This is a genomic window from Leclercia sp. M-A074-M (genome assembly GCF_965195605.1).
Taxonomy (GTDB): domain Bacteria; phylum Pseudomonadota; class Gammaproteobacteria; order Enterobacterales; family Enterobacteriaceae; genus Enterobacter.
Genome location: NZ_CBDAHM010000004.1, coordinates 342,273 through 397,761 on the forward strand (window position 1 = coordinate 342,273; position 55,489 = coordinate 397,761).

At 57.3% G+C, this 55,489-nt stretch carries 59 protein-coding genes and 2 tRNA genes (2 of these 61 only partly in view); 33 read left to right on the forward strand and 28 right to left on the reverse strand.

Translation table 11 applies throughout. From position 1 onward, the window contains the following. From nth to gstA, 3 genes are all read left to right on the forward strand, one after another. Positions 1-410 carry the 3' portion of an endonuclease III gene (gene nth, locus ACOKCT_RS11270; protein ID WP_103179382.1) on the forward strand. The gene continues 226 nt to the left of window position 1, outside the view, so the window shows 410 of its 636 coding nt (coding positions 227-636); its start codon lies off the left edge, out of view; it ends in the stop codon at positions 408-410. A 615-nt stretch (positions 411-1,025) separates the two neighbouring features. Further along, positions 1,026-2,534, forward strand: a complete 1,509-nt coding sequence (gene dtpA, locus ACOKCT_RS11275) for a dipeptide/tripeptide permease DtpA (protein WP_103179381.1) — start codon at positions 1,026-1,028, stop codon at positions 2,532-2,534. 108 nt (positions 2,535-2,642) lie between these two features. Further along, the gene (gene gstA, locus ACOKCT_RS11280) at positions 2,643-3,248 is read left to right on the forward strand and encodes a glutathione transferase GstA (RefSeq protein WP_420193492.1); all 606 of its coding nucleotides are present in this window, start codon (positions 2,643-2,645) and stop codon (positions 3,246-3,248) included. An 88-nt stretch (positions 3,249-3,336) separates the two neighbouring features. On the opposite strand, the gene pdxY is transcribed toward gstA, so the two are convergent. The 5 genes from pdxY to anmK all read right to left on the reverse strand — a co-directional run bounded on the left by pdxY (position 3,337) and on the right by anmK (position 7,920). Then, complete coding sequence (gene pdxY, locus ACOKCT_RS11285) at positions 3,337-4,197, reverse strand: pyridoxal kinase PdxY (protein WP_420193493.1); 861 nt, start codon at positions 4,195-4,197, stop codon at positions 3,337-3,339. A 63-nt stretch (positions 4,198-4,260) separates the two neighbouring features. Further along, entirely contained in the window at positions 4,261-5,535 is a 1,275-nt protein-coding gene (tyrS, locus tag ACOKCT_RS11290; RefSeq protein WP_103179378.1) for a tyrosine--tRNA ligase, read from the reverse strand. A 126-nt stretch (positions 5,536-5,661) separates the two neighbouring features. Continuing rightward, positions 5,662-6,318, reverse strand: coding sequence for a pyridoxamine 5'-phosphate oxidase (gene pdxH / locus ACOKCT_RS11295; protein ID WP_159339033.1), 657 nt, complete (start codon positions 6,316-6,318; stop codon positions 5,662-5,664). Positions 6,319-6,375: 57 nt separating this feature from the next. Further along, complete coding sequence (mliC, locus tag ACOKCT_RS11300) at positions 6,376-6,699, reverse strand: C-type lysozyme inhibitor (RefSeq protein ID WP_103179376.1); 324 nt, start codon at positions 6,697-6,699, stop codon at positions 6,376-6,378. Positions 6,700-6,795: 96 nt separating this feature from the next. Continuing rightward, entirely contained in the window at positions 6,796-7,920 is a 1,125-nt protein-coding gene (gene anmK, locus ACOKCT_RS11305; protein ID WP_103179375.1) for an anhydro-N-acetylmuramic acid kinase, read from the reverse strand. 285 nt (positions 7,921-8,205) lie between these two features. Between anmK and slyB the strand changes: the two genes are divergently transcribed. Further along, positions 8,206-8,673 carry an outer membrane lipoprotein SlyB gene (slyB, locus tag ACOKCT_RS11310; RefSeq protein WP_103179374.1) on the forward strand — a complete coding sequence of 156 codons (468 nt, stop codon included), beginning with the start codon at positions 8,206-8,208 and terminating at the stop codon, positions 8,671-8,673. Between the two features lie 184 nt (positions 8,674-8,857). After that, positions 8,858-10,216 (forward strand): MASE4 domain-containing protein, encoded by a 1,359-nt coding sequence (locus ACOKCT_RS11315; protein ID WP_420193494.1) that lies wholly within the window; start codon positions 8,858-8,860, stop codon positions 10,214-10,216. Between the two features lie 36 nt (positions 10,217-10,252). Here the strand turns inward: ACOKCT_RS11315 and slyA are convergent, their stop codons facing one another. Then, positions 10,253-10,693 carry a transcriptional regulator SlyA gene (gene slyA, locus ACOKCT_RS11320; protein ID WP_103179372.1) on the reverse strand — a complete coding sequence of 147 codons (441 nt, stop codon included), beginning with the start codon at positions 10,691-10,693 and terminating at the stop codon, positions 10,253-10,255. A gap of 187 nt (positions 10,694-10,880) precedes the next feature. On the opposite strand from slyA, the gene ACOKCT_RS11325 reads away from it, so the two are divergent. The 3 genes from ACOKCT_RS11325 to ACOKCT_RS11335 are packed head-to-tail and all read left to right on the forward strand — an operon-like array spanning position 10,881 to position 14,013. Continuing rightward, a complete protein-coding gene (locus tag ACOKCT_RS11325) occupies positions 10,881-11,117 on the forward strand; it encodes a DUF1656 domain-containing protein (protein ID WP_103823914.1) in 237 nt (78 codons plus the stop codon). Positions 11,118-11,119: 2 nt separating this feature from the next. After that, positions 11,120-11,983, forward strand: coding sequence for an HlyD family secretion protein (locus ACOKCT_RS11330; RefSeq protein ID WP_263950901.1), 864 nt, complete (start codon positions 11,120-11,122; stop codon positions 11,981-11,983). After that, positions 11,980-14,013 (forward strand): FUSC family protein, encoded by a 2,034-nt coding sequence (locus tag ACOKCT_RS11335; RefSeq protein WP_214421904.1) that lies wholly within the window; start codon positions 11,980-11,982, stop codon positions 14,011-14,013. The genes ACOKCT_RS11330 and ACOKCT_RS11335 overlap by 4 nt, the downstream gene beginning before the upstream one ends. On the opposite strand, the gene sodC is transcribed toward ACOKCT_RS11335, so the two are convergent. The 3 genes from sodC to ACOKCT_RS11350 form a co-directional block, all read right to left on the reverse strand. Next, on the reverse strand, positions 13,992-14,510 hold the full coding sequence (gene sodC / locus ACOKCT_RS11340; RefSeq protein ID WP_103179368.1) for a superoxide dismutase [Cu-Zn] SodC: 519 nt from the start codon (positions 14,508-14,510) through the stop codon (positions 13,992-13,994). The genes ACOKCT_RS11335 and sodC overlap by 22 nt on opposite strands. A gap of 80 nt (positions 14,511-14,590) precedes the next feature. After that, positions 14,591-15,487, reverse strand: a complete 897-nt coding sequence (locus ACOKCT_RS11345; protein ID WP_420193495.1) for an aldo/keto reductase — start codon at positions 15,485-15,487, stop codon at positions 14,591-14,593. Positions 15,488-15,536: 49 nt separating this feature from the next. Continuing rightward, a complete protein-coding gene (locus ACOKCT_RS11350; RefSeq protein ID WP_103179366.1) occupies positions 15,537-15,776 on the reverse strand; it encodes a DUF1289 domain-containing protein in 240 nt (79 codons plus the stop codon). A 147-nt stretch (positions 15,777-15,923) separates the two neighbouring features. Between ACOKCT_RS11350 and eptA the strand changes: the two genes are divergently transcribed. The 5 genes from eptA (at position 15,924) to rnt (ending at position 20,578) form a co-directional block, all read left to right on the forward strand. Next, complete coding sequence (eptA, locus tag ACOKCT_RS11355) at positions 15,924-17,552, forward strand: phosphoethanolamine transferase EptA (protein ID WP_325940600.1); 1,629 nt, start codon at positions 15,924-15,926, stop codon at positions 17,550-17,552. 38 nt (positions 17,553-17,590) lie between these two features. Next, positions 17,591-18,190, forward strand: a complete 600-nt coding sequence (locus tag ACOKCT_RS11360) for a TetR/AcrR family transcriptional regulator (RefSeq protein ID WP_103179364.1) — start codon at positions 17,591-17,593, stop codon at positions 18,188-18,190. 53 nt (positions 18,191-18,243) lie between these two features. Then, positions 18,244-19,341, forward strand: coding sequence for an alkene reductase (locus tag ACOKCT_RS11365; RefSeq protein WP_114315181.1), 1,098 nt, complete (start codon positions 18,244-18,246; stop codon positions 19,339-19,341). Between the two features lie 83 nt (positions 19,342-19,424). After that, positions 19,425-19,832 (forward strand): lactoylglutathione lyase, encoded by a 408-nt coding sequence (gene gloA / locus ACOKCT_RS11370; protein WP_103179362.1) that lies wholly within the window; start codon positions 19,425-19,427, stop codon positions 19,830-19,832. Between the two features lie 95 nt (positions 19,833-19,927). Beyond that, positions 19,928-20,578: a ribonuclease T gene (rnt, locus tag ACOKCT_RS11375; protein ID WP_103179361.1), complete on the forward strand. Its 651-nt coding sequence runs from the start codon at positions 19,928-19,930 to the stop codon at positions 20,576-20,578. Between the two features lie 44 nt (positions 20,579-20,622). On the opposite strand, the gene grxD is transcribed toward rnt, so the two are convergent. Beyond that, positions 20,623-20,970 carry a monothiol glutaredoxin 4 gene (gene grxD / locus ACOKCT_RS11380; protein ID WP_032617810.1) on the reverse strand — a complete coding sequence of 116 codons (348 nt, stop codon included), beginning with the start codon at positions 20,968-20,970 and terminating at the stop codon, positions 20,623-20,625. A 336-nt stretch (positions 20,971-21,306) separates the two neighbouring features. Here grxD and ACOKCT_RS11385 point away from each other — a divergent pair, with 336 nt between their 5' ends. Beyond that, complete coding sequence (locus ACOKCT_RS11385; RefSeq protein WP_156654384.1) at positions 21,307-22,131, forward strand: C40 family peptidase; 825 nt, start codon at positions 21,307-21,309, stop codon at positions 22,129-22,131. 122 nt (positions 22,132-22,253) lie between these two features. After that, positions 22,254-22,835, forward strand: a complete 582-nt coding sequence (gene sodB, locus ACOKCT_RS11390) for a superoxide dismutase [Fe] (protein ID WP_159339043.1) — start codon at positions 22,254-22,256, stop codon at positions 22,833-22,835. Positions 22,836-22,873: 38 nt separating this feature from the next. On the opposite strand, the gene ACOKCT_RS11395 is transcribed toward sodB, so the two are convergent. Together ACOKCT_RS11395 and ACOKCT_RS11400 are read right to left on the reverse strand one after the other, a co-directional pair. Continuing rightward, complete coding sequence (locus tag ACOKCT_RS11395; protein WP_103179358.1) at positions 22,874-24,040, reverse strand: MFS transporter; 1,167 nt, start codon at positions 24,038-24,040, stop codon at positions 22,874-22,876. Between the two features lie 164 nt (positions 24,041-24,204). Next, positions 24,205-24,294 carry a YnhF family membrane protein gene (locus ACOKCT_RS11400; RefSeq protein WP_103179357.1) on the reverse strand — a complete coding sequence of 30 codons (90 nt, stop codon included), beginning with the start codon at positions 24,292-24,294 and terminating at the stop codon, positions 24,205-24,207. Positions 24,295-24,590: 296 nt separating this feature from the next. On the opposite strand from ACOKCT_RS11400, the gene purR reads away from it, so the two are divergent. Then, positions 24,591-25,616, forward strand: a complete 1,026-nt coding sequence (gene purR / locus ACOKCT_RS11405; RefSeq protein WP_103179356.1) for an HTH-type transcriptional repressor PurR — start codon at positions 24,591-24,593, stop codon at positions 25,614-25,616. A gap of 5 nt (positions 25,617-25,621) precedes the next feature. Here the strand turns inward: purR and punR are convergent, their stop codons facing one another. Beyond that, on the reverse strand, positions 25,622-26,545 hold the full coding sequence (gene punR, locus ACOKCT_RS11410) for a DNA-binding transcriptional activator PunR (protein ID WP_103179355.1): 924 nt from the start codon (positions 26,543-26,545) through the stop codon (positions 25,622-25,624). 115 nt (positions 26,546-26,660) lie between these two features. On the opposite strand from punR, the gene punC reads away from it, so the two are divergent. Both punC and cfa read left to right on the forward strand, forming a co-directional pair. After that, the gene (punC, locus tag ACOKCT_RS11415) at positions 26,661-27,857 is read left to right on the forward strand and encodes a purine nucleoside transporter PunC (RefSeq protein WP_156654383.1); all 1,197 of its coding nucleotides are present in this window, start codon (positions 26,661-26,663) and stop codon (positions 27,855-27,857) included. A gap of 280 nt (positions 27,858-28,137) precedes the next feature. Further along, positions 28,138-29,286 (forward strand): cyclopropane fatty acyl phospholipid synthase, encoded by a 1,149-nt coding sequence (gene cfa / locus ACOKCT_RS11420; protein WP_420193496.1) that lies wholly within the window; start codon positions 28,138-28,140, stop codon positions 29,284-29,286. A gap of 31 nt (positions 29,287-29,317) precedes the next feature. Here the strand turns inward: cfa and ACOKCT_RS11425 are convergent, their stop codons facing one another. Next, complete coding sequence (locus ACOKCT_RS11425; protein ID WP_103179352.1) at positions 29,318-29,962, reverse strand: riboflavin synthase subunit alpha; 645 nt, start codon at positions 29,960-29,962, stop codon at positions 29,318-29,320. 222 nt (positions 29,963-30,184) lie between these two features. Between ACOKCT_RS11425 and mdtK the strand changes: the two genes are divergently transcribed. From mdtK to ACOKCT_RS11445, 4 genes are all read left to right on the forward strand, one after another. Next, entirely contained in the window at positions 30,185-31,558 is a 1,374-nt protein-coding gene (gene mdtK / locus ACOKCT_RS11430) for an MdtK family multidrug efflux MATE transporter (protein WP_103830391.1), read from the forward strand. Between the two features lie 151 nt (positions 31,559-31,709). Further along, positions 31,710-31,786: transfer RNA gene (locus ACOKCT_RS11435), tRNA-Val, on the forward strand. Between the two features lie 4 nt (positions 31,787-31,790). Continuing rightward, a tRNA-Val gene (locus ACOKCT_RS11440) sits at positions 31,791-31,867 on the forward strand. 148 nt (positions 31,868-32,015) lie between these two features. Then, positions 32,016-33,626: an FAD-NAD(P)-binding protein gene (locus ACOKCT_RS11445; protein ID WP_420193497.1), complete on the forward strand. Its 1,611-nt coding sequence runs from the start codon at positions 32,016-32,018 to the stop codon at positions 33,624-33,626. On the opposite strand, the gene ACOKCT_RS11450 is transcribed toward ACOKCT_RS11445, so the two are convergent. The 5 genes from ACOKCT_RS11450 to ACOKCT_RS11470 all read right to left on the reverse strand — a co-directional run bounded on the left by ACOKCT_RS11450 (position 33,613) and on the right by ACOKCT_RS11470 (position 39,603). Next, complete coding sequence (locus ACOKCT_RS11450; RefSeq protein WP_420193498.1) at positions 33,613-34,926, reverse strand: amidase family protein; 1,314 nt, start codon at positions 34,924-34,926, stop codon at positions 33,613-33,615. The two genes, ACOKCT_RS11445 and ACOKCT_RS11450, sit on opposite strands and share 14 nt — an antisense overlap. A 58-nt stretch (positions 34,927-34,984) precedes the next feature. Next, positions 34,985-36,295, reverse strand: coding sequence for a histidinol dehydrogenase (hisD, locus tag ACOKCT_RS11455; protein WP_336998330.1), 1,311 nt, complete (start codon positions 36,293-36,295; stop codon positions 34,985-34,987). Continuing rightward, positions 36,295-37,434, reverse strand: coding sequence for an ester cyclase (locus ACOKCT_RS11460; protein WP_103823897.1), 1,140 nt, complete (start codon positions 37,432-37,434; stop codon positions 36,295-36,297). Before ACOKCT_RS11460 ends, hisD (ACOKCT_RS11455) begins: the two co-directional genes overlap by 1 nt. A 130-nt stretch (positions 37,435-37,564) precedes the next feature. Beyond that, on the reverse strand, positions 37,565-38,536 hold the full coding sequence (locus tag ACOKCT_RS11465; protein ID WP_159339051.1) for a nuclear transport factor 2 family protein: 972 nt from the start codon (positions 38,534-38,536) through the stop codon (positions 37,565-37,567). Beyond that, positions 38,533-39,603 (reverse strand): LacI family DNA-binding transcriptional regulator, encoded by a 1,071-nt coding sequence (locus ACOKCT_RS11470; RefSeq protein ID WP_103823895.1) that lies wholly within the window; start codon positions 39,601-39,603, stop codon positions 38,533-38,535. Before ACOKCT_RS11470 ends, ACOKCT_RS11465 begins: the two co-directional genes overlap by 4 nt. Before the next feature lie 330 nt (positions 39,604-39,933). Between ACOKCT_RS11470 and ACOKCT_RS11475 the strand changes: the two genes are divergently transcribed. The 6 genes from ACOKCT_RS11475 to ACOKCT_RS11500 all read left to right on the forward strand — a co-directional run bounded on the left by ACOKCT_RS11475 (position 39,934) and on the right by ACOKCT_RS11500 (position 46,023). Beyond that, positions 39,934-41,172, forward strand: a complete 1,239-nt coding sequence (locus ACOKCT_RS11475) for an MFS transporter (protein ID WP_420193499.1) — start codon at positions 39,934-39,936, stop codon at positions 41,170-41,172. Between the two features lie 73 nt (positions 41,173-41,245). After that, complete coding sequence (gene hisD, locus ACOKCT_RS11480) at positions 41,246-42,568, forward strand: histidinol dehydrogenase (RefSeq protein WP_214421893.1); 1,323 nt, start codon at positions 41,246-41,248, stop codon at positions 42,566-42,568. A 3-nt stretch (positions 42,569-42,571) separates the two neighbouring features. Further along, positions 42,572-43,336 (forward strand): SDR family NAD(P)-dependent oxidoreductase, encoded by a 765-nt coding sequence (locus ACOKCT_RS11485; RefSeq protein ID WP_420193500.1) that lies wholly within the window; start codon positions 42,572-42,574, stop codon positions 43,334-43,336. An 11-nt stretch (positions 43,337-43,347) separates the two neighbouring features. Further along, positions 43,348-44,064 carry an alpha/beta fold hydrolase gene (locus tag ACOKCT_RS11490; RefSeq protein WP_420193501.1) on the forward strand — a complete coding sequence of 239 codons (717 nt, stop codon included), beginning with the start codon at positions 43,348-43,350 and terminating at the stop codon, positions 44,062-44,064. Next, positions 44,057-44,845: an HpcH/HpaI aldolase family protein gene (locus tag ACOKCT_RS11495; protein ID WP_420193502.1), complete on the forward strand. Its 789-nt coding sequence runs from the start codon at positions 44,057-44,059 to the stop codon at positions 44,843-44,845. The genes ACOKCT_RS11490 and ACOKCT_RS11495 overlap by 8 nt, the downstream gene beginning before the upstream one ends. Before the next feature lie 11 nt (positions 44,846-44,856). Continuing rightward, on the forward strand, positions 44,857-46,023 hold the full coding sequence (locus ACOKCT_RS11500; RefSeq protein ID WP_420193503.1) for a cupin: 1,167 nt from the start codon (positions 44,857-44,859) through the stop codon (positions 46,021-46,023). 40 nt (positions 46,024-46,063) lie between these two features. Here ACOKCT_RS11500 and ACOKCT_RS11505 read toward each other — a convergent pair whose 3' ends face one another. Together ACOKCT_RS11505 and ACOKCT_RS11510 are read right to left on the reverse strand one after the other, a co-directional pair. Continuing rightward, positions 46,064-46,699 carry a carbonic anhydrase gene (locus ACOKCT_RS11505; RefSeq protein ID WP_103179339.1) on the reverse strand — a complete coding sequence of 212 codons (636 nt, stop codon included), beginning with the start codon at positions 46,697-46,699 and terminating at the stop codon, positions 46,064-46,066. Between the two features lie 71 nt (positions 46,700-46,770). After that, entirely contained in the window at positions 46,771-47,562 is a 792-nt protein-coding gene (locus tag ACOKCT_RS11510) for an MBL fold metallo-hydrolase (protein ID WP_420193504.1), read from the reverse strand. 128 nt (positions 47,563-47,690) lie between these two features. On the opposite strand from ACOKCT_RS11510, the gene ACOKCT_RS11515 reads away from it, so the two are divergent. Further along, entirely contained in the window at positions 47,691-47,831 is a 141-nt protein-coding gene (locus ACOKCT_RS11515; RefSeq protein ID WP_032617828.1) for a hypothetical protein, read from the forward strand. A 118-nt stretch (positions 47,832-47,949) separates the two neighbouring features. Here ACOKCT_RS11515 and ACOKCT_RS11520 read toward each other — a convergent pair whose 3' ends face one another. From ACOKCT_RS11520 to ACOKCT_RS11535, 4 genes are all read right to left on the reverse strand, one after another. After that, positions 47,950-48,432 carry a GlcG/HbpS family heme-binding protein gene (locus ACOKCT_RS11520; protein WP_103179337.1) on the reverse strand — a complete coding sequence of 161 codons (483 nt, stop codon included), beginning with the start codon at positions 48,430-48,432 and terminating at the stop codon, positions 47,950-47,952. A gap of 89 nt (positions 48,433-48,521) precedes the next feature. Further along, entirely contained in the window at positions 48,522-49,133 is a 612-nt protein-coding gene (locus ACOKCT_RS11525; protein WP_420193505.1) for a response regulator transcription factor, read from the reverse strand. Continuing rightward, positions 49,126-50,454 carry a sensor histidine kinase gene (locus tag ACOKCT_RS11530; RefSeq protein ID WP_420193506.1) on the reverse strand — a complete coding sequence of 443 codons (1,329 nt, stop codon included), beginning with the start codon at positions 50,452-50,454 and terminating at the stop codon, positions 49,126-49,128. The genes ACOKCT_RS11525 and ACOKCT_RS11530 overlap by 8 nt, the downstream gene beginning before the upstream one ends. Before the next feature lie 160 nt (positions 50,455-50,614). Next, positions 50,615-50,776: a hypothetical protein gene (locus ACOKCT_RS11535; protein WP_168192014.1), complete on the reverse strand. Its 162-nt coding sequence runs from the start codon at positions 50,774-50,776 to the stop codon at positions 50,615-50,617. Between the two features lie 239 nt (positions 50,777-51,015). On the opposite strand from ACOKCT_RS11535, the gene ACOKCT_RS11540 reads away from it, so the two are divergent. The 4 genes from ACOKCT_RS11540 to ACOKCT_RS11555 are packed head-to-tail and all read left to right on the forward strand — an operon-like array spanning position 51,016 to position 54,098. Next, on the forward strand, positions 51,016-51,834 hold the full coding sequence (locus ACOKCT_RS11540; RefSeq protein WP_103179334.1) for an ABC transporter substrate-binding protein: 819 nt from the start codon (positions 51,016-51,018) through the stop codon (positions 51,832-51,834). A gap of 1 nt (position 51,835) precedes the next feature. Further along, positions 51,836-52,651, forward strand: coding sequence for an amino acid ABC transporter ATP-binding protein (locus ACOKCT_RS11545; protein WP_156654369.1), 816 nt, complete (start codon positions 51,836-51,838; stop codon positions 52,649-52,651). Then, on the forward strand, positions 52,648-53,418 hold the full coding sequence (locus ACOKCT_RS11550) for an amino acid ABC transporter permease (RefSeq protein ID WP_420193507.1): 771 nt from the start codon (positions 52,648-52,650) through the stop codon (positions 53,416-53,418). Before ACOKCT_RS11545 ends, ACOKCT_RS11550 begins: the two co-directional genes overlap by 4 nt. After that, entirely contained in the window at positions 53,412-54,098 is a 687-nt protein-coding gene (locus ACOKCT_RS11555; protein ID WP_103179331.1) for an ABC transporter permease subunit, read from the forward strand. The genes ACOKCT_RS11550 and ACOKCT_RS11555 overlap by 7 nt, the downstream gene beginning before the upstream one ends. On the opposite strand, the gene fumD is transcribed toward ACOKCT_RS11555, so the two are convergent. The 3 genes from fumD to ACOKCT_RS11570 all read right to left on the reverse strand — a co-directional run. Beyond that, complete coding sequence (fumD, locus tag ACOKCT_RS11560) at positions 54,079-54,288, reverse strand: fumarate hydratase FumD (RefSeq protein ID WP_420193508.1); 210 nt, start codon at positions 54,286-54,288, stop codon at positions 54,079-54,081. The genes ACOKCT_RS11555 and fumD overlap by 20 nt on opposite strands. A 104-nt stretch (positions 54,289-54,392) precedes the next feature. Beyond that, positions 54,393-55,205: a MetQ/NlpA family ABC transporter substrate-binding protein gene (locus ACOKCT_RS11565; protein WP_039029111.1), complete on the reverse strand. Its 813-nt coding sequence runs from the start codon at positions 55,203-55,205 to the stop codon at positions 54,393-54,395. A 27-nt stretch (positions 55,206-55,232) separates the two neighbouring features. Further along, on the reverse strand, positions 55,233-55,489 hold the final stretch of the coding sequence (locus ACOKCT_RS11570) for a methionine ABC transporter permease (protein WP_103179330.1). It continues 412 nt past the right edge of the window; only the last 257 of its 669 coding nucleotides appear in the window; its start codon lies off the right edge, out of view — the gene reads right to left on this strand; it ends in the stop codon at positions 55,233-55,235.

A 55,489-nucleotide genomic window follows, 5' to 3' on the forward strand; every position in this document is an offset into this window, starting at 1 on the left:
TCAAAACCATCGGCCTGTTTAACAGCAAAGCCGAGAATGTGATCAAGACCTGCCGGATGCTGATAGAGCTGCACGGCGGTGAGGTACCGGAAGATCGCGCGGCGCTGGAAGCACTGCCTGGCGTGGGCCGTAAAACCGCCAACGTGGTGCTGAATACCGCCTTCGGCTGGCCGACCATTGCCGTGGATACCCATATCTTCCGTGTCTGCAACCGAACGAACTTCGCTCCGGGCAAAAACGTGGAGCAGGTCGAAGATAAGCTGCTGAAAGTGGTTCCTGCGGAGTTCAAGGTCGACTGCCATCACTGGTTGATCCTCCACGGACGCTATACCTGCATTGCGCGTAAACCGCGCTGTGGCTCCTGTATTATTGAAGATCTCTGTGAATTTAAAGAGAAAACCGACCACTGAAACCGTCATTCGACGGTTTTTTTATCACCTGAAAACCTTATATTAAGCACGAGTATCTTTCAGGCTCGCCTTTTGCAGTTTTTCTGTCTGAGCAAAAGTTTACGGTTCGCGCATTGTGTGGCTATATAACAATCAAACAGGTTAATTGTTTTTTCGTCAGCAAAATTTTCTATATAAATGTGATGGCGATCACTCTGTTCACACGCTGTTAATTTTATGTGTCAAAATGGCTACTAAAGCCCTACAGCATCGAGAAATACCCCCTTCTCAACCGTAGATATGTCCGGTTATTTTTCAGAACATAGGCCATATCACTGCCCAACACCTTTTACAGCAGAACATATCGCCATACGGCGATTTTCTCCCCTACTGAATAGTGAAAAAAACCAGTTTCACCGAAACGGTAAAATTTAACGCTAAATAACATTTAGGTTTCTGGCGCATTATAGGGCTTGAGTTAAATGTAACAGACTATTACAAACGTCTTGCCAGACGGGTCAGGATAGTGAACATTACCCGCCGTTTCCCCTCCCACTATAACTATAAAGCGGATGGACTACGGTCATCACGCTATGAACACCCCCGTTAATATGGGATGTAAAAAAAGAGGTATATGTGTCTACTGCAAACAATAAACCAGCTGAAGAGAGCGTAAGTCTTAACGCTTTCAAACAACCTAAATCGTTCTATCTCATATTCTCTATTGAGCTGTGGGAGCGTTTTGGTTACTACGGTCTGCAAGGGATCATGGCGGTTTACCTGGTGAAACAACTGGGTATGTCCGAAGCCGATTCCATCACCCTGTTCTCTTCTTTCAGTGCTCTGGTCTACGGTCTGGTCGCAATTGGTGGCTGGCTGGGCGATAAAGTACTGGGAACCAAACGTGTCATCCTGCTGGGCGCCATCGTTCTGGCGATCGGTTATGGTCTGGTAGCCTGGTCCGGTCACGATGCCGGCGTGGTTTACCTGGGTATGGCGACCATCGCGGTGGGTAACGGCCTGTTCAAGGCGAACCCGTCTGCCCTGCTTTCTACCTGTTATAAGAAAGATGACCCGCGTCTGGACGGTGCATTCACCATGTACTACATGTCCATCAACATTGGCTCCTTCTTCTCCATGCTGGCAACCCCGTGGCTGGCAGCAAAATTCGGCTGGAGCGTGGCGTTTGCCCTGAGCTTCGTCGGTATGCTGATCACCGTGGTGAACTTCCTGTTCTGCCGCAGCTGGGTGAAAGAGTACGGTTCAAAACCTGACTTTGCGCCGGTACAGATGGGTAAATTGCTGGCGACGCTGGTTGGTGTTGTCGTGCTGGTTGCTATCGCCACCTGGCTGCTGCACAACCAGGGTATTGCCCGTGCGGTGCTGGGCGTGGTTGCGCTGGGTATCATCTGCATCTTTGCAAAAGAAGCCTTCTCCATGCAGGGCGCGGCGCGTCGTAAGATGATTGTTGCCTTTATCCTGATGGTTGAAGCGATTGTCTTCTTCGTGCTGTACAGCCAGATGCCAACGTCTCTGAACTTCTTCGCGATCCGTAACGTTGAGCACTCTATCCTGGGTATCGCGTTCGAGCCTGAGCAGTTCCAGGCCCTGAACCCGTTCTGGATCATGGTAGGTAGCCCGATCCTGGCTGCCATCTACAACAAGATGGGCGACCGCCTGCCAATGCCGCACAAGTTCGCGGTGGGCATGGTGCTCTGCTCGGGTGCCTTCCTGGTACTGCCGCTGGGCGCGGAATTCGCCAGCGACGCGGGTATCGTCTCCGTGAACTGGCTGATCCTGAGCTACGCCCTGCAGTCTATCGGTGAGCTGATGATCTCCGGTCTGGGCCTGGCGATGGTTGCACAGCTGGTTCCACAGCGTCTGATGGGCTTCATCATGGGTAGCTGGTTCCTGACCACTGCCGGTGCTGCCATCATCGCCGGTAAGATCGCCAACCTGATGGCTGTGCCTTCTGATGTGACCGACCCGCTGCAGTCGCTGCATGTCTATGGTGACGTGTTCCTGCAGATTGGTATCGCCACTGCGGTTATCGCTGTGCTGATGATGCTGACTGCACCAAAACTGAACCGCATGACTCAGGACGACGACAATACCGCTAAAGCGAGCAACACCGCCGCCGTGTAATGTCATCGGGAAACGACTGACTACAAGCCGCTAACTGTGCGTTAGCGGCTTTTTTTTTATTATGGGGCGCACTAACATAGGGTAAACCTACGTAAACAGGAGTGACCGATGAAACTGTTCTATAAACCAGGCGCCTGCTCTCTTGCCTCCCATATTACGCTGCGCGAGAGCGGTAAAGACTTCACCCTCAACGGTGTTGATCTGATGCAAAAGCGTCTGGAAAACGGCGATGATTTTTTCGCGGTGAATCCTAAAGGCCAGGTTCCGGCCCTGCTGCTGGAAGATGGCACCCTGCTCACCGAGGGTGTTGCCATTATGCAGTACCTCGCGGACAGCGTCGCGGATCGCCAGCTACTGGCGCCAGCCGGCACTATCGCCCGCTATAAAACCATTGAATGGATGAACTACATCGCCACCGAACTGCATAAAGGTTTTACCCCGCTGTTCCGCCCGGACACCCCGGAAGAGTACAAGCCGATCGTTCGCGCCCTGCTGGAGAAGAAACTGCAGTATGTGAACGCGTCGCTGAAAGAGGATCAGTGGATCTGCGGGCAGCGCTTTACCATTGCCGATGCGTATCTGTTTACCGTCCTGCGCTGGGCGCGGGCCGTGAAGCTGAACATGGAAGGGTTAAGCCACATTGACGCCTATATGTCGCGTATGGCGGAACGTCCTGCCGTGGCGGCAGCACTGGAAGCGGAAGGGTTAAAGTAAGAGAGCGGTTTATTGCCGGGTGGCGCTAGCGCTTACCCGGCCTACGAGCTCTGTAGGCCCGGCAAGCGCAGCATCACACGGCAAAAGTTTACAGCTGGGTCGCGCTAAAGAGGTGCTCCGGCTTCGCAATCCGGTCCTGGGCGGCCACCACCTGCAACTCATACTCCTGCATGTTCTTCGTGGCGATCATGATTTCATACACCGCCGCAGTAACATGCTCAAGCGCATCACGCACCGTTGCCCCCTGCAGCAGTTTCACCAGCAGCAGACCGCTGGTCACATCGCCCACGCCCACCGGCTGACGGCTGCCAAAATCCACCAGCGGACGGCTGATGTGCCAGGCTTCATCTTTGGTCACCAGCAGCATCTCAAAGCGATCCGGGCTGATTCCGGCGCGGGCCAGATGTTTCACCAGCACGATTTCCGGCCCCATCGCAATCAGTTCACGGGACGCCGCAACGGCCTCCTCCACGCTGTTCACCGGATGTTCACAGAGGATCTCCAGTTCAATGAGGTTTGGGGCGATGATGTCGCTGGCCGGAAGAGCGTGACGCACGTGAAACTCCGCCACGCCTGGCGCCACGATACAGCCTTTTTCCGGATGGCCCATCACCGGATCGCAGAAATATTTCGCCGCCGGGTTCGCCGCCTTCACCTGGCGAACAATACCGAGAATATGCTCGCCCTGCTCGGCTGATCCAAGATAACCGCTCAGCACGGCATCGCAGGTTTTGAGTTTGTCGATATCAGCGATGCCCTGAACAATCTCTGTGAGATGAGCGGGCGGCATCACGCAACCGGTCCATTTGCCGTATTGCGTATGGTTGGAAAACTGAACGGTATTTAACGGCCAGACATTGGCCCCGAGACGGCGCATCGGAAATTCTGCGGCGCTGTTGCCAGCATGCCCAAAAACGACGTGGGACTGGATGGCGAGGATATTCTTCATTTTCTTACCACAACCCTGAAAAAATAAAGGGGCGTGGTTTCCCACGCCCCTGTGCTTTTATGATTATTTCCAGCAAACCAGACAGTAATTCTTTTTACCGCGACGCAGCAAGGTATAACGACCAAACAGGCGATCGCTGTCAGCGAAGACGTACTCCGCGTCAGACTGTTTTTCACCGTTAATGGTGATGGCGTTAGAGGCGATGGTTTTACGCGCCTGGCCACGGGACGGCTGAAGCTCAGAGTCGACCAGGGCCTGCATCAGATCGGCGCCTTTTTCCATCTCCACCATTGGCACGCCATCCTGCGCCAGCTGTTCGAAGTCTGCTTCGCTCAGATCGCTCAGGGTGCCGTTAAACAGGCTGGCGGTAATGCGCTTGGCCGCCGCTAAGCCCTCTTCGCCGTGAACCAGCTTAGTGACCTCATCGGCCAGCACGTACTGGGCGCGTGGCGCTTTACCGCTGTTTTTGTCTTCTTCTTCAAGAGCATTGATCTCTTCAATGTCCATAAAGGTGAAGAACTTCAGGAAGCGATAAACGTCAGCATCTGCGGTGTTGATCCAGAACTGGTAGAACTTGTACGGGCTGGTTTTCTTCGGATCGAGCCATACCGCGCCGCCTTCAGTTTTACCGAACTTGGTGCCGTCCGCTTTGGTGATCAGCGGAACGGTCAGACCGAAGACCTGATTCTGGTGCAGACGACGGGTCAGATCGATACCGGAGGTGATGTTACCCCACTGATCGGAGCCGCCAATCTGCAGCGCAACGCCGTGCAGCTTGTTCAGACAGGCAAAGTCATACCCCTGCAGCAGGTTGTAGGAGAACTCGGTAAAGGAGATGCCCTGATCGTCACGGTTCAGACGCTGCTTCACCGCTTCTTTGTTGATCATCTGGTTAACGGAGAAGTGTTTACCGATATCCCGCAGGAAGGTCAGCACGTTCATGCTGCCAAACCAGTCGTAGTTGTTCGCAGCGATCGCGGAGTTTTCACCACAGTCAAAGTCGAGGAATGGCGCGACCTGTTTGCGGATTTTCGCCACCCACTCCTCTACGGTATCCGCCGTATTCAGTTTACGCTCAGCGGCTTTGAAGCTTGGGTCACCAATCAGACCCGTTGCGCCACCGACCAGAGCCACAGGCTTATGGCCAGCCAGCTGGAAGCGTTTCAGGCATAACAAAGGAACCAGATGCCCCAAATGCAAGCTGTCAGCGGTAGGATCGAAGCCGCAATAGAGCGCGATCGGGCCTTGCGCCAGTCGCTCTGCTAACGCTTCCTCATCCGTCACCTGGGCTACCAGCCCCCGCTCTTGCAATTGTTTAATCAAGTTACTGCTTGCCATCAAATTCTCCATGTATAAAACGACTGCACCTTTGCCGGTACACGACTTTTCGCCAGACGCGAAAGGTACATAGAATAAAGCGCTGACCAACGTAGCGCCAGCGCTTAAGAGAACAAATTTCGGGGATTAGGGTGCCAGCCGATCGATTTTCCACGCGCCGTTATCGCGCTGATAGATAAACCTGTCGTGAAGGCGATGTTCACCGCCCTGCCAGAATTCCATCTGCTGAACGGAGACGCGGAAGCCGCCCCAGAAACTCGGCAGCGGCACTTCGCCCTGCTGGAATTTCTGTTTCAGCTCAAGGAATTTGCTCTCCAGCACGCCGCGGGCAGAGATACGGCTCGACTGTTTAGAGACCCAGGCACCAATCTGACTGTCCCGCGGACGGCTGTGGAAATACTTCACCACTTCAATGGTTGAGAGACGTTCAACGGAGCCGGTGACCATCACCTGGCGCTCCAGCATATGCCACGGGAAGAGCAAACTGATACGCGGGTTGTTTTCCAGATGCTGCGCCTTACGGCTGCCAAGGTTGGTGTAGAACACCAGTCCTTTGTCATCGTAATGTTTGAGCAGCACGATGCGCTGCCAGGGTTGGCCATTTTCATCGACGGTGGCAACCACCATCGCGGTGGGATCGGCAAGTTGTGCTTCACAGGCCTGTTTTAGCCAGTGCTCAAACAGCACCAGCGGCTCGGCGGGGAGATCCTGGCGACGCAGGCCGCCTTTGGTGTATTCGCGCCGCAGGTGCGCAATTTTCTGCAATTCGTCGTTATCTGACATGGCGTTAACTGACGTTGACAATGGGTGACGCTATTGTGCGCCGCCCCCTGCAAAATCTCAACGCTTCGGATTTTCGATCTGACAATTGTTCAGCACAATGCGATCGCGCTTGTAGACCGTTGCACTGTCGCCTTTCGACCAGAAGACATACACCCCGTCGCTGTATCGGGTCCCGGAAGCGGAGATCCCCTGTTTCAGCGTCAGCAGCTTATTGTCGTACACGAAACTGACTTCCTGACGGGGATTATTGAGCTTAACGGTAAGGGGCTTTTCGTCGCACTGATAGGCCAGCGTGTCGGTTTGCATGCGCTCGACGAACTGGTTGTAAACGCTACAGCTCGCCAGCAGAAAGGGAGTAAAAGCAAGAAGCAGTTTTTTCATGGGTAAATTCCGAAGACTTTCCTGGTCCCGGAGGGCGCGTAGGCCCTCCCGTTTTTTCGGCTATTCTTACCCACAGCAGGCTTAAGTGAAATTCGGTTAACTCTGATTTTGCCGCGGATTCGCTGGAAAAACAGCACCTAACACGCTCGCTTCACGGGCTCCGGTTACCGAGGGTAAGTTCCCCGGCAGACCAGCCACCGTGCGCCACGCCAGCCAGGCAAAGGCCAGCGCCTCCATGTCATCGCCGCTGATCCCTGCCTTGTCGGTGGTGGTTACCTCCGTGCCCGGCAGCAGACCGGCGAGACGGGTCATCACCAGTGGGTTACGGCTGCCACCGCCGCACACCAGCAGACGCTCGCAGCCCCCGCTCAGCAGCACCTGTTCCGAGACCGAAACGGCAGTAAGCTCCGCCAGCGTGGCCTGTACATCCTCAGGCGCCAGGCCCGGGAAGTTCGCCAGCTGACGCTCAAGCCAGCCGTAGTTGAAGTATTCGCGGCCAGTGCTTTTCGGCGCCGGTGCGGCAAAATAGGGATCGCTGAGCATGCTTTGCAGCAGCGGGATAATAACTTTACCGCTGCATGCCCACTGGGCGTCTTTATCGTAGGCTTTACCCGCCTGACGCCAGATCCAGGCGTCCATCAGCATATTTCCCGGCCCGGTGTCGAAGCCGCGTACCGGCTGGCCTGGGATCAATAAAGAAAGATTGGCGATGCCGCCGATGTTGAGCACCATGCGGCGCTCCGTCGGATGCGCCAGCAGGGCGTGGTGGAACGCGGGGACCAGCGGTGCGCCCTGCCCGCCCAGGGCCATGTCGCGGCGGCGGAAATCCCCCACCACCGTCACGCCGGTTTTGGCGACGATTTGGTTGTTATCGCCTATCTGCAACGTATGCGGCGCGTCGCCGCCCGGCTCATGCCAGACCGTTTGCCCGTGACAGCCGATCGCCACCACATCCTGCGGACGAAGATTCTCCTGGTTCATCAGCGCCAGCACCGCATCACCGAACAGGCGTCCGAGCTGCGTATCAAGCTGTCCCAGCTGCGACAGCGTCAGCTGTTGGCCCTGACAGATATTCAGGATCGCCTGTTTCGTCTCCTGGGGAATAGGCCAGCTAAGGCTTGCCTGCTGGGCAACCATATTCTCGTCTATTGCCGCCAGGACGACATCCACACCATCCAGACTGGTTCCTGACATTACGCCAATGTAGCGACCCGATTTCATCCGTTTTCCTTAATCCGTTTGGGCTGATGACTCACTCCACCATAAACCGATTATCAATGCTACGATGGACTCATACTTTTTAACAATAGCTGGCGCTGGGCGTCATTCCAGGAATAATCCGTATCTCCTGCAGGGTGACATCGTCGCTTGTATAGCTATGGTTGAGTGAGAATCGAGTACCATTCTGATTGTGTTTGAGCAAAGATAGGATTTATGGCACCCGATGCCATATAATTTAGCCATAACGGATGCTCAACGAGCGTTTTTGGTGAACAGGAGATTCAAATGATTTTACGTGTACTGGCCGTTTCGCTGGTTGGATTCACTCTGGCTGGCTGTGTTAATGACAACTCCCTGTCCGGGGACGTTTACAGTGCCTCTGAGGCGAAACAGGTTCAGAATGTCACTTACGGCACCATCGTGAACGCGCGCCCGGTACAGATTCAGGGTGGTGATGAGAACAACGTGATCGGCGCACTTGGCGGTGCGGTACTGGGTGGCTTCCTCGGTAACACCGTGGGTGGCGGCACAGGCCGTTCACTGGCAACCGCGGCGGGTGCCGTAGCCGGTGGCGTTGCGGGTCAGGGCGTCCAGGGTGCGATGAATAAATCCCAGGGCGTTGAGTTAGAGATCCGCAAGGATGACGGCAGCACCATTATGGTGGTCCAGAAACAGGGCAATACGCGGTTTGCTGCTGGTCAACGTGTGGTACTGGCCAGCAACGGCAGCCAGGTCACCGTCTCCCCACGTTAATAACGTTATGGGCGTGGTCATCCGATCACGCCCCGCACCATTAAGCATTACTAATATAAATATATTAATTTAATACATTCACATTATTTATATTTAATTCTCGTACCGCTTGTTCCTGCGCAAAGTATTCCCCCTGCGCTTATGAGATGATTCGCAAATCCTTTTTTCTTTATTTGAAATATTTATGCTTGCGATAAATCATTATATTAAGAACAAGTATGCGCAGTTCTTTGTGGGCTGCTTTATTGTCATCGGAATTTTACACTCTCTTTTTTTTGGCCTGGTCGGAAAGACGGCGTCATTTTCCCCGTTTCTCTTTCCTATGCTCACCATTTTTTTACTGGTATTTCACCTGTTTATCGCCTGTTTCATGGTGATGAAATACTGGTGCGACAGAATGCGTTTATATCTGATGTCCTTTGCCTTTGCCTTCGTCGGTTCGGCTTTGTTGATGGTGGGCACGCTATCCAGCTTCCCGGCCTGGCTGGATCTGTATCAGTTCAACGTTGTTAACTATAACGACGCCATGATCTACTTCGCGTTCCGTCATCTGCTGATGGCCGTGCTTTTTATCGTTGCGGCTGTGCTGTACGCTATCCGCAGCCGACCACTGTCGCGAATTTTCCATCTTTCGATAATTTCAGGCATGTTTATATTTACGGCCCTGATTGTGATCCTCGCCTGGCTCTACTCCAGCAACGTGGCTTTATTATCATTAGATTTGGTCGACAACGACACCCGGCAATATCTGTTGCTGTGGAAACGGCCGATTAACATTACGCTCATCGCGTTCTGGATTATTGCATTGGCGAGATTGTTGCGTACGACGCGGGTGCGCAATCTGTTCTGGGTGGGCGGCAATTTCTTATGCCTCTGTTATATCGCCACGCTTGCCATGCTGTTGTCAGGCGGACACGCAGAAGATATCTCATGGTATCGCGCACGGTTATTTGAAGCCGTTGCAACGCTGCTGATTATGTTTGTCCTGCTGTATGACGTATTTAATCTTTATCGCGAATCGCATCTGAAGTATCAACAGTCTTACCAGAACTCGATTCGCGATCCGCTGACCCGGCTCTACAACCGTAGCTATTTCTATGATGCCCTGAACCACGCCCTTCATACGGTAAAACCGACGGAGCCGGTCTCGGTTATCGTCAGCGATCTCGATCGTTTTAAGCGCATCAACGACTGCTATGGACACCTGCAAGGAGATAAGGTTTTGCAGTTTGTCGCCCAGTTGCTGATGGATTCCGTCCGGCCAAATGACGTTGCGGCGCGTATCGGGGGAGAAGAATTTGTTCTGCTGTTAACCCATACCCCCCCTGAAGCGGCGCGCCAGGTTGCGGAGCGGATACGCTTAAAACTGAGCAGCTTCGATAAAGCCAGCTCGGAGGAACAACTTCCCGAGCCCATCACCATCAGCATGGGCGTGTTTACCGCCATAGAGAACATCAGCGCGGAAGAGTGCGTCGGGCGTGCAGATAAAGCGATGTACGAGGCAAAAGAGAGCGGACGTAACCGGGTGGTCGTGTTCCAGTAAAGAAAAAGCCTTGCGTTCGCAAGGCTTTTTTAAAGGTTAGTCGCGGGACTGTAGCTCATTGATATTGTGCTCAAGCCGGGCTACCAGCGAGATCAGCAGTTCCAGTTCGGCGGGCGTGATCCCTGAGAGGATCTCACCGCGCGTTTTGCTGATCACCGCCTCCATCTCTGTGATGATGGGGGTGGCTTTCTCAGTGAGTTTAATCCGCTTGGCACGACGATCGCTGGCGCAGGTCTGGCGTGAAATCAGCCCCTTCTCTTCCAGTTGATCGAGCGTTCGTACCAGTGATGGCTGCTCGATGCCAATCGCTTTTGCCAGTTGGATCTGTGACTGGTCGGGTGGCAGCTGATGGATGTTATGCAGCGTGACCCAATGCGTCTGTGTCAATTCCAGAGGTTTCAGGCGATGGTCAATCAGAGCACGCCAGATGCGTACTAACCTTGCCAGATCAGAACCTAGTGGCGATTCCAATTTCATCTCCTTATAATTAGCTTGCTAAGTTATTATACTGATTTTAGAATAGTGTGCAGCATTTATATTGCCAAAACAAATGCAATACTGCATACATCCTTGATGAGAGTCTGATTTACACTTTGTTGTGACGCCCCAGCGCGTTATGCGGCCGCGCTTTTTGGCCACGACCCATTTGCAAAGGAACCGGCACGTGACGTTCACGCTTAACGCCTCGGGGTTACCGCTTCAGGATCTGATAGTAGGTGCCTCGGTTTACTTTCCCCCTCTGTTCAAAGCGGTGATGCTGGGTTTTATTCTCTGGCTGGTCACCCACCGCTTGCTGCGCGACTGGATCTATTCCGGTGAAATCTGGCACCCCATGCTGATGGATCTTTCGTTATTCGTCCTTGCAGTCTGCCTGGGCCTGGTTCTGCTCATTGTGTGGTGACTATGCTTATGAAAACAATTAAATATTTTTCATCATTACTGGTTCTGGCCGTGGCGCTCATCGCCGGATGGTGGCTATGGAATTATTATATGCAGTCCCCCTGGACCCGGGACGGAAAGGTGCGCGCCGAGCAGGTCAGCGTGACGCCCCAGGTTTCCGGCACGATTACCACCCTGCACATTAAAGATAACCAGTTTGTCCATGCGGGAGAGGTGCTCTTCAGAATTGATCAGACCCCGTTCCATATTGCAGTGCTTAACGCCGAGGCGCAGCTGGCAAAAGCTCAGTCCGATCTCTCAAAAGCCAATAATGAAGCGAACCGGCGCCGCCACCTGTCGCAAAAATATATCTCCGCCGAAGATCTGGATACCGCCAATATTAACGTCAAAGCGATGCAGGCCAACGTAGCGGTGGCTGAAGCGACGCTAAAACAGGCGCAGTGGCAATTGACCCAGACGGTGGTTAAAGCACCGGTGGACGGCTGGGTCACCAATCTTTCAACCCGGGTGGGTGATTACGCCTCCACGGGCCAGCCGGTGTTCGCCCTGGTCGACAGCCACTCCTTTTACGTGGTGGGCTATTTTGAAGAGACCAAGCTCCGGCATATCCGTGAGGGTGCGCCGGTGCAGATCGTACTCTACAGCAGCGCGCAAACGTTACAGGGTCACGTATCGAGTATTGGTCGGGCTATCTACGATCAGAGCGTGGAGACCGATTCAGGGCTGGTGCCCGACGTGAAACCCAATATTCCCTGGGTGAGGCTGGCGCAGCGCATCCCGGTGCGCATCAGTTTCGACAAGCTACCGCCTGACCTGACGCTGGTCTCCGGCACCACCTGTACCGTCTCTGTGGGAACCGCCCGGTGAACCTCCCCGCTTTTTCATGGCGCAACCTGCCGTGGATAAAGGCGACCCCGGCGCAGTGGCGCTACGCCCTGCGCAACGGGATAGCGATGTGCCTGGCTCTCACCGTCGCCTACTGTCTTAACCTCGACGAACCCTACTGGGCGATGACCTCGGCGGCGGTGGTCAGCTTCCCGACCGTTGGCGGTGTGATCAGTAAAAGCCTTGGCCGCGTGGCGGGCAGCCTGCTCGGTGCCACCGCTGCGCTGATTATTGCCGGTCATACGCTCAACGACCCGTGGCTATTTCTGTTCAGCATGGCGGCCTGGCTGGCACTTTGCACCTGGGCCTGCGCCCATTTCACCAATAACGTCGCCTATGCCTTCCAGCTGGCTGGATACACCGCGGCGATCATCGCGTTCCCGGTCATTGATATTCTCGACACCACCCAGCTGTGGGATATCGCCCAGGCCCGCGTGTGCGAAGTTATTATTGGCATCCTTAGCGGCGGGGTGATGATGATGATCCTGCCCAGCACCTCCGACGGCAAAGCCCTCATCACCGCGCTGAAAACCATGCACACCCGGCTGCTGGAGCACGCCAGCCTGCTGTGGCAGCCCGACAGTAACGATGCCATTCGCCTGGCCCACGAGAAGGTTATCGCCCAAATCCTGACCATGAACCTGCTGCGTATCCAGGCTTTCTGGAGCCACTACCGTTTTCGCCGCCAGAATGCCCTGCTTAATTATCTCCTCCACCAGCAGCTTCGGATGACCAGCGCCATCTCCAGTCTGCGCCGCATGCTGCTGAACTGGCCCAATCCGCCCGCCCACACCCGGGAGGTTATCGATCAACTCCTCGCCGCCCTTGCCCGTCCTGACGCCGATTTTTATACCGTGGCGCGGATCCTTGCTCCACTGAGGCCAGGCACCGACGCGGATTACCGCCATCGTGCCTTCTGGCTGCGACTACGCTATTTCTGCCGTCTGTATCTACAGAGCAGCCGCTGGATAAAAGCCGTTGAAACCGCGACGCCGATAACAGAATTTATCGTTCCCCGCAGCCCGGCGCTGGCCCGGCATACTGATAATCTTGAAGCGCTCTGGAGCGGCTTTCGCACCTTTTGCGCCCTTAGCCTGGTAGGCGCCTGGACCATTGCCGCCCAGTGGGATGCAGGGGGGGCGGCCCTGACCCTGGCCGCGATCAGCAGCGTGCTCTATTCGGTGGCGGCCTCGCCCTTTAATTCGCTCACGCTGCTGTTGCGCACCCTGATCCTGCTCTCGCTCTTCAGCTTTGTGGTCAAGTTTGGCCTGATGGTGCAGATCTCGGACCTCTGGCTGTTCCTGCTGTTTCTCTTCCCGCTGCTGACCACCATGCAACTTATGAAGCAGCAGATGCCCGCCCTCGCCGGTCTGTGGGGGCAGCTTATTGTCTTTATGGGTTCATTTATTTCAGTGACCAACCCGCCGGTGTATGACTTTGCCGATTTTCTCAATGACAACCTGGCAAAAATACTTGGCGTGGGGCTGACGTGGCTGGCCTTTGCGGTGCTGCGTCCGGGCTCCGATGCGCGTAAGAGCCGTCGTCACATTCGCGAATTGCGGCGCGGATTTGTCGATCAGCTGAGCCGCAGGCCGCGGCTCAGCGAGAATGGCTATGAATCGCTGGTCTATCACCATGTTAACCAGCTCAATAACAGTCAGGATGCGCTGGCGCGACGCTGGCTGCTGCGTTGGGGAGTGGTGCTGCTGAACTGCAGCCATGTGGTCTGGCAGTTACGGGACTGGGAGACGCGCTCGGATCCGCTGGCCCGGGTGCGCGACGTCGCCGTCTCACTGCTGCGTGACATCATGAGCGAACGCGGCGTACAGCAGCGTCCCCTGGCCGCCACGCTGGATGAGCTTCAGCGTATCTGTGACACTCTGTCGCATCATCCGCAGCCCGCCGGACAAGAGCTTGCGGCCCTGATCTGGCGACTGCACTGCTCGCTATCCCAGCTGGAACAGGCACCCGCACCGGGCACCCTCAGCGATCAAATCACCCCGCAGGCGTAGCGCTCCCCGCCACCGCCAAGAGGTTTAGGGTGATCCGACATATTATCCCCACCGACATGGATCATCAGCGCTTTGCCTTTTACCTCATCCAGCTTTTTGAGGCGCGGGGCAACGACCGGGTCGGTCGCTTTACCGTCATTGTTGACCACCAGCGCTGGCAGATCGCCTAAGTGGCCCATCCCCTCCGGCCCTTCATGTTTGCCGGTGTTATGGGGATCGAGGTGTCCACCCGCGGCCTCAGCGGCGGACGGTTTGCCATCTTTCATGGCCGGTTCGCAGGAGCCTTTGGCATGGACGTGATAACCGTGTTCGCCCGGAGGGAGGGCTTTGAGATCCGGGGAAAACTCCAGGCCTTTATCGGTTTCAGTGATGGTGACTGTCCCGATGGACTGGCCGATCCCCTGAGAGGTGACGAGGTTCATCTTTACTTCTTCGCTGGCAGCCTGCGCACCTGCACAAACCACCAGCGTTAACGCTGCCAGAGTAAATCGCTTCATATGACCTCCTTGGTTATTTTTTGCCCCTTAAGTTTATACCAAGGGCAACGTTTTAACCGGAAAGTCAGACAAATAGAGAATTACGGCACGTCGTAACCCAGCGCGGCTTTGCGGATGCGGAACCACTGCTGGCGGGTCATGTTCAACTGCTCTGCTGCCAGAGCCGAACGTACACGTTCAATTTTGCCGGAACCGATGATCGGCAGCGGCTGGGATGGCAGACGTAAAATCCACGCATAGACCACCTGCTCGATAGTTTCGGCATTCAGCTCCTGGGCTACCTTCGCCAGCTCATCGCGCAGCGGCTGGAAGGCATCATCATTAAACAGGCGACCGCCGCCGAGGCAGGACCAGGCCATCGGGCGAATACGCAATTGCTGGAGCTGATCGAGGGTACCGTCCAGCAGCAGCGGCTGATAAACCGGCGAAATTTCAACCTGGTTAGTCGCCAGGGTGAACGGCAGACGCGACTGAAGCAGGGCAAACTGGGCTGGCGTAAAGTTAGAGACGCCAAAATGGCGCACCTTGCCGCTCTGGTGCAGGGCGAGGAAGGCTTCGGCAACCTCATCGGCGTCCATCAGCGGATCGGGACGGTGGATCAGCAGCAGGTCAAGGCGATCGGTCGCCAGATTCGTGAGGGACTGTTCTGCACTACGAATAATATGGTCGCGTTCGGTAATGTAGTGGCCGAGGGCATGCTCCGCTTTCGCCGTGGTGGCGATACCGCATTTGGTGACGATCTCCATACGCTCACGCAGCGCGGGAGAGAGCTTCATCGCCTCACCAAAGGCCGCTTCACACTCGTAGCCGCCATAAATATCGGCGTGATCGACAGTGGTGATCCCCAGATCCAGATGCTCTTCAATAAAACTGGCCAGCTCCTGGGCGGACATGTTCCAGTCCATCAGACGCCAGTAGCCCATCACAAAACGAGAAAACTCCGGGCCCTGCGGGGCAAGGGTAATACGCTGAACCATACCAATTTCCTTTAAAAAAAGTCTGGGGAGAGTATACGCGTTTGTGACGCTAAAAAAGTGAGGGCTGCTGAGGTTCTTCAGCTTCAGGGGGCTTGTTTGCGCGCAATTTACGCAAAAGACGCTGGCGGCACAGGCGCAGGATCTCCTGTTTCTGGGCATCGCTCATCGACTGCCAGTTAAAACGCTCTTCCCGGCTGCGCATACAGCCGCGACAAAACCCTCGCTCATCCGACTGGCAAATACCGCGGCACGGGCTCTGGACAGGAAAGAACTCCAGTTGTTCAGCCACACGCACCTCCCGAAACCCAAGATTCAGTAAAGTGAAGACCTTAAGCCGGGGTTACGCAAGAGGTCAACCTCAGAATTGTGGCATTAAGGTTTCACTAATCTTCGCTCCCTATACTCGCCTCATCACTATTCTTGCTGGTTGACTATGATGCAGATGTTAAAAAAGTTACAGTGTAACGATACAAAATTTACGCTGGGCTGCGCGCTCCTGTTTACCCTGTTAAACGCCCTCTTTATTCACCGCAGCTGGCAGGTGATTGCCCCCGCCCGGCTGCATGATTTTGTCTTTGCCCTGACCGTGCCGCTGGTACTTTTCTGCGGCTGGGTCATCGTCTTCAGCATTCTGAATATTCCACTCATCCGCAAACCGCTGCTGGTGTTGCTCACTCTGGGATGCGCGGCGGCGACCTGGTTCATGTTTACCTACGGGGCGGTGATTGACCAGAATATGATGGTTAACGTCTTCGAGACCAACTCCCAGGAGGCCACGGCGCTTATCACTCCGCAGCTGGTGCTGTGGCTGGCGATCGCCGGGCTGGTGCCAGCCGCCGTGCTGGCGCTGATTCGTATTCGTCCGGGTAAGTGGTGGCAGACGCTGTTGATGCGCGTGGCGGCCATCCTCGCGAGCCTGGTGGTGATCCTTCTGGTGGCCGCACTCTTTTATAAGGACTACGCCTCGCTGTTTCGCAACAACAAAGGCATCGTCAAAATGGTGACGCCAGCGAACTACGTCAGCGCCATCGTTAAGTACAGCAAGGCGCGCTGGTTTGCCGGCGACCAGACTCTCATCCATCTCGGGGAAGACGCGCGTAAAGGCCCGGTGCTGCTGGCGCAGCAGAAAAAAACCGTGCTGGTGCTGGTGATTGGCGAGGCGTCCCGGGCTGAAAACTACTCCCTCAACGGTTACGGGCGTGACACTAACCCTGAACTGGAAAAGCAGGAGATGATTAACTTCCCGCAGGCCTCCTCCTGCGGCACTGAAACTGCCGTCTCCGTGCCGTGCATGTTCTCAGGAATGCCGCGCAAAAAATATGATGCCGATCTGGCCCATCATCAGGAAGGGTTGCTCGATGTGCTGGCCCACGCCGGGGTAAACCTGCTGTGGCGTGATAACGATGGCGGCTGCAAAGGGGCCTGTAATCGCATCCCGCATACCGACATGACCCAGTGGAAGCTGGATCAGTTCTGTAAGGATAAATCCTGTATTGATGACGTTAACCTCTATCGTCTGAATGAGACCCTTGATGGGCTTAAACAGGATACGGTGCTGGTGATCCACCTGATGGGCAGTCACGGCCCGGCCTACTATCAGCGCTATCCGGAGCAGTACCGCAAATTTACGCCGACCTGTGACACCAACCAGATCCAGGATTGCGATCACCAGGCGCTGATGAACACTTATGACAATACCATCCTCTATACCGACAGCGTGGTGAGTAAAACCATCGATGCCCTGAAGGCGCGTCAGGCGACGATGAACACGGCGCTGGTTTATCTCTCCGACCATGGCGAATCGCTGGGGGAAAACGGTCTTTACCTGCACGGTACGCCGTACATGCTGGCACCGTCGCAGCAGACGCACATTCCGTTCATGTTCTGGCTCTCGCAGGACTATAAAAAGAATTTTGGCGTGGATGCGCAGTGCCTGCGTAATCAGGCCGCGAAAGAGGCGGTGTCGCAGGATAATCTTTTCTCCACGGTGCTGGGGATGATGAACATTCGCACCTCCGTCTATCAGCCGCAGATGGATCTGCTTACCGCCTGTCGTCGAACGTAAGGCTTGCAATAGACCGATTGGTCTATTACATTGTCGACATGAATAAGCACACTGAACACGATACACGCGAACATCTCCTTGCGACCGGCGAGCGTCTTTGCATGCACCGCGGGTTCACCGGGATGGGTCTGAGCGAGCTGCTGAAAACCGCCGATGTGCCGAAGGGGTCGTTTTATCACTACTTCCGCTCAAAAGAGGCGTTTGGCGTGGCGCTGCTGGAGCGGCATTACGCGGATTACCATCAGCGTCTGGCCAGCCATTTCGCCAGCGGTCAGGGCAATTATCGCGATCGTGTTCTGGCTTATTATCAGGAGACGCTGGCCCAGTTCTGCGCCCAGGGCATTATCAGCGGCTGTCTGACGGTAAAACTCTCTGCTGAAGTGTGCGATCTCTCGGAAGATATGCGCACGGCAATGGATAAAGGGGCCACGGGTGTTATCACCCTGCTGGCGCAGGCGCTGGCGAAGGGGCGGGAGGAGAAATCCCTGGCCTTCGTCGGGGAACCGCTCACCCAGGCGCAGGTGCTCTACTCCCTGTGGCTGGGGGCCAATCTGCAGGCCAAAATGTCCCGCAGCGCGCTGCCGCTTGAGAGCGCGCTGGATCATGTCAAAACCATCATTGCTACGCCTGGCAGTTAACAGGCGTTTTTATTTCGCAAATTACTAGACGACCGGTCTACTCAGGAGCCTTTATGTCAGCTGAAAAATTGTTTACCCCGCTTAAGGTGGGCGCAATCGAAGCACCAAACCGTGTCTTTATGGCGCCCCTCACCCGCCTGCGCAGCATTGAGCCGGGCGATATCCCAACGCCGCTGATGGGCGAATACTATCGCCAGCGCGTCAGCGCGGGACTGATCATCTCCGAAGCCACGCAAATTTCTGCTCAGGCAAAAGGTTATGCCGGCGCCCCTGGCCTGCACAGCCCGGAGCAGATCGCGGCGTGGAAGAAAATCACCGACGGCGTGCATGCTGAAGATGGCCGCATCGCGGTTCAGCTGTGGCACACTGGCCGTATCTCCCACAGCAGCATCCAGCCTGGCGGTCAGGCGCCGGTATCTGCCTCTGCGATCAATGCGGGGACCCGCACCTCACTGCGCGATGAGAATGGCAACGCCATTCGCGTTGACACCACCACGCCACGTGCGCTGGAGCTGGACGAGATCCCGGGGATCGTGAACGATTTCCGCCAGGCCGTCGCCAATGCCCGCGAAGCCGGTTTCGATCTGGTTGAACTGCACGGGGCCCACGGCTATCTGCTGCACCAGTTCCTGTCGCCTTCCTCTAACCAGCGTACTGACCAGTATGGCGGCAGCGTTGAGAATCGCGCCCGTCTGGTGCTTGAGGTGATTGATGCGGTTTCTGCAGAGTGGAGCGCCGATCGTATTGGTATTCGCGTCTCGCCAATCGGTTCTTTCCAGAACGTGGATAACGGCCCGAACGAAGAAGCCGACGCGCTGTACCTGATCGAAGAGCTGGCAAAACGCGGCATCGCTTATCTGCACATGTCCGAGCCAGACTGGGCTGGCGGCGAGCCATACACCGATGCCTTCCGTCAGAAAGTGCGCGACCGCTTCCCGGGCGTGATCATCGGTGCCGGGGCTTATACACCGGAGAAAGCCGAAGATCTGATTAACAAAGGGCTGATCGATGCCGTGGCCTTTGGCCGCGCCTATATCGCCAACCCGGACCTGGTGGCTCGCCTGCAGCGCAAAGCCGAGCTGAACCCGCAGCGTCCGGAGAGCTTCTACGGCGGCGGCGCGGAAGGTTACACCGATTATCCCTCTTTATAAGCCCCCGCATTGATAGCGGCGACACTTCGCCGCTATACTAAAACATCGTTTCTGTTCAAGATGATAAAAGCTAAGAGGATAATATGCGCCTACTTCACACCATGCTGCGCGTTGGCGATCTGCAACGTTCCATCGAGTTTTACACTAACGTGCTGGGCATGACCCTGCTGCGCACCAGCGAAAACCCGGAATACAAATACTCCCTGGCCTTTGTCGGTTATGGCCCGGAGAGCGACGAAGCGGTTATCGAACTCACCTATAACTGGGGTGTGGATAGCTACGAGCTGGGTACAGCCTACGGTCATATCGCCCTGGAAGTGGATAACGCGGCAGAAGCCTGCGAGCGGATCCGCAGCAACGGCGGCAACGTGACCCGTGAAGCGGGTCCGGTTAAGGGCGGCACCACCGTTATCGCCTTCGTTGAAGATCCGGACGGTTATAAAATCGAACTGATCGAAGCCAAAGACGCCGGTCGCGGTCTGGGCAACTGATCCTGACGGGCGCGCCATGCGCCCGTTGTTTTACTGCATCTCGCCTCAAAATTTGCCATAATACGCACTGCTTTTTCCCCTTGTAAGAGATCCAGATGTCCGATAACGCTCAACTTACCGGTCTGTGCGACCGTTTTCGTGGTTTTTATCCTGTCGTGATTGATGTCGAAACCGCTGGATTTAACGCCAAAACCGATGCGCTGTTGGAAATTGCCGCCATCACGTTGAAGATGGATGAACAGGGCAATTTGCTGCCGGATACCACGCTGCATTTTCACGTTGAACCCTTTGAAGGGGCGAACCTGCAGCCTGAGGCGCTGGCATTTAATGGCATTGATCCGCATAACCCGCTGCGTGGGGCAGTGAGTGAATATGACGCGCTGCATGCCATCTTTAAAATGGTGCGCAAGGGCATGAAAGAGCAGAACTGTAATCGCGCGATCATGGTGGCGCACAATGCTACCTTCGATCACAGCTTTATGATGGCTGCCGCCGAGCGCGCGTCGCTGAAACGTAATCCGTTCCACCCATTTGTGACCTTCGATACCGCGGCCTTAAGCGGGCTGGCGCTGGGGCAAACCGTGCTGTCGAAAGCCTGTATTACCGCCGGTATCGATTTTGACGGCACACAGGCGCACTCCGCCCTGTACGATACCGAACGCACGGCGGAACTGTTTTGCGAAATCGTTAACCGCTGGAAGCGTCTCGGCGGCTGGCCGCTGCCAGATGTTGGCAACAACGCATAAAAAAAGCGACCGGAAGGTCGCTTTTTTATTTACCGTGCGCGAGATTACTCGGCGCCTGGCTCTTCAGATTTGTACTTCGCAGCCGTCTCTTTGATCAGCTGCTGCAGTTCGCCGCGCTGATACATCTCAATCAGGATGTCGCAACCGCCAACCAGTTCACCGTCAACCCACAGCTGCGGGAAGGTCGGCCAGTTAGCGTATTTTGGCAGCTCAGCGCGGATATCCGGGTTCTGCAGAATATCAACGTAAGCAAAACGTTCGCCACAGGCAGAGAGCGCCTGCACCGCCTGAGCGGAGAAACCACAGCTAGGCAGTTTCGGAGAACCTTTCATGTACAGCAGGATCGGGTTTTCAGCAATCTGCTGCTGAATTTTTTCAATAGTAGTGCTCATGTCTTGCTTCCTTTTACTTCTGTTACGGCAATAGTCTGACATTGTAGCGTTTCAGGCCGACTACGGAAAATAACATTTTCGTCACGTACAGGATTTTACCGCGCGTGACGTAAAGTTGCATTGTAAAACTACCTTATCCCGTTCCCCCCTGCGTCTTTGCTCAGCGAATGTACAAATCAACCGGTTGAAATTCTGTTTTTTTGCACTTGCTAACGAAACGCAGTTTTAGATGCAAAAAGTTTATTAACGCAGGGGCTTTTTATAGATTAGAATCGACAAGTTTTGTAAATCAGACGCAGGATAATTTATATCCAGCTATTACCAGGGGAATGCCCAGTGGCGCGAATAAATAAATTCTCGATCACGCTCTGTGCTTTGCTGTTTTCATCTCTCACCTTCACGCCGGTGGCAAACGCCTCAGAGCAGGCGCGGCCTTCTGCCGCCCACAAAACGCATCTGGCAAAAGCCACCGAACCGAAGAAAAAAAGCAGCAGCGGCAAAACCACGAAGAAAGAGAGCACCAGCAAAAAAAGCACCGCCAGTAAAAAGAGCAGCAGCAAAAAAAGCAGCCTCGCTAAAACACAGCCAGCCACCTCCAGTAAGAAAAGCAAAAATTCCTCCCGCAGCGCGCCCCGTACAACTCAAACCGCTTCGCGCGTTGTGACAGAAAAATGTACTTCCCGTAAAGGCCATAAAGCGCAGTGCGTGAAAACCAGCAAGACCACGACCCTTGCCGAAGCGCATAAAGTCCGGGTGCAAAAAGCGCAGAAAACGGCGCTAAATAAGCTAATGGGCCAGATTGGTAAACCGTATCGCTGGGGCGGCAGCTCACCGCGTACCGGTTTCGACTGCAGCGGCCTGGTCTATTACGCCTATAAAGATCTGGTTAAGTTCCGCATTCCGCGTACCGCCAACGAAATGTACCATCTGCGTGACGCCTCCCCGGTGGATCGCGGTGAGCTCGAAAGCGGCGATCTGGTGTTCTTCCGCACCCAGGGTCGCGGCACCGCCGATCACGTTGGTGTCTACGTTGGCAACGGCAAATTTATTCAGTCGCCGCGTACCGGCCAGGATATTCAGATCACCTCCCTGAGCGAAGAGTACTGGCAGCGCCATTACGTTGGCGCTCGCCGCGTGATGAAGCCCAGCACGCTGCGTTAACCCCCTGCCCCGCGGGTAAGCCTGCGGGGTAAGTTCCTCTTTTGTAGGGTCTTTCAATTTGCTACTCTATCCTTACATTCAATATGGTTATTGGATGGTTCACTATAATAAGGAGAGAAGCAATGTCGTTTGAATTACCTGCATTACCGTATGCAAAAGAAGCTCTGGCCCCGCATATTTCTGCGGAAACCCTGGAGTACCACTACGGCAAACATCACCAGACCTATGTCACCAACCTGAATAACCTGATCGCCGGCACCCCATTTGAAGGGAAAACCCTGGAAGAGATCGTGCGTAGTTCTGAGGGCGGCATCTTCAATAACGCCGCGCAGGTGTGGAACCACACCTTCTACTGGCACTGCCTGGCGCCTCAGGCCGGTGGTGAACCGACGGGTGATCTGGCTGACGCCATCATCGCCACCTTTGGTAGCTTTGCGGAATTTAAAGCGAAGTTTACCGACGCCGCGGTGAAAAACTTTGGCGCGGGCTGGACCTGGCTGGTGAAAGAGGCGGACGGGAAACTGGCCATCGTTTCCACGTCCAATGCGGGCACGCCGTTGACCAGCAACGCTACCCCACTGTTAACGGTGGATGTATGGGAACACGCTTACTACATCGATTACCGTAATGCGCGCCCGAACTACCTCGAGCACTTCTGGGCGCTGGTAAACTGGGAATTTGTTGCGAAGAACTTCGCGGCATAACGAAAAACGCAGAAGGCCCGGCCTTCTGCGTTTTGGTCTTATTCGGCGGCACAAACCGGTTCAGGTTGTTTTCTGTCGGCCATTAGCACCAGCAGAAGCCCCAGCGCGGCAATGATGGCCCCCATCACCGGAACAAAGCTGTACCCCAGCCCGCCGGAGATCACCGCACCACCCGCCGCCGCACCCAGCGCATTCCCCAGGTTAAACGCCCCGATATTGACGGAAGAGGATAACCCTGGCGCATCGCTTGCCACCCGCATCACGCGCATTTGCAGCGGCGGTACCACCGCAAAGGTCGCCATCCCCCATACCACCATCGCGAACGCCGCCCCCACTTCATTACGTGCCAGCCACGGGATCGCCACCATAATCGCGATCAGCAGCAGTAGAAAGCCTTTCAGGGTGCCGCTTACGGAGCGGTCCGCCAGCTTGCCGCCCAGGAAGTTGCCGAGGGAGAAACCGACGCCAATCAGCACCAGCATCGCGGTAACAAAAGCAGGCGTCGCCTGGTTAATGTCATGCAGAACGGGCGCAATGTAGGTGTAGAGGGTGAACATTGCCCCAGCACCGAGAACCGTGGTCAGTAAGGCGGAAAGCACCTGCGGGCGCATCAGCACCGCCAGTTCTTTACGCACATCCGGCTTTTCGCCCGCGCCACCCGCAGGGAGGGAGAAGAAGAGCGCGACCATCGAGACTACGCCCAGAAGCGCCGTCGCCAGGAAGGACATCCGCCAGCCGATGGCTTCGCCCATCCACGTTGCGGCGGGTACGCCGCCAATATTGGCGATGGTGAGACCCATAAACATGGTTGCTACGGCGCTGGCCTGTTTATGCTTCGGCACTACGCTTGCGGCGACCACCGACCCGAGGCCAAAGAAGGCGCCGTGATTGAGGCTGGTCAAAATACGCGACAGCATCAGGGTGGTGTAATCCGGGGAGAGCGCCGACAGCACGTTACCGACGGTAAAGATCGCCATCAGGAAGATCAGCGCATTACGACGGCCGCGATGGGAGAGCAGCAAGGTCATCAGCGGTGCCCCTACCATTACGCCGATAGCGTAGGCGCTGATTAACATGCCCGCAGCCGGAATAGAGACATCCACACCCCGGGCGATAACCGGTAGCAGTCCCATTGGAGAAAACTCGGTGGTGCCGATGCCAAATGCGCCAATGGCCAGGGCCAGCAGCGGAAAATTGATTTTCATACTTCAACTCCGGATACCGTGTCGTCAGGCGACACAGAACAATGAAGGCGAAAGCATGACATCAATCACAAAAAATGAGAAGTTAACAATTTGGCAAAAGATTTTTGCCGGACGCGTAACAATAGCAGAAGGGAGACGAGGGAGCGTTAGCTCCCTCGCAAATATCAGTGCAGCGCAGCCGTCAGACCGCTGGCAACGATCAGACCCAGAACAATAACGGTGGTAATCAGCGAAAACTTAAGATCGGTACTCATCAATTTTTCTCCTTTTAATCACCCTACGAAGAGTGAGCTTGCTCATTTTTGCACAGTTCAGGGTAAAAATCTTGCTGGATTTAGATTGATATCGATTTTTACTCTTCCCCTTTTGGTCAAGATCAGCCAAAATTCCACGCTAAATTTATTAGCGTACCGGCCATTGACCCCCTCCTGACGTCCTGTGTCGTTTTCCCGGCGTACCGCAATTCAAATTGCGCAATTAGGGCGAGTGAAGGCAAACGTTTACCTATTGGTTTTTCAGGAGCTTAAGATATGGTCTGGAGTGACATCTGATGGCAACAATTAAAGACGTAGCGAAACGCGCAAACGTTTCCACTACAACCGTATCACATGTTATTAACAAAACCCGCTTTGTGGCGGAAGAGACGCGTAACAACGTCTGGGCAGCGATCAAAGAGCTGCACTATTCTCCGAGCGCCGTCGCCCGTAGTCTGAAGGTGAACCACACCAAATCGATCGGCCTGCTGGCGACCAGCAGCGAAGCCCCCTACTTCGCAGAAATTATTGAAGCGGTAGAGAAAAACTGCTTCCAGAAAGGTTACACCCTGATCCTCGGCAACGCCTGGAACAGCCTGGAGAAGCAGCGGGCCTATCTGTCGATGATGGCGCAAAAGCGCGTCGACGGCCTGCTGGTAATGTGCTCGGAATACCCGGAGCCGCTGCTGAAGATGCTGGAAGAGTATCGCAATATCCCGATGGTGGTGATGGACTGGGGCGAAGCGAAAGCGGACTTCACCGACTCGGTCATTGATAACGCCTTTGAAGGTGGCTACATGGCCGGACGTTATCTGATCGAACGCGGGCATCGCGATATTGGCGTCATCCCGGGCGCGCTGGAGCGCAACACCGGCGCCGGTCGTCTGGCCGGTTTTATGAAAGCGATGGAAGAAGCCTTAATCACGGTGCCGGAAAACTGGATCGTCCAGGGCGACTTTGAGCCGGAGTCCGGCTATCGCGCCATGCAGCAGATCCTCTCCCAGACGCCGCGTCCGACCGCTATTTTCTGCGGCGGCGATGTTATGGCGATGGGTGCCCTGTGTGCCGCTGACGAGATGGGCCTGCGCGTTCCGCAGGACGTTTCGCTGATCGGGTATGATAACGTGCGCAACGCCCGTTTCTTCACCCCGGCGCTGACCACCATCCACCAGCCAAAAGATTCGCTGGGCGAGACCGCCTTTAACATGCTGCTCGACCGTATCGTCAATAAACGTGAAGAGTCGCAGTCCATTGAAGTGCATCCGCGTTTGATCGAACGCCGCTCCGTCGCCGATGGCCCGTTCCGCGACTACCGCCGTTGATCCGCTCAGGGAGCCAGTACCTCTGGCTCCCGCAACCACTCCCTGTTCATCGTTTCACTGTCCCCCAGATAATCCAGCAGCCACGCCAGCGCCGGTGACATGTCGTTTTGTTGCCAGGTGAGGCAGCAGGCCGCATCCGGGAAGGGGTTTTCCAGCGTCAGCTCCACCCATTTGCCACTGTCTATCCAGGGCCGGGCAAAATGGACCGGCACCATCCCCACGCACAGCCCGGCCGACAGGCAGGTCGCAGAGGATTCCCAGTCCGGGGTGACGATCCGCCGCTGGTTATCCAGCAGCCAGGTGATCCGTTTCGGCAGCGAGCGGGAGGTATCTTCCCGCACCAGCGACGGCCAGTTGCGCAGGGTATCATCGCTGAGCGGGCCGGGAAGCGCGGCCAGCGGATGGTGGCTCGCCACCACGCAGACCCAGCTCAGCATCCCCATATCGCGAAACGCGTAGCGCCCCCCCACCGGTATCGCCTGGGTCGCGCCGATCGCCATCTCCACCCTGCCATCCGCCAGCGCATCCCAGACACCGTTAAAGACCTCCTGAGAGACGCGCAGCTCAACGTCAGCGAAGTGGCGATAAAAGTCGACGATCATCTGGCGGGTGCGCTCGGGACGAACGATGTTATCCACCGCAATGGAGATATGCCCGCGCCAGCCGTTGGCAATCTGCTGACACTGTTCGCGGGTGATCTGCATTTTTTTGATAACAGAACGCCCCTCCTTCAGAAACCACAGCCCGGCAGGCGTCAGCTCCACATCACGGTGTCGCCGTTCAAATAGCGGCACCGCCAGCCACTCCTCAAGCTGACGCACCGTATAGCTGATGGCTGACGGGACACGATGTAGCTCCTGTGCCGCGCCGCTGAAACTGCCGTTACGCGCCACGGCATCCACCACTTCAAGGGAATATTCTGACCACATTTTCTGCCTGCAAAAAATTTGAATGCAACCGCCAAATATTAGCGTTTCACAAGCGGGATTGCACTGCCTACACTCAGCGGCTACCTAAACCTGCATCCATAAGGACAATAAAACCATGCAACCCGGGAAAGGATTTTTAGTCTGGCTCGGCGGCCTGAGCGTGCTGGGCTTCCTCGCCACCGATATGTACCTGCCTGCGTTCGCCATCATGCAGGCGGATCTGCAAACCCCGGCTGCCGCCATCAGCGCCAGCCTGAGCCTCTTCCTGGCCGGTTTTGCCTTCGCGCAGCTGCTCTGGGGACCGATGTCTGACCGCTTCGGACGCAAGCCGGTACTGCTGGCCGGCTTAGCCATCTTTGCATTCGGCTGCCTCGGTATGCTGTGGGTACGCGACGCCACCTGGCTGCTGGTGCTACGCTTTATCCAGGCGGTGGGGGTCTGCGCCGCGGCGGTGACCTGGCAGGCGCTGGTGACCGATTACTACCCGGCATCGCGAACCAACCGCATTTTCGCCACCATCATGCCGCTGGTTGGCTTGTCGCCAGCGCTGGCACCGCTGCTCGGCAGCTGGATCCTCGCCCATTTCAGCTGGCAGGCCATTTTTGCGGTGCTGTTTGCCATTACCCTGGTGCTGATGATCCCGGCCTTTTTCCTGAAGCCAGTGACGGTAAAAGAGGCGCAGCCAACCTCCCGCGTGACCTTCTTTACCCTGCTTCGCTCCCGGATCTACCGCGGCAACGTGCTGATCTACGCCGCCTGTTCCGCCAGCTTCTTCGCCTGGCTGACCGGCTCGCCGTTTATCCTCAGCGATATGGGCTACAGCCCGGCGGCGATCGGACTGAGCTATGTGCCGCAGACTATCGCCTTCCTGATTGGGGGTTACGGCTGCCGCGCCGCCCTGCAAAAATGGCCGGGTCACCAGATGCTGCCGTGGCTGCTGGGCCTGTTTGCCGTCAGCGTGATCGGTACCTGGGCGGTCGGGTTTATTCCGGGCGTCAGCCTGGCGGCGCTGTTGGCCCCCTTCTGCCTGATGGCAGTGGCGAACGGCGCCATCTACCCTATCGTGGTAGCGCAGGCGCTGCGTCCCTTCCCGCAGGCAACCGGCAGCGCGGCGGCACTGCAGAACACCCTGCAGCTGGGACTCTGTTTCCTCGCGAGCCTGCTGGTCTCCTGGCTGATTGCCACCCCGTTGCTGACCACCACCAGCGTGATGGTGGCGACCGTCGTGCTGGCCGCGCTTGGCTATCGGATGCAGTATCTCCCTGTGGGCCAGCAGGATGAGAGCCCGCAGGCAGAATCTTCCCACGCCTGACAGGATAAATAATTAGCGTGCTAACAATATCCTGTTGAATCACCAGGATATCAGTCCTATACTGGCTAAAGCTTTCTGATAAATACTAAAATTATTAAGTGTTAACGGGAGCCGGATTGCTCCCGTTTTACCATGGATGGCCTTTCGGCAAGGGTCCTCTCCCTTCCTCTGTTCTACGTCGGATATTAGCCTCACGGGTTGCACCGTGAAATTTCTCACTCTCCATAAAGAGCGTCTACGCTGTTTATGGGTTCTGATCACATCAGGTGATGGAGAAGCTATGAGTTCATCGTGTATAGAAGAAGTCAGCATCCGGAATGATGACTGGTTCCGGATAGTCAATGAATTGCTGAGCCGCGCGGGTATCACCATCAACGGCCCGGCATCCTCCGATCTACAAGTTAAACACCCCGATTTTTTTAAACGCGTCCTGAAGCAGGGCTCACTGGGTCTCGGCGAGAGCTATATGGACGGCTGGTGGGAGTGCGAACGGCTGGACATCTTTTTCCATAAGGTTCTGCGAGCGGGTCTGGAAACACAGCTGCCCAGCCACCTGAAGGATACCCTGCGCATCGCTACTGCCCGCCTGTTCAACCTGCAAAGTAAAAAGCGCGCCTGGATTGTCGGCAAAGAGCACTACGATCTTGGCAATGACCTGTTCAGCCGTATGCTCGACCCGGCTATGCAGTACTCCTGCGGTTACTGGAAAGAGGCCACCACCCTTGAGCAGGCCCAGCAGGATAAACTGCGCCTCATCTGCGAAAAACTGCAACTGCAGCCCGGTATGCGGGTACTGGATATCGGTTGCGGCTGGGGCGGGCTGGCGGAGTTTATGGCGCAGCACTATGGCGTCAGCGTGGTCGGTGTGACCATATCAGCGGAGCAGCAACGCATGGCGCAGGCGCGCTGCGCCGGGCTGGATGTCACCATCCTGTTACAGGACTACCGCGATCTGCACGATCAGTTCGATCGCATTGTCTCGGTAGGGATGTTCGAGCATGTGGGGCCAAAAAACTACAACACCTATTTCAACGTGGTGGATCGTAACCTGAAGCCGGATGGCCTGTTCCTGCTGCATACCATTGGCTCACGAAAAACCGACCATAACGTTGATCCCTGGATAGACAAGTACATCTTTCCGAATGGCTGTTTGCCCTCAGTTCGCCAGATTGCGAATGCCAGCGAAGCCCATTTTGTAATGGAGGACTGGCATAATTTTGGCGCTGATTACGATACTACCCTGATGGCCTGGCATGCGCGCTTCCTTGCCAGCTGGCCGGAGATCACCGACAACTATTCTGAACGATTTAAACGGATGTTCAGCTACTATCTGAACGCCTGCGCCGGTGCGTTTCGCGCCCGTGATATTCAACTGTGGCAGGTGGTATTCAGCCGCGGCGTGGAGCACGGCCTGCGGGTGCCCCGCTAAAAAAGACCCCGGCTTGCCGGGGTCTTTTTTATCATGCGTCGTTGAGCGTCTGCTGGATAGCGGCGGCCTCTTTCGCCGCCAGTACGCGCTCCACGGTATCGACCACCGCCTGGGTTTGCGGGTCGATTTCGATATTCACTCTGTGCCCCAGCTTTTTGCTGCCGAGAGTCGTGCGCTGCAGCGTCTCCGGGATCAGGTGGACACTGAATCGGGTAGGTGTCACTTCACCAACGGTCAGACTAATGCCATCCACGCCAATAAAGCCTTTATAGAGGATGTACTTCATCAATGAAGGATCCTGCACCTTGAACCAGATTTGACGGTTATTTTCTGAGGTGAGGATTTTGGCAATTTCCGCGGTAGTCATAATATGGCCTGACATTAAATGCCCGCCAATTTCGTCGCTGAATTTCGCGGCGCGCTCCACGTTAACAATATCGCCCTCAACCAGGTCGCCCAAATTGGTAATGCGCAGCGTCTCTTTCATTAAATCGAAGCTGATGAGATTACCGTTAATTTCGGTCACCGTCAGGCAACAACCGTTGTGTGCAACCGATGCCCCGGTCTCCAGCCCATCGAGCATCTCGTCCGGCAGGGCGACGACGTGGGTACGGAAATTGGGTTTTTCATCAATGGCCACCAGTTTCGCGGTGCCCTGCACAATACCAGTAAACATGCTTACGACTCCTGTTTGTTCCTTCGGTGTTAACACCGTTTAATCCCACCACAATAACAGTTGAAAATAGAGGTTGCCAGTACCCACCTTTTCTGGCGATTTTTTCACTAGATAATTAGCTTATCCCCGCTACAATAGCTGGACTTCCCCGCATCTTCTTCTTGCTGTTTTTCGCAGCGGCTTTTTTTGCATTCAAATAACAACAATACCAAAGGTGTTCACGTGCAGAAGTACATGATTGAAGCGCGTCAGTTATTAGCTCTGGCAATCCCGGTGATACTCGCGCAAATCGCCCAGACCTCAATGGGGTTCGTCGATACAGTTATGGCGGGTGGCTACAGCGCCACCGATATGGCCGCGGTAGCCATCGGGACCTCTATCTGGCTACCGGCTATTCTCTTCGGCCACGGCCTCCTGCTGGCCTTGACGCCAGTGATTGCTCAGCTTAACGGCTCCGGGCGGCGGGATCGTATCGCCCATCAGATCCGTCAGGGCTTCTGGCTGGCCGGTCTGGTCTCGGTGTTGATCATGCTGGTGCTGTGGAACGCGGGCTATATTATTCACGCCATGCGCAATATTGACCCGGCCCTGGCGGATAAAGCCGTCGGCTATTTACGCGCCCTTCTCTGGGGGACGCCGGGTTATTTATTCTTCCAGGTGATGCGTAATCAGTGTGAAGGTCTGGCGAAGACCAAACCGGGCATGGTGCTGGGCTTTATCGGCCTGCTGGTCAATATCCCGGTGAACTACATCTTTATTTACGGTCATTTCGGCATGCCTGAACTGGGCGGCATCGGCTGCGGCGTTGCCACGGCGGTAGTCTACTGGGTGATGTTCTTCGGCATGCTCTCCTATGTGAAGCGTGCCCGCTCCATGCGTGATATCCGTAGCAAAGCGGGTTTCAGCCAGCCGGACATGGAGGTGGTCAAACGGCTGGTGCAGCTGGGCCTGCCTATCGCGCTGGCGCTCTTCTTCGAAGTTACGCTGTTCGCGGTGGTCGCCCTGCTCGTCTCCCCGCTGGGGATTGTGGATGTGGCCGGGCACCAGATCGCCCTTAACTTCAGCTCGCTGATGTTCGTCCTGCCGCTGTCGCTTGCTGCCGCGGTAACCATTCGCGTCGGTTATCGCCTCGGACAGGGCTCCACGCTGGATGCGCAAATCGCAGCCCGGACCGGCATTGGCGTAGGCATGTGCATGGCCGTCTGCACGGCGCTGTTCACCGTCACGCTGCGCGAGCAGATCGCCCTGCTCTATAACGACAACCCGGAAGTAGTGCTGCTGGCCTCCCATCTGATGCTGCTCGCGGCCGTGTACCAGCTCTCCGATTCAATCCAGGTGATCGGCAGCGGCGTGCTTCGAGGTTATAAAGATACGCGTTCGATCTTCTTTATCACCTTTATCGCCTACTGGGTGCTGGGTCTGCCGAGCGGCTATATTCTGGCGCTCACCGATCTGGTGGTGGATCGTATGGGCCCGGCCGGTTTCTGGATGGGCTTTATCATCGGTCTGACCTCCGCCGCCGTTATGATGATGCTGCGCATGCGTTTTTTACAGCGCCAGCCATCCAGCGTGATTTTGCAACGCGCTGCGCGTTAATCACCCGCCAGCCGCCTGCGGGCGGCTACTTTCTCTTCATTTTGCGCGGGAATAGAGCAATCGCGTGAAATCTGAAAGAAAATTGCGGTTTGCCTCTTGCCTCATGCGACCACTGCCGCTAATATCCGTCCCCGTTGTCACACACAACAATGCGTTCATAGCTCAGTTGGTTAGAGCACCACCTTGACATGGTGGGGGTCGTTGGTTCGAGTCCAATTGAACGCACCATTCTGCGTCCGTAGCTCAGTTGGTTAGAGCACCACCTTGACATGGTGGGGGTCGGTGGTTCGAGTCCACTCGGACGCACCATTTCAGTTCTGAAATGGTGCAATCCCTCTTCTTCTTTGATTTATCACTTTCGCTTCGTTTCTGAGTTGCTCATCACCCGTTTTCTACCACACTTAACCTGCATAGCATTTTTCCCATGGATTCGGTAAAAAAACAGCAGGTAAACACAATGAAAAAAATTGCCATTGTCGGAGCAGGTCCCACAGGGATCTATACCCTCTTTTCTCTTCTGAAACTGAATACACCGCTTTCCGTCACCGTTTATGAACAGGCTGAAGAGGCCGGCGTCGGGATGCCCTATAGCGATGAAGATAACTCGCGCATGATGCTGGCCAATATCGCCAGCATTGAGATCCCGCCCCTTTTCTCCACCTACCTCGCGTGGCTGCGCACCCAGAGTGAGGCGCATCTTGCGCGCTACGGCGTGCAGAAATCTACCCTGCACGACCGACAGTTCCTGCCGCGTATTCTGCTGGGCCAGTATTTCCGTGACCAGTTCCAGACGCTCATCGCGCAGGCACGAAAACAGGGCTTCGAGATCACTGTCCAGGAGTCCTGCCAGGTGAGCGATCTGCTGGCCAGCGCCGAGGGGGTGAGCATCTGGACCGACGGCAAACTCACTCCTGACCAGTTCGATCTGGCGGTGATCGCCACCGGCCACGTCTGGCCGGACGAAGATACCTCTTCACGCGGCTTCTTCCCGAGCCCCTGGTCCGGGCTGATGGAGGCCAGCATCGGCGCGGGCAAGGTGGGCATTTTAGGTACCTCCCTGAGCGGGCTGGACGCGGCAATGGCCGTCGCCGTACAGCATGGCAAATTCATTGAGACCGATGACGAGCAGATCCACTACCGGCTTGATGAGAAGAGCGAGGCGCTGAAGATTGTGCTGATGTCCCGCTCTGGCATCCTGCCCGAAGCCGATTTCTACTGTCCTATCCCTTACGAGCCGTTAACCGTGGTCACGGAAACGGCCATCGAGGCGGCGATCCAGCAGGGCACCACCGGCCTGCTCGACCGGGTATTTATGCTGATGATTGAAGAGCTGACGCAGGCTGACCCGCAGTGGAGCAAGGCGATTGCCCTGGACACCCTCACCGCCGACAGCATCCGCGACGCCTGGTTTGCCGATCGCCAGAAGCATGGCCCGTTCCGCTGGGCGGTCTCTAACCTGGATGAAGTGGAGCGCAACAAGCGGGACCACCGCACGTTGCCGTGGCGCTACACCGTGTTGCGGCTGCATGAGGCCGTAGAAAAGATTGTGCCCTACCTGGATGAGACCGACAGAGAACGCTTTAAAACGGGGCTGGCGCGGGTGTTTATTGACAATTATGCGGCGATCCCTTCACGGTCGGTGCGCCGACTGCTGGCCCTGCGCGAGGCGGGTATCATCAGCATCGAGGCGCTGGGCAACGAGTATGAACTGACCGCAGAAGGGAACCGGACGGTCATTCACGCCGAGGGTAAACGCTGGATCTTTGATACCTTTATCGACGCCCGCGGGCAGAAAGCGCTGAAAAGCAAAGACTTGCCGTTTCCGTCCCTGCGCGAACAGCTTGTCTCTGCAGGAGAAGATATCCCCGACGTCGGCGACGATTACACCCTGCTGGCACCGGAGTACCTGCGCGGGCGCATCGCCTTCGGCGCCCTGCCCTATCTGATGCACGATCGCCCCTTTGTCCAGGGTCTGGTGGCCTGCGCGGAGATCGGCGAAGCGATGGCGAAAGCCGCCGTTCAGCCCGCCTCCCGCGTACGCAGGCGGTTGCCGCTTATGGCGGAGTAAAGGCGGTTTCGCAGGCGGCGGCCAACGCCAGCAGCGGCGATTCATCGGCTGCGGGAGAGAGAATTTCCAGCCCCACAGGAAAGCCGCTGCGCGTTCTGCCGCAAGGAAGCGTGATAGCGGCGAAACCGCTGATGGCCGCCAGCTCAGGTGCACATCCGGGCGGCATCTTCTCCAGGCTGTCGGGTATACGGCACACCGTTGGGTAGAGGTAAGCATCGACCCCCGCCTGCTCTGCTACCTGACCAAGGGTGTGGCGCAACCGACGCCGCAGCTCTCTTCCGGCGCGCCACGCCGGGGTTTTCAGTTTGTCGCAGGCGAGCATCTGGGTCAGGAGCGGTAAAAACTCCGGCAAAAATTGCCCGGATGCCACAATGGTATGCAGATCCGTCGGCGCCCCCGGATGCTGCTTTAACCAGGCATCGAACCCCACGCGAAATTCGAACAGGCTCAGGCAGATTGCTCTCTCCACGTCGTGCAGTATCGGCAGATCGATCTCCGTAAGCGTTGCGCCGTGACGCGCAAGCTGCGCGAGGGCGGCATGCCATACCTCTCCCTGGTGCGAATCGCTCCCTTCCAGGCTGCGAATCACCCCAAAACGCACCCCTTTCAGCGAAACGGATTCAAGGGTCCGTGGCGTCTGGCCGTGGATAATCCAGTGCAGCAGGGCCGCATCCTGCACGCTATGTACCATCGGCCCCACCGTGTCTTTACTGAGGGAGAGCGGCGCGATGCCCTCCATCTGCCCCCTGCGCACCCGCGGTCTTAACCCCACCAGCCCGGTATAGCTGCACGGGATGCGGATCGAGCCGCCGGTATCAGTACCCAGCGCCCCCTCCGCCATTCCTGCCGCCACCGCCGCCGCGCTGCCGCCGCTGGAGCCGCCTGCCGTAATGCCCAAAAACAGCGGGTGATGCACATCGCCGCCAAGCGAGCTGCGGGAGCGGACGTCGAAAGCAAACTCAGACATATTGGCCCGGGCCAGAATAATCGCCCCGGCAGCCCGCAGACGGCGCACCACCAGCGCATCCCCTGTGGACCGAAGCGTGGCCAGGGCCTGACACCCTGCCGTTACCGGCAGTCCGGCGCAGGCGATATTATCTTTGACCACCAGCGGCACGCCGTGCAGCGGCCCCAACGTCTGGCCGCGACGCCGCTGCGACTGGCAGAGGTGCGCCTGGGCCTGCGCCTCCGGGTTGATGCCGAGGATTGCGTTCAGCTGCGACTGCCCGGCGATGATCGCCAGCCGCCGGGCTATCTCTTCGGGGGCATCTCTCGGGGGAATCAAGCGACTCTTTTGCATATTGTCCTCTTCACAGTCATGCCGGAGGCCAGCGCAGCGCGCCGGTCTCCCGTTGCAATCAGTCCCGCAGCCCGGAGGTGATGGCATCCAGCGCTTCCGGATGCAGGCGGATCTCCGCGGCGCGACGGTGCCCCTGCATCCCCTCGGTACGGCTCTGGCGAATGGCCGGTTCCGCAATCGCCGCGATGCCCTGCTCATCGATCCACTGATGGGTACAGATTTTAACGTAAGCCCCCACCCACAGCCCGCCGGTGTAACGTGCCGCCGCCATGGTTGGCAGGGTGTGGTTGGTGCCGCAACATTTGTCCGAGAAGACCACGCTGGCGTTCTGGCCGATAAACAGCGAGCCGTAATTGCGGATTTTCGCCGCCGTGCCGTGCGGGTCGCGGGTATGGACCTGCAGATGCTCGGTCGCCATATGATCCGCAAAGGCGATCAGCTGCTCTTCGCTGTCGCAGACCACGATTTCACCCTGACGACGCCAGGCTTCGCCCGCAGTCGCGGCGGTAGGCAGCGTCATCAGCTGGCGCTCAATTTCTGACAGCACCCCCTCGGCGATCGCCCGGCTGGTGGTCGCCAGCCCGACGCGGGTGTGAACATCATGCTCGGCCTGCGCCAGCAGATCGGCGGCAATAATGCGCGCATCGGCGCTGTCGTCGGCAACGGTGAAGATCTCGCTCGGCCCCGCCAGAGCGTCAATCCCCACTTTGCCAAACACCTGGCGCTTGGCCTCGTTCACAAAGGCGTTGCCCGGTCCGACAATTTTATCCACCGCTGGTACGCTCTCCGTTCCCCAGGCCATGGCCGCCACCGCCTGAGCACCGCCAATTTTAAAGATCCGGTGCGCCCCGGCCAGGTGACAGACCGCAATCATCGACGGGTGCGCCGCGGGCGGCAGACAGGCGATAATCTGCTCGCACCCGGCAACCGTGGCGGGCACGATGGACATCACTGGCGCGGAGAGGATCGGATAGCGGCCCCCCGGCACATAACATCCTACCGTCTGAACCGGAATAATCCGGTGCCCCAGATGCACGCCAGGCAGGGTTTCCACCTCCAGCGGCTGCATGGTGGCAAGCTGGGCCTCGGCAAAGCGCCTGACCTGGGCGATGGCAAACTCGCTGTCGCGGCGGGTCTGTGGGTCCATCTCGCGCAGCGCGGTCTCAATCTCCTGGGCCGTGACTTCAAACTGCGCGGGCACCACCTTATCAAACTGCCGCGAGAAATCTCTCAGGGCCGCGTCGCCCTCGTCCTTTACCCGCGCAATAATGCCACCGACCGTGTCGGTTAACGATTTGTCGGCCTGCGCATCCTGCCCCTGGGGACGTTTGATCCAGCTCACCTGGTCAACAATTGACTGTACAGACATTATGCTTCCTCCATTTGACCCAGTTTGATTTGTGCCAGCAGCGCCAGGTGATCGTAAAGCACCCACTCGTCGACAATTTTGCCGTTGATAATGTGGTAGTGAGACATCCCCATCACGAACAGACGTTTACCGGTCGGTTTACCCAGCTCGCCGTAGCCCAGGTGGTGGCCCTCGATGATCCAGCGTATCGCTACTTTCGTGCCGCCTTCGTCGCACGGGTTGGAGCAGATGTGCTGCGGCAGCCAGGCGCCGTCAGGGATCATGCCGATCAGGGCCAGAGTCTGGTGCGTCACCGATGCCGTGCCGTACAGCTCTTTCATCAGCGGGCCGTGCCACTGAACGTTCGGCGCGTAGACCTCTTTGATCTTGCCGAGCATCCGGCGGTTATAGATTTCGTGCATCCAGCGCAGGCACTGCTCTTCGGTGTCGGTATGGGCGATGGAGACATCGCAGACCATCTCCGGCGGATACTGCCCCAGCATGCGGCCGTTTTCACCGATATCGGTAACGCGAAAGCCCTTGTCGAACTGCTCTTTCGCCATGTTGAAGGCGATTTCATCGGTGTTCAGTCCCAGCTGCTTCATCAGCGACATGTTGTCGCTCACCACCCACTCGCGATAGATCTTGTTCTCGTGGATCATGCAGTCGGCCACGGTGCGGGTGACGAACGTTCGGTTAGTCGGTTTGCCGAGGTGGCTGAACTGGGTATGCCGCCCGCTGCCGGTCACCAGGTGCGAGGTGTAAAAACCGTCCACATCGTTACCGTTCCAGATCACCTGGGTCGCCATGCCGCGGCGCTCCGGAAAAGCCACCAGGCGTTGCAGCGTATCCTGCACTACCTGCTCGCGGGTATAGAGAGTACCCAGCGCGTTATATAAGACGCAGTTGTGCGTATAGTGGGTGTAAATTAACCCCACGTCGCGTTCATCCCATATTTTATGGGTGCAGCGGACAATATAATCGACAATATCGGTATAACACTCATCGAACCCACGTAATGATTGCGCCCGCGGACGTTTCTCCGGCACTAAATCAATAAAGTCGCGACGCTCAACCTGTAATACCGGTTCATCACGGGTGAGCTTATTATTTTTTTCAGGTACGGCTGGTGCTTTATTTGTTGCTTCAGTTGAAGACATATAAACCCCTGCTTCTGTTTTCAGACAATACGATCCCGCACCCGGAATGGATGGAGAATGGAGCCGCAATATTTATTGCGGCGGATTCAAAATCGTTCAGGTAAGAAATATAGCGGAGGCGGACCTCCGGTTAATTCACGATTTGCGACCAGATAGCTAATTCATCAATACCAAGATATTCGCGAATAATTAAACCATCGCGTAATTCAAGCTGACTGATACCAGTGATCGATACCGGTTTACGGGTCGGCACGCCAAACTTGCCATACCCGTCGTGCCAGGTCAGGAGCGACCAGCGCAGCGAAATGCGCACCGGCTCGCCAGGGTCCCGGCGCACGATAAGGTGGTGCAGCTGCACTTCGCTGTCGGCAAAGGAGGCGCGGTATCCCGACAGTAGCGCGGCAATCTCCTGCTCTCCCGTGCCGCTGCAGTGGCCCGGCGCATAGAGCGTGGCGGCAGGATGATACAGACCCGGCACGGTGCCGCTGTTCCCACCCGCCCACATGATAAGATAGCGCTCAACTACCCCGGCAATCGGCCCTTCGACATCATCCCCCTCCGGGCCACCCGCCCAGCGGGCGTCCAGCGTTTCGGCGGTTGCCCGGGGAATACCCAGCTGCTCCTGCATGCCCGCCAGATTGCGCGCAAATTCCTGCACGTTAAGTCCGAGCTGAGCGACAATCGCCGCTCTGTCCTGCAAAAGCCACTCCTGGCGCACCGCGCCGTCGGCACAGATACGGTCGGCCCAGGTGCGCACCCAGAGGGTTTTGCCGCTGGGTGCGCCGAAAAAGCCCTCGCCCATATGACGAATGCAGGCGATGGTACGCTGGGCGGCGTAGTACTCATTACCGGGATTCTCGGTCGCCAGAATGTCCTCGGTCAGCACGGTGCGCTGAGGAAAGCTGTGCATCGCCTCCAGGGTCAGGCGCATAAACTGCGGCAGATCGGTCAGCTGTTTTTCCGGGGTGATAAAGACCACCGGCGTAGCGTAGAAGTCGGCAAGCTGGCCGATATCCTTTTGTTCCCAGACCACATGCGTCAGGGTGAGAATAAACTGTTGGATGGAATCGAACTGAGGGCTGAAGCCCGGCAATCTGCTCATTTGTCCTCCTGCGTCTGGAACATGTAATAACCCTCGGCGTCGATAGCCCCCGCATGCGGTCGGCGTGCGGAGTGGCGTACCACCAGTTTGCCCGGCACGGTAATTTGTTCAGGCTCGATCGTACCGCTGTCGATCTGCTTCATCAGTAGCTCCACCGTGGCGCTGACCATCGCCTCGACGGGCTGTGACGCGGAGGTTAATGCATAGGATGCCCAGCCGGAGGGGCCGATATCGTCGTATCCCACAATGGAGACATCTTCCGGGATGCGCAGGCCAAACTCGTAGCGCGCCACGTCCATGACGATCACCGCCATATGGTCATTGGCGACAAAAATGGCGTCCGGCGCGGGGGATGCGGAGAAGAGCGCATAGGCCGCACGGGCCGTCTCCTGGGCATCGTAATTGCCGTTCACCACCCGGACATCGTCAATGCCCTGCTCCTGCAAAGCCTGCAAATACCCGCGCTGACGGGCAATGTTGACGGACGAGTCCGCCACCCCGCCTACGTAGGCAAAGCGTTTATGTCCTGCCGCCAGTAAAAATTCGGCAATCTGGCGGGATGCCGCCTCGTTATTGCTGTTGACGCTCGACGCCATTCCGCTCTCTTCGCTGCGGTTAAACAGCACCACCGGGATCCCGGCGGCAAGGCACTCCTGGGAGAGGTCAAGCGACAGGGTGACCGAAGCCAGCACGATGCCGTCTACCCGATACTGCATGATCTGGTCGAAAATCCGGTCAACATTCCCGTCGCGATCGCCGACAAACAGCAGCAGGTGATAGTTAAGGGTGTCCAGCTTTTGCGCCAGCGCCTCAAGCACCTGGGGATAAAACTGGTTATCAAAATAGGAGATCACCACGCCGATGATCCGTGAGCGGGCCGTGTTAAGCGAGCGGGCGATGGCGTTAGGCCGATAGCCCAGCTCACGCGCCGCCTTGAGCACCTTCTCACGCGTTGCCGGTGAGATGCTCGCCCCCGGCGTGAAGGTGCGGGACACCGCCGATTGTGATACTCCCGCCAGCTGCGCCACCTGTTGAGAGGTCACCGCTGTAAAAGTCTTACGTTTCATTACCGTGAGTTCCTTATCCCTGTTACTCCCCTCATCGGCGCTTGTGGCAGGGCTATTCCCTGTCACCGCGCCGCAGGAAGCGGGTACTTTTTATACTTACACCATGTTTGCATGCGTATGCAACAGCCTAAATTATTTTTTTCACAATGGTGATAAACGACCTTTACAAATTTGAAACCTTTTCGTAACTTCAATTTTTGAATACGTATGCAGAGCAATATTCACACCGTCAATTGTACCGGGCAGCCTGGTCAGTATCCAAAGGGATTGAGCCGGTAAACGTTGTACTTGACTGGTTTTAACCCATTACGTTTTAAGAGGTTCACAACCATGTTTCGAGCACTGTTACGCCGCCCCGAAGCCCGGCTCTTTTTTATCATCAGCGTGTTGTTTTTTATCTGTATTCACAGCATTGATGCGTTCCTGGCCCCGATGATGATCAACCAGGGGATGGAGCCGCAGGTGATGGGGATCATCATGGGGGCCAGCGGCCTCGCCACGCTGCTGATCCGCTTTCCACTGGGGATTGTTTCCGATGTGGTGAAGAGTCGAAAAATCTTTATCCAGGGGGCGCTGGTCCTGCCGATTATCGCCTGGCCACTGGCGTGGCTGGAGCCTAACGCCCTCACCCTCTATCTGGCGAAGGCGGCTGACGGCGTCACCGCTGCCACCTGGGTGCTCTACAACATTCTCTTTATTCGCTATTTTGACCGCAAAGATGCCCCTGCTGCGGTGGCCTTTCTGGCGCTGGCGGGGCCGCTGGGGGTGTTTCTCGGCAACTGCATTGGGGGTCTGTTGATTCACTATTTTGAGAACAACATCGCATTTTTCGTCTCCTGCGTCTCGGCGCTGGTGGCGCTGTTTCTCACCACCCGCATCCGGGATGTACACGATCCGGTCAAAGCCCCGACGCTGAAAGCCTGTATCGCCGGTGCCCGCCTGCAACTGGCCGATCGTTCGGTGTGGCTGATTGGTATTCTGGCGACCCTCGTCATCCTGGTGCCTTTTGCTACCCGCGATACGCTGACGCCGATCTATGCCGAGCAGTTAGGCGGGCGTGCCGGGATCTTAACCCTGCTGAGTAACATCCATCTGATCTTCTACGCCCTCGCCATCGCCCTGTGCAGCAGCCTCTTTTATCAGCGCCTTGGGCTGATGAAGACGGCGGTGCTGGGCATTGTCCTGCAGGTGGTGTCGACCTTAGGCATCCCCTTCACCAGCAATATGTATGTCATCTATCTGTTACAGGCGCTGGCGGGCTTCTCCTTCGGGATGGCGTTCGCGGCCTTTATGTCCCTGAGCGTGGTTAACACCACCTCCGATGAGCAGTCCACGCGCATGGGTCTGTTCCAGACCATCTACTCCTGCGGCATGTTTGCCGGGCCGGTGATCATGGGCGTGATGATGCAGCACATTAATCTGTCGTCCGGCTATCTCTTTATTGCTGCCCTGTCGGTTATCGCGGCCATTGCCACCCCGCTCTCCGTGCGCTGGGTGAATAGCCGTAAAACACCGCCGTCTGCGGAATTATCCCTTAACGCCCCACTCGCGCCCGCGCGCGACCAGTAATATTTATCACCCAAACATTTATCCCGGCCCGCCGGGAGGATAGTTGTCATCTTAATTATGCGAGGAAGAGATTGTGGCTTATATGCTTAAAACCAGTAAACCGGTTCAGGAACGTCAGGATGCGCAGCGTCAAATAAGGGAAACGGTAGAGCTAATCCTGGCGGATATTGAAAAACGCGGTAATAAAGCCATCCGCGAATTATCCATTAAGTTTGATCGCTATGACCGTCATGATTATCGCCTGAGCGACGCGGAAATTAATGCCTGTATCAATAAATTGAGCCGCCAGGATATTCACGATATCGAATTTGCGCAGGAGCAGGTCTTTAATTTCGCCCGCGCTCAAAAAGAATGTCTGCGGGATCTGGAAATTGAAACCCGTCCGGGGGTGATTCTCGGGCATAAAAACATTCCCATCAATGCGGTAGGGTGTTATGTCCCGGGCGGGAAATATCCCCTGCTGGCCTCAGCGCATATGTCGATTATCACCGCCAACGTGGCGGGCTGTTCCCGCATCGTGAGCTGCGCGCCGCCGTTCGGCGGCGAACCGGCTCCCGCAATCGTCGCGGCGCAAAAAATGGCCGGCGCCACGGAAATTTATGCACTGGGGGGAATTCAGGCCATCGGCGCGATGGCGCTGGGCACCGATTCGCTCTCGCCGGTCGATATGCTGGTCGGGCCTGGTAACGCTTTTGTGGCGGAGGCCAAACGCCAGCTCTTTGGCCGGGTCGGGATTGACCTCTTTGCCGGTCCGACGGAGACGTTGGTCATTGCCGACGACACCGTTGACGCCGAAATGTGTGCTACCGACCTGCTGGGACAGGCCGAGCATGGTGTGACCACGCCTGCCATTCTGCTGACCAACTCGATGGCCCTTGCCAAAGAGACGTTGCGCGAGATCGATCGTCTGCTGGAAAAACTGCCCACCGCTGATATCGCCCGCCAGGCGTGGCGCGATTATGGAGAGATCATCGTCTGCGACAGCTACGAAGAGATGCTCGCGGAAGCCGACCGCATCGCCTCTGAGCATGTTCAGGTCATGACCGCCCGGGACGACTGGTTCCTGGCCAACATGACTAACTTCGGCGCTCTGTTCCTCGGCCCGCGCACCAACGTTGCCTATGGCGATAAGGTGATCGGCACCAACCACACGCTGCCCACGCAAAAAGCGGCGCGTTACACCGGCGGCCTGTGGGTGGGGAAATTCATGAAAACCTGCACCTGGCAGAAAGTCCTCAGCGATGAAGCCACCACCGAGATCGGCAGCTACTGCTCGCGCCTCTCGCTGCTGGAAGGCTTCGCCGGACATGCTGAGCAGGCCAATATCCGCGTCCGCCGCTACGGCCAGGTGGAGGTGCCTTACGCCACCCCGGCGCCGATCAGAGAGAAGGTGTAAGTCATGGCGTTTCCTGAGATGCCCTCCTTCGGCCTGCAGGGAAAGCGGGCCCTGGTGACGGGCGGCTCCCGCGGGCTGGGATTTGCCTGCGCTGTCGCCCTGGCGCAGAGTGGCGCAGAGGTGTGGATTGCCGCCAGGGATCGCCAGGCGCTGGATGCGGCTGCCACCCTCGCCGCCGAACGCGGGCTGCTGCTGCGTCCGGTGGTGCTGGATATCACCGATGTCGCCCAGGTGGAGGCCGTCACCGAAGCCCTGCCCGCCTTCGACATTCTGGTCAACAGCGCCGGGCTGGCTCGCCACGAACCGTTTCTGACGGTCAGCGAGGCGAACTTTGATGCGGTGATGGCGATCAACCTGCGGGCGACCTTTTTTGTCAGCCAGCGGATCGCCGCCCGGATGCGTGAGGAGCGAATAGCAGGCTCGATCATCCACATCTCCTCCCAGATGGGGCATGTCGGCGGCCCTAAGCGCAGCGTCTACTGTGCGTCGAAATTTGCGCTGGAAGGGTTAACCAAAGCCATGGCGCTGGAGCTTGGCGAGGCGGGGATCCGGGTTAATACCCTCTGCCCGACCTTTATTGAGACGGCGCTGACCGCATCGTCGCTGGCCGACCCGGCCTTTCGCCACTACGTGCTGGAGAATATCAAGCTCGGACGCACCGGTACCGTCGAAGATGTGATGGGTCCGGTGGTGTTCCTGGCCTCCGGCGCCGCAGCGATGATCACCGGCAGCGCACTGATGGTCGACGGCGGCTGGACCGCAACCTGAGGAGTAAGATTGTGGATAATCACGCCCTGCCGCTGGTGCTGATTAGCGGCACGCTCTGTAACGCGCGTCTCTGGCAGCCGCTGCTCCACAGACTCAATCTCTCTGACGTGCTCTGCATTACGCTGACCGACGCGACGTCGGCGGCAGACGCCTCGCGAAACCTGCTGCGCGAACTGCCGCCGCGCTTCCTGCTGGCTGGCTTTTCACTGGGGGCGATTGTGGCCCTACAGATGGTCGCCGACGCGCCACAGCGTATCGCCGGGCTGGCGCTGCTGTCGGTCAATCCCCTTGCCGATGCGCCAGAAAATGCCGCTCCCCGACGCGAGGCGGTGCGCGTGGCGCGACAGCAGGGTGTAATGAGTTGGCTCTCCGCCAGCCTGTGGCCGAAATACGTTGCCCCGACGCGCACGCAGGATGCCGCCCTGCACGATCTGATTTGCCAGATGGCCGGGGAGTGCGGGCCCGACACCCTGGCGACGCAGACTGAAATCGCCATTACCCGGCGGGACAATCGCGGGGCGCTCCCGGCCCTCGCCTGCCCCATCGTTGTTATCAACGGCCTGCACGATCCCATCTGCACGCCGTCTCACCACCAGCGGGTTATTGAGAGTGCGCCTCAGGCGACGCTTGTCACCCTCGCCTCAGCCGGACATTTCACCCTGCTGGAAGCGCCGGATGAGGTTGCTCACCCGCTACGTCACTGGATCCAGGAGTGTTTAGATGCGTAAAAACAGACTCAAGGCAATGCCCGACGGCAGCGCCATGATTAACGGCTGGCTGGCCATCCCGTCGGGCTACAGCGCGGAGATCGCCGGCCATCAGGGTTTCGATGCGGTCACCGTCGATCTTCAGCACGGCATGATTGACTTCGGCAGCGCGCTCTCCATGCTGCAGGCCCTCTCCGCCACCCCGGCGGTACCGCTGGTGCGGGTGCAGGATAACGATCCGGCGCAGATCATGCGCATGCTGGATGCGGGTGCCTACGGCATTATCTGCCCGATGATCTCCACGGCCGAAGAGGCTCGCCGTTTTGTGGCCGCCTGCCGCTATCCGCCGCTGGGCAACCGCTCCTTTGGCCCTGCCCGGGGGCTGCTCTACGGTGGTGCGGATTATCCGCAGCACGCCAACGACGAAATATTGACCCTGGCGATGATCGAAACCCGGGACGGGCTGGCGAACCTGGATGCCATCCTCGCCACCGACGGACTGAATGGGGTCTTCATCGGCCCGAACGATCTGTCGTTGACCCTGACCGGCAGCGCCAGCGCCGAATCCCGTCACCCTGAGATGCTGGCCGCCATCGAGCGGGTCGTCAGCCGGTGTCGTCAGTGGAATAAAATCGCCGGGATCTTTTGCACCTCGGGTGAGGCTGCCGCCCGGCGCATTAGCGAAGGTTTCCAGTTTGTCACCCCGGCGAACGATGTCATGCAACTTGGCCGCGCCTCACGCGAAGCCATCGCCCTGGCGCGGGGCAATGCACTCCCCACTACCGGCGCATCAGGTTATTAACAGGAGAAAAGATGAAAGCACGTCACATTAGCCCCGAACTGGCCCGCAGCCGTCTGGTTGCCCCTGAAGATATGGTGTCCTGCAATCTTGCGTTTATCGACTGCAAGCTCCCCGGCTCCCACCTGAAACAGAACTACTCCTTTATTGGCCCGGGCGTGACCCAGTCCTCCGCTCAGGTGGTCAATATCCCGGAGCCGCACGGCTTTAATATCGGCGCCGCGGCGATGCCAAAAGGGGTGACCAATAACCTGCATCTGCATTTCACCGCCGAAGTGTTCTTGATTCACGAGGGCACGTGGCGTTTTCGCTGGGGAGCCAACGGCGAAAATGAAGCCGAGTTCAGCGCCCCGGCCATTCTTTCCATTCCCACCTGGATCTTCCGCGGCTTTACCAATGTCAGTAAAGAAGAGACCTGCGGCATGGTCTACACGGTGCTTGGGGGAAATAACACGGGGGGAATTATCTGGCATCCGTCGATTCTGAACGCGGCCAGCGAGTATGGCCTCTATCTGAGCAAAGACAACATGCTTATCGACGTGAATGCGGGCGATACCCTTCCGGAACCGGCAGAACTGCTGGCGCCATTGCCTGCAGAAGAGATCGCCGCCCTGCGCCACTACTCCGTGGAGGAGATGCGCCAGCGGGCGGTGACCGGGGACGATCGGCGCTGGTCGGCGGCGGGGTTACTCGATTCGGTCCTGCCCGGCCACGGCGGCGAGATCGCCCCGGCGATCGGCTTTGGTATCAGCCAGGATAAACACGCCGCGCCAGCTATCGTTAACCCGCACGGTTTTTCCGTTGAGTGGCTGCGCCTGGCCGCGGAGCATGTGGTGGGTCGCCACCTCTGCCCGGACGTACAGGTGATCATGGTCTTTAAAGGCACGCTGGAGGTGACCTGGAATAAAGAGGGCGAAGAGGTGAGCATTGTCGCCCCTGAGTGTTCGGTCATTTCGGTTCCGGCCAACAGCTGGCGGCGTTATCGCGCGTTGGATGGCGACATGGAGTGCATTCTGACTACCGAGGGCGATCAGCGTAAGCGCGTCTACTGGGATGAAGAGATACTGCAACAGGCGAGAGCGGCAAACCGCTGTCTGGATCCGGACGGGTACGTCACGGCGGCGGATCTGCTGCCGGAAACGGCGAAGCGCGCGGGTCTGAAACTTGAGGCGCTACCGTAAACGGAATCAGGGCGGGATCGCCCGCCCTGAATGCGGCGTGTTACTCGAAGTAAACGCCAGGATTTTCGGACAGCGAAACGAAGGTTTTCGTCTCTTTATCCAGGGCGCGAATTTCGCCGCTTTCGATATCGTACACCCAGCCGTGCAGGCGAATGGCGTTGTTACGCAGGCCGACCGCCACTGAAGGATGGGTTTTGATGTTGCTCAGCTGGGCGAAGACGTTCTCCTGCACCATGGCGTTAACCTTGTCGGTCGGGGTTTCCCAGGTTTTCTTTTCCACCACCGCTTTCGCCGCATCGGAGTAGCGCAGCCAGTGAGAGACGGCAGGCATCGGCTCGAGGTTGGCGTTGTCGGCAATCGCCTTCATCGCGCCACAGTTAGAGTGACCGCAGATCACGATATCGGTCACGCCCAGGGCGACCACCGCATATTCGATGGTGGCGGATACACCGCCCGGCTCCGGCCCGAAAGGCGGAACGATGTTGCCAGCATTGCGAATGACAAAGAGCTGTCCCGGCTCCTGCTGGGTTACTAACTCCGGCACCAGGCGGCTGTCAGAACAGGAGATGAACAGCGCTTTGGGATTCTGGCTGGACGCCAGACTGCGGAAAAGGTCTTTACGTTGCGGAAAAATTTCTTTTTGAAAGCTGAGAAAACCTTCAATGATATGTTGCATAGCAATGTCTCATTTTTTTGTGATTGTTACAGGCATGATCGAGATCACGGTTTTTTGAGTTTACCCACCGGTCACGACTTCAGACAAGCAATATATTTCTGGACCGACCGCATGACAATCTCCCGCGCGTTCGCGGAAATGTTCTGGCCTTCAAAGGCGCCGTAGAGGCGTTCGAAGGAAACCTTTTCCAGCCGGGCGGCGATCTCAGCCACGACGCCTGCCGGGAGCGGCAGCATGTTCGGGTAGCTCCACATAAACGACACCGCATCTTTGCCCGGCGTGACCTGCAGAATATCCCCGGCCAGCAGAATACCGCCGTCGCGGTGCCAGTGCAGCACCGTCCCGCCGGCAAAATGGCCGCCCAGTCGGTGCAGCGTCACGTCAGGGACGATCTCCAGCGAATCCCCCTCCCAGAAGCGCAGCGCCGGGCTGTCCCTCATCACCCACTGCCGATCCCTGGCGTGCAGGTATACCGGGGCGTTAAAGGCCGCCGCCCAATCCTGCATGGTGGTGTAGTAGTGCGGGTGCGAGATGGCGATGGCGTCGATACCGCCCAGCGCGTTCACCAGCGCCTGGGTGGCGGGATCGAGATTGGCGATACAGTCCCACAGCACATTACCCTGCGCGGTTCTCAGCAGGATCGCGCGCTGGTTGATGGCAAACGCGGGCACGGTTTTGATGCTCAATAAGTGGGGTTCGAGCTGTTGCCACTTGTTGGTGTGCGTGCGGGTCAGGGCGGAAAAATCAAGCCACTCCTGGCCCGTCGCGGGTACATACTGGCGCTCATCTTCGCAAATGGCACAGTGCTGCGGTTCGCGGTCGGCGTCATAAGACGTGCCGCAGGTTTTACATAAGACGATCACAACGCCTCCTGAGTCCGGGTAAGTCATCAGTATGGCAAGGATTATCCTTATGTGCGCTGGGGTGCCTCCTCCCTCTGTTTTGCTCTATAATACGACCTGGAACAAAAACCGAACAAAGCAGGTAAACGATGGAAATTGATCTCAACAATCTGGTGTTTGACGGGCTGGACGAAGCCGAAGAACGTAACGCTGAACGCCTTGAAGATGCGGATAAAAAAGCCCAGGCGATCGTAGCGGATGATGATTGCGGCGACGCCTGCAAGATCTGATGTAAAAAGCCCCGGACTCGCGTCGGGGCTTTTAGTTTTATGCCGGGTGGCGCTACGCTTACCCGGCCTACAACACCCTTCCCTCAGAGCCGCTTAAGCGCAGCGCCGCCGGGCGTTTTTACGACTTCTTCAGGCCATCAATGGCTTGCTGCGCGCAGGCTTCATCCAGATGACCACCCGGCGCGCCGCCAATGCCGATGGCGCCAATCACCTCATCCCCTTCCCTGACCGGGACTCCCCCCGCCAGCAGCAGAAGGCCAGGGATATCGCGCAGGTTCTGCGCGCCCGCGTTGCTCTGGGCAGACTCCATCACCTTCCCCGACGCGTTTTTGGTGCTGAGGGCGGTAAAGGCTTTCATTTCGCTGGCTTTCAGGGTGTGCGGACCGGCGTTATCCGTGCGCTGCACCGCTTTTACCACCCCGGCGCGATCCACCACCGTGACGCTGACCTGATAATTTTTTGCTGTGCAGGCCTGGATCGCCGCGCTGGCTAACGCATTCGCCTGGGCCAGGGAGAGATTTTTTTGCGCCACAGACTGTGCATGCGCCGATACGCTGACCATCCCTGCTACACACGCTGCCGCCATCATTAACTTTTTCATCGCACATCCTCTTGTAAGTGGGAACCCTTGCAGCGTATCCAGTCGTGGGATGAAATGTTATTCGGTTGACTACGCGGTGATCCTGGTAGTTATACGGATTGTAATTTGTCATATTCCCGGATGGCCTGCACCAGACTTGAGACGCCCAGCTTGGCGAACACCGCCGCCCGGTGCGCTTCCACTGTCCTTGGGGAGAGATTAAGCCGGGCGGCGACCGCTTTATTACTGCTGCCTTCCATGAGCGCCTGCAGCACCTCATGCTCCCGGGTGGTGAGCTGTTCAAACCGCGCTCGGACCCGCGTGGCCTCCTGCCAGACGCCCAGGCGCCGCTGGCTCTCGGCGAGGGCGGCGGTGATGGATTCGATCAGCCTGTCGGCATCCAGCGGCTTGGTGAAAAATTCAAACACGCCGTTGTGAAACGCGCGGCGGCAGGCATCAATGGTGCCATGACCGGTCATGAGGATCACCGGCAGCAGCGGCCAGGGCCATGCCCCCTCCTCCAGCCAGGCGAGCCCACCTTTTCCCGGCATGCGCATGTCCAGTAGCAGACAGCCGGTCAGGGATTTTTCCCCACTCTGAGCCGCGGTAAACGCGGCAATACTGTCATAAGGCTCCACATGCCAGTTCATACCGGTGAAAAGAAAAACCAGCGACTCTCTGACTGACGCATCATCATCAATCAACCAGATGACGTTATCCATTTACCTGACCTCCGTGGTGAGCAAACTGCAATCTGATCCTGGCCCCGCCCTCCGGGGCATTATCCAGAGCCAGCGTGCCATTCATCCGGGTGACCAACGACTCCGTTAAGGTCATTCCCAGCCCCGTGCCGCCCTCTCGCCCGCTATAAAAAGGCATAAAGGCGTTGTGGAGCGCTTCCGGGGTAAAGCCCGGGCCACCGTCAGTGATCGCTATATGGATGCGTTCGCCTTCGCGATGGCTGCGGATATGCACCCATCCTGCGGCGCGCTCCTGCTGGGCCTGAATAGCGTTGCTGAGCAGGTTATGCAGCACCTGCTCCAGCCACAGCCGGTCGGCGCAGAGCGTGCGGGCATCGGCGGCGAAATCATGGGTAAGACGAACAGGACTGGCGGTGCGCTCATGCTCCAGCAGGTTACTGACATGCCGCCAGCACTCGGCCAGATCTACTGCTTCTAAGGTGACAGCCTCCTGGGTCACGTGCTCACGAAAGCGGGTCAGCAGCGCGCTAATGCGCTGGGTTTGCACCAGCGCCGAGCCCAGCGCCTGAGCAACCGCCGCAGGGTTATCCTGGCGCACCTGGCGCTGCGCCCCCTGGATCCAGGTCTGCACCGCCGTGAGAGGCTGGTTGATCTCATGCACAATGCCCGCGGTGATCTCCCCCAGGGTATTGAGCCGGGCATGTTGATAGTACCAGGCGCGCTGGTCGGCGTTCTGGCGCTGCTTACGCTGCCAGAGGATCACGCCACCCGCCGCGACCACAATAGCCCAGCCCGCAAACAGCAGGACAAACGGCAGCAGCGCCACGCTCAGCCACGCCGGTTGGGCCTCGGCCAGCAGAATAAACGGCTGGGTATGCTGAGAAAACTGTCGCTGCCAGTGCCAGAAAGCCTCTGTTGGCGGTGGCTGCACCTCACCGGAGAGATTCAGGGTGAGGCGGGAAAAGCGGGGCCAGGCGTTAAGGACCGGCGAAGGGTCAATCAGCACCCGGATCTGTCGCCAGGGGTTGTAGAGCCAGTACTGCGTGCCCGTCACCGGTTCAACCCGGGCGGCGTCGAGTGCGCGACCAGAGGTGGTTTGCAGGTCGAGTATTTGCGGGAATTTTTTACGCAGCGCCGTCAGATCTTCATCGCCATTCAACAGCGGCAGCACTGACTCATTCTGGGTGAGAACCGCGCCGATCTCCGTAAACGCCGTGGCAAATTCCCGGTCGAGTGCCCAGTACTGACGGCGGATCTGTTCGGCATACAGCAGCACGCTGCTGAGCAGGCAGAGCGTGAGCCAAATCAGGAGCCCTCGTTGTAGATAGTTTTTGCTGTTCATTCATTTAACTGGCGCAGGAAAAGGACGCCAGAGACCTTAGCAGGAAGCTAAGCCGTGGACAAAACTTGCGGCGATTTTTGGATGTTAGCGTCCAGAATGGCAGAGGGTGCGGTGAAGAATGCACACCTCATTCCAGTATGTTTCCCGCACCAGACGGTGTTCAGCGTGGCGTTTGGTCATGGAACCACTCCGGGTCAATATTGGCGATATCCACACCGTAGAGGCTGGCGACAGGCAGAATGGATTCAATAATACGCTGCGCGCTGTTCTCTTCCGATCGTGCGGTAAAAAACCGCCGTAACGTACTCATCAGTTTGTCCATTGCCCTGTTCCTCATGTGCTCAACCTGAAAGCAGTACAACAGCAATCCGTCGGCGATGGAAATGCCGATTCCGGCAGAGGATTTGCGCCAGGCGCAAAAGCAACGCTGCTTTAACCGCTGAGTAACGCGCTGTTCACTAATGATTTTTTTCGTTAAGCAAAGATAATATTGGCATTTGGCTACCTGCGCCGGGTATGGGAGCGTATGAGGACAAAATAAAAACAGAAGCAGAGGAACCTATGGCAATACACACAAAACGGACGCTGGCACTGGCTTTACTGGCCGCTGTCGGGATGGTTTCCACCCAGGCGCAGGCAGACCAGCTGGCGGATATTAAGGCGGCGGGTGTGGTGAAAGTCGCAACGTTTGATGCCAATCCGCCGTTTGGATCGGTGGATGCAAAAAGCCATGAGATCGTCGGCTATGACGTCGACTTCGCTAAAGCGCTGGCAAAATCACTCGGGGTAAAACTGGAGCTGGTCGCCACTAACCCGGCAAACCGCATCCCGCTGCTACAGTCCGGGAAAGCGGATCTGATTGTGGCGGATATCACCATCACCCCGGAACGGGCGCAGGTGATCGACTTTTCGACCCCCTATTTCGTGACCGGGCAGCAGTTCCTGGTTCCGGCCAAGGGCGCGGATAAACTGGAGGCCTACAGCAAGGCGCGTATCGGGGCGGTAAAAGGCACCACCGGGGAGCAGGCGCTGCATCAGCGTTTCCCGCAGTCCCGCGTGCTCTCTTATGACGATATTCCGCTGGCGCTGACGGCGTTGCGCAACGGCAACGTGCAGGCGATCACCCAGGACAGCACCATTCTGGCGGGTCTGCTGGCCCAGGCGCCGGATAAAGCCAACTTTAAGATCCTCCCGGATCTGCTAAGTAAAGAAGAGATTGGCGTCGGGGTGAAAAAAGGCGAAACCGCGCTGTTAAAGGTGGTGAACGATGAGCTGGTGAAGCTGGAGAATACAGGCGACGCGGCAAAAATCTACGATGCCTGGTTTGGTCCACAGACGCCCTCCCCGCAGCCTCGCGCCTTTAAAATAGAAGCCCAGTAATATGCTGTCAGGTTTATTCTCTCGCTCCGCGGCCCGTGCCGCGGATTTTTCACATCTGCAACAGGCCAGCGTCACCTTTTGCGAGGTGGTGAAACGTTACGGCGACCGCCCGGTGCTGAAAGGCATCAACCTCAGCGTGACGCCCGGTGAGGTGGTCGCTATTCTCGGCCCGTCGGGTTCCGGTAAATCGACGCTGATTCGCCTGATCAACCAGCTGGAAGATCTCACCTCCGGCGACATCCTGATTGACGGGAAATCTACGCGCCAGCTCCCCCGCCAGGCGTTGCGCCAGCTACGCAGCCGGGTCGGTTTTGTCTTCCAGCAGTTTAATCTCTACAGCCATCTGACGGCCCGACAAAACATCGCCCTGGCGCTGAGGCACGTTCATGGCTGGCATTCGGCAGAGGCCGACACCCGCGCCGATAGATTGCTGGCGCAGGTGGGGATGGCGGATAAAGCCGATCACTATCCGGAAGCCTTATCCGGTGGGCAGCAGCAGCGGGTGGCGATCGCCCGGGCCCTGGCCTCCTCGCCGCAGATCATCCTCTTTGACGAGCCCACCTCGGCCCTCGATCCGGAGATGATTGGCGAAGTGCTGCTTGTGATGAAAGCCCTCGCCCACAGCGGGATCACCATGATTGTGGTCACCCATGAGATGCAGTTTGCCCGGGAGATTGCCGACCGGGTGGTGTTCATCGATGGCGGGCACATTCTGGAGGTGGCTCCGCCGGAACAGTTTTTTCAGCATCCTGCCCATCCGCGCACCCAGCGTTTTCTGCAGAAGGTGCTTAACCCGCTGCATCCGGGAGGGGTGTGATGCCCAACCTCGACTGGGAAGGGGTGCTGACCGGCCAGCCCTTGCAGTGGATCTTGTCCGGTTTTCTCACCACCCTGTGGGTGACGCTGGCAGGGATGGTGGTCGCCAGCCTTATTACTCTCGCCTCTCTGGGATTGCGTCTCGCCGGGGGGCGCATCGGCGCGCATATCGTCGCCCTGTGGGTATCGCTGTTTCGCAATACGCCACTTCTGGTGCAGCTGCTGTTCTGGTATTTCGCCGCCTGGAACGGGCTGCCGCAGGGGTTTCGCACCTTTGTGATGGACGATCATGCCTGGGCGGTGCTGCCGGGTCCGGTCTGGTGGTTTACGCCAGAGTTTCTCTGCTCCGCCTGGGGACTGGGGGTCTTTACCTCGGCCTTTTTGACAGAGGAGATCACCGCCGGGCTACGCGCCGTTTCCGCCGGGCAGCGGGAAGCCGCCCTGGCGCAGGGCTTTTCCCCCTGGCCGCTGCTGCGGTATATCCTGCTGCCGCAGGGGCTGGCGAACGCCTGGCAGCCGGTGGTGGGTCAGTACCTCAATCTGATGAAACTCTCTTCGCTGGCAAGCGGCATCGGCTTTGCGGAGCTCACCTACCAGGTGCGGCAGACAGAGAGCTATAACGCCCACGCGCTGGAGGCTTTCAGCATCGGCACGGTACTGTACCTGCTCACAGGCGTGGCGATGGGGGTGTTGCTGACCAGACTGGGACCTTCAACCGAACGGCGCCGTAAAGCCGCCATCACCCCCCGGAGTGAAGAGAGATGTTAGCCGGACTTACTGTCATTACCGATAACCTGGATTATCTGCTCTGGGGACGGACTGCGACCGGAGAGCCGGGCGGCGTGCTGTTGACGCTACTGATGGCTTTGGGTGCCGCGGCGCTGGCGTTCCCGGCTGGAATAGCGCTGGCGGGGCTGGCGTGGCGTTTCCCGGGTGGCCTGCGCAAAGCCCTGTTCCTGTGGGCTGAGATTATCCGCGGCATCCCGCTGATTTTTGTCATTTTCTGGCTGTGGTATCTGTTACCCCTCATCACCGGAGGCGATCTGCCGGGGGCGCTGACCGTTACTCTCGCGCTGGCGTGGTTTACCGCCGCCGCCGTGATGCACTCCGTGCTGGCCGGGCTGAATGCGTTGCCTGGGGGACAATATGAAGCCGCTCAGGCCCAGGGGTTTGGCGCGCTGCAAACGCTGGGGTTACTCCTGCTGCCGCAGGCGTTGCGCAACACCCTGCCTTCGCTAATGGGGATTTTTATCAGCCTGCTGAAGGACACCTCACTGGCCTTTATTGTCAACGTGCCGGAGCTGACCACCGTGGCAGGCCAGGTGAACAACCGGGTGCAGATCTACCCGGCGGCTATTTTTATTTTTACTGGCGTGGTCTATTACCTGCTGTGCTGTGGCGTTGAACAGCTGGCGAAACGCTGGCGGCTTAACCGGCCAGCGCTTTAACGACGGTTTCCATCGCCTGGGTGGTTAATTCGCTGCGTTTCACCCGCTGGTTTGCCAGTACGGTGCGTAGTACCCCGGCGATGACGATATGCTTCGGCTCCTGCCCCAAATCGCGCATCTCAAGAACGACTTTGCCTACCACGCGACACATCTCCTGATACAGCGCTTCGTCTTTGGTTACATTGCCCATGACTTTCACTCCGTTGCCTTAAAAGGCCAGCTTAATAGATTCATCGCCGTTATACAAAAAAGCCCGACGAGAGACTCGCCGGGCTTTGAAATCAAACGGATAAATCAGTTGTTAACCGGGATCACCGCGCCTTTATACTTGGTGCGGATCCAGTCCTGGATCTCTTTAGAGTGCAGCACGTCCACCAGCGCCACGATGTCTTTCTTCTTCTCATCGCCACGGTGAACGGTGATGATGTTGGCGTACGGGTTGTTTTCACCGCTCTCCACCGCAATCGGGTCGTGAACCGGGTCCAGACCGGCGTCAATGGCGTAGTTGGCATTGATGACAACCGCCGCGCCCTCGTCGTTGTTATACATCTGCGGCAGCAGGGAGGCTTCTACGTTCGGGGTGAACTGCAGCTTTTTCGGGTTCTCAACGATGTCGCTGATGCGCGCGGTCACTTTGTCGATGCCCGGCTTCAGCTTGATCACGCCCTCTTTCTCGAAGATAGAGAGGATACGTCCCTCTTCAGAGACCGCATCACGCATGATGATTTTGCCGCCTTCCGGCAGATCTTTCAGCGACTTGTATTTTTTGGAGTAGATACCGATTGGCTCGATGTGGATCGCCCCGGCGCTGACGAAATCGTACTCTTTATCCCCGGCGTGATCTTTCAGCACGCTGTTGAGGTATGGAATGTGCTGGAAGTAGTTGGCATCGATGTCACGACCCGCCAGCGCGGTGTTCGGCAGGATGTAGTCCTGGAACGGTTTGATCTCCAGATCGATACCCTGTTTCGCCAGAATCGGCTTCGCCTGCTCCAGAATTTCGGCGTGCGGGGTGTTGGAGGCTCCCACGGTCAGGGTATCAGCCCAGGAGGCAAAGCTCAGGGCGCTCAGGGTTGCTGCGGCGATCAACGTCAGTGTCTTTTTCATGATGATGGTTCCTGTGTATTGTTGTGTTTATCTTTTATCAAGAATGGAAGTAATGATGTCGCCGCAGAACTGGATAATGAAAACGATGATCAAAATGGTCACCGTTGCCACCAGCGTGACGTCACCATGGTTGCGCTGGAATCCCTCCAGATAAGCCAGATTTCCCAGACCACCGGCACCAATCACCCCCGCCATGGCGCTGTAGCTCACCAGGGCAATCAGCGTCACCGTGATCCCTGAGACCAGGGCTGGTGAGGATTCCGGCAGTAAAACGCGAAAGATTA

Coding starts and splice junctions, on each gene's coding strand:
- gstA (WP_420193492.1), top strand. CDS start 2,643: ATGAAACTGTTCTATAAACCAGGCGCCTGCTCTCTTGCCTCCCATATT.
- pdxY (WP_420193493.1), bottom strand. CDS start 4,197: ATGAAGAATATCCTCGCCATCCAGTCCCACGTCGTTTTTGGGCATGCT.
- tyrS (WP_103179378.1), bottom strand. CDS start 5,535: ATGGCAAGCAGTAACTTGATTAAACAATTGCAAGAGCGGGGGCTGGTA.
- pdxH (WP_159339033.1), bottom strand. CDS start 6,318: ATGTCAGATAACGACGAATTGCAGAAAATTGCGCACCTGCGGCGCGAA.
- mliC (WP_103179376.1), bottom strand. CDS start 6,699: ATGAAAAAACTGCTTCTTGCTTTTACTCCCTTTCTGCTGGCGAGCTGT.
- anmK (WP_103179375.1), bottom strand. CDS start 7,920: ATGAAATCGGGTCGCTACATTGGCGTAATGTCAGGAACCAGTCTGGAT.
- slyB (WP_103179374.1), top strand. CDS start 8,206: ATGATTTTACGTGTACTGGCCGTTTCGCTGGTTGGATTCACTCTGGCT.
- ACOKCT_RS11315 (WP_420193494.1), top strand. CDS start 8,858: ATGCTTGCGATAAATCATTATATTAAGAACAAGTATGCGCAGTTCTTT.
- slyA (WP_103179372.1), bottom strand. CDS start 10,693: ATGAAATTGGAATCGCCACTAGGTTCTGATCTGGCAAGGTTAGTACGC.
- ACOKCT_RS11330 (WP_263950901.1), top strand. CDS start 11,120: ATGCTTATGAAAACAATTAAATATTTTTCATCATTACTGGTTCTGGCC.
- sodC (WP_103179368.1), bottom strand. CDS start 14,510: ATGAAGCGATTTACTCTGGCAGCGTTAACGCTGGTGGTTTGTGCAGGT.
- ACOKCT_RS11345 (WP_420193495.1), bottom strand. CDS start 15,487: ATGGTTCAGCGTATTACCCTTGCCCCGCAGGGCCCGGAGTTTTCTCGT.
- eptA (WP_325940600.1), top strand. CDS start 15,924: ATGCAGATGTTAAAAAAGTTACAGTGTAACGATACAAAATTTACGCTG.
- ACOKCT_RS11360 (WP_103179364.1), top strand. CDS start 17,591: ATGAATAAGCACACTGAACACGATACACGCGAACATCTCCTTGCGACC.
- ACOKCT_RS11365 (WP_114315181.1), top strand. CDS start 18,244: ATGTCAGCTGAAAAATTGTTTACCCCGCTTAAGGTGGGCGCAATCGAA.
- gloA (WP_103179362.1), top strand. CDS start 19,425: ATGCGCCTACTTCACACCATGCTGCGCGTTGGCGATCTGCAACGTTCC.
- rnt (WP_103179361.1), top strand. CDS start 19,928: ATGTCCGATAACGCTCAACTTACCGGTCTGTGCGACCGTTTTCGTGGT.
- grxD (WP_032617810.1), bottom strand. CDS start 20,970: ATGAGCACTACTATTGAAAAAATTCAGCAGCAGATTGCTGAAAACCCG.
- sodB (WP_159339043.1), top strand. CDS start 22,254: ATGTCGTTTGAATTACCTGCATTACCGTATGCAAAAGAAGCTCTGGCC.
- ACOKCT_RS11395 (WP_103179358.1), bottom strand. CDS start 24,040: ATGAAAATCAATTTTCCGCTGCTGGCCCTGGCCATTGGCGCATTTGGC.
- ACOKCT_RS11400 (WP_103179357.1), bottom strand. CDS start 24,294: ATGAGTACCGATCTTAAGTTTTCGCTGATTACCACCGTTATTGTTCTG.
- purR (WP_103179356.1), top strand. CDS start 24,591: ATGGCAACAATTAAAGACGTAGCGAAACGCGCAAACGTTTCCACTACA.
- punR (WP_103179355.1), bottom strand. CDS start 26,545: ATGTGGTCAGAATATTCCCTTGAAGTGGTGGATGCCGTGGCGCGTAAC.
- punC (WP_156654383.1), top strand. CDS start 26,661: ATGCAACCCGGGAAAGGATTTTTAGTCTGGCTCGGCGGCCTGAGCGTG.
- cfa (WP_420193496.1), top strand. CDS start 28,138: ATGAGTTCATCGTGTATAGAAGAAGTCAGCATCCGGAATGATGACTGG.
- ACOKCT_RS11425 (WP_103179352.1), bottom strand. CDS start 29,962: ATGTTTACTGGTATTGTGCAGGGCACCGCGAAACTGGTGGCCATTGAT.
- ACOKCT_RS11445 (WP_420193497.1), top strand. CDS start 32,016: ATGAAAAAAATTGCCATTGTCGGAGCAGGTCCCACAGGGATCTATACC.
- ACOKCT_RS11450 (WP_420193498.1), bottom strand. CDS start 34,926: ATGCAAAAGAGTCGCTTGATTCCCCCGAGAGATGCCCCCGAAGAGATA.
- hisD (WP_336998330.1), bottom strand. CDS start 36,295: ATGTCTGTACAGTCAATTGTTGACCAGGTGAGCTGGATCAAACGTCCC.
- ACOKCT_RS11460 (WP_103823897.1), bottom strand. CDS start 37,434: ATGTCTTCAACTGAAGCAACAAATAAAGCACCAGCCGTACCTGAAAAA.
- ACOKCT_RS11465 (WP_159339051.1), bottom strand. CDS start 38,536: ATGAGCAGATTGCCGGGCTTCAGCCCTCAGTTCGATTCCATCCAACAG.
- ACOKCT_RS11470 (WP_103823895.1), bottom strand. CDS start 39,603: ATGAAACGTAAGACTTTTACAGCGGTGACCTCTCAACAGGTGGCGCAG.
- ACOKCT_RS11475 (WP_420193499.1), top strand. CDS start 39,934: ATGTTTCGAGCACTGTTACGCCGCCCCGAAGCCCGGCTCTTTTTTATC.
- ACOKCT_RS11485 (WP_420193500.1), top strand. CDS start 42,572: ATGGCGTTTCCTGAGATGCCCTCCTTCGGCCTGCAGGGAAAGCGGGCC.
- ACOKCT_RS11495 (WP_420193502.1), top strand. CDS start 44,057: ATGCGTAAAAACAGACTCAAGGCAATGCCCGACGGCAGCGCCATGATT.
- ACOKCT_RS11500 (WP_420193503.1), top strand. CDS start 44,857: ATGAAAGCACGTCACATTAGCCCCGAACTGGCCCGCAGCCGTCTGGTT.
- ACOKCT_RS11505 (WP_103179339.1), bottom strand. CDS start 46,699: ATGCAACATATCATTGAAGGTTTTCTCAGCTTTCAAAAAGAAATTTTT.
- ACOKCT_RS11515 (WP_032617828.1), top strand. CDS start 47,691: ATGGAAATTGATCTCAACAATCTGGTGTTTGACGGGCTGGACGAAGCC.
- ACOKCT_RS11520 (WP_103179337.1), bottom strand. CDS start 48,432: ATGAAAAAGTTAATGATGGCGGCAGCGTGTGTAGCAGGGATGGTCAGC.
- ACOKCT_RS11525 (WP_420193505.1), bottom strand. CDS start 49,133: ATGGATAACGTCATCTGGTTGATTGATGATGATGCGTCAGTCAGAGAG.
- ACOKCT_RS11530 (WP_420193506.1), bottom strand. CDS start 50,454: ATGAACAGCAAAAACTATCTACAACGAGGGCTCCTGATTTGGCTCACG.
- ACOKCT_RS11535 (WP_168192014.1), bottom strand. CDS start 50,776: ATGGACAAACTGATGAGTACGTTACGGCGGTTTTTTACCGCACGATCG.
- ACOKCT_RS11540 (WP_103179334.1), top strand. CDS start 51,016: ATGGCAATACACACAAAACGGACGCTGGCACTGGCTTTACTGGCCGCT.
- ACOKCT_RS11545 (WP_156654369.1), top strand. CDS start 51,836: ATGCTGTCAGGTTTATTCTCTCGCTCCGCGGCCCGTGCCGCGGATTTT.
- ACOKCT_RS11555 (WP_103179331.1), top strand. CDS start 53,412: ATGTTAGCCGGACTTACTGTCATTACCGATAACCTGGATTATCTGCTC.
- fumD (WP_420193508.1), bottom strand. CDS start 54,288: ATGGGCAATGTAACCAAAGACGAAGCGCTGTATCAGGAGATGTGTCGC.
- ACOKCT_RS11565 (WP_039029111.1), bottom strand. CDS start 55,205: ATGAAAAAGACACTGACGTTGATCGCCGCAGCAACCCTGAGCGCCCTG.